The 49,069-nt window shown below is 57.5% G+C and carries 48 protein-coding genes and 1 tRNA gene; 32 read left to right on the forward strand and 17 right to left on the reverse strand.

All coding sequences use genetic code 11. From position 1 onward, the window contains the following. Window positions 1-90 precede the first annotated feature (90 nt). Window positions 91-1,149 (reverse strand): type 2 isopentenyl-diphosphate Delta-isomerase, encoded by a 1,059-nt coding sequence (gene fni, locus NW839_RS00055; RefSeq protein ID WP_414349852.1) that lies wholly within the window; start codon window positions 1,147-1,149, stop codon window positions 91-93. 254 nt (window positions 1,150-1,403) lie between these two features. Here fni and NW839_RS00060 point away from each other — a divergent pair, with 254 nt between their 5' ends. Continuing rightward, window positions 1,404-2,213 carry a response regulator transcription factor gene (locus NW839_RS00060; RefSeq protein WP_414349851.1) on the forward strand — a complete coding sequence of 270 codons (810 nt, stop codon included), beginning with the start codon at window positions 1,404-1,406 and terminating at the stop codon, window positions 2,211-2,213. Here the strand turns inward: NW839_RS00060 and NW839_RS00065 are convergent. Both NW839_RS00065 and glgP read right to left on the reverse strand, forming a co-directional pair. Then, window positions 2,210-3,271 (reverse strand): tetratricopeptide repeat protein, encoded by a 1,062-nt coding sequence (locus NW839_RS00065; protein WP_414349850.1) that lies wholly within the window; start codon window positions 3,269-3,271, stop codon window positions 2,210-2,212. The genes NW839_RS00060 and NW839_RS00065 overlap by 4 nt on opposite strands. A gap of 412 nt (window positions 3,272-3,683) precedes the next feature. Beyond that, window positions 3,684-6,284: an alpha-glucan family phosphorylase gene (glgP, locus tag NW839_RS00070; RefSeq protein ID WP_414349849.1), complete on the reverse strand. Its 2,601-nt coding sequence runs from the start codon at window positions 6,282-6,284 to the stop codon at window positions 3,684-3,686. A 150-nt stretch (window positions 6,285-6,434) separates the two neighbouring features. On the opposite strand from glgP, the gene mnmE reads away from it, so the two are divergent. The 4 genes from mnmE to gpmI all read left to right on the forward strand — a co-directional run bounded on the left by mnmE (window position 6,435) and on the right by gpmI (window position 10,780). Beyond that, window positions 6,435-7,814, forward strand: a complete 1,380-nt coding sequence (mnmE, locus tag NW839_RS00075) for a tRNA uridine-5-carboxymethylaminomethyl(34) synthesis GTPase MnmE (protein ID WP_414349848.1) — start codon at window positions 6,435-6,437, stop codon at window positions 7,812-7,814. A gap of 99 nt (window positions 7,815-7,913) precedes the next feature. Next, window positions 7,914-8,414: a DNA starvation/stationary phase protection protein Dps gene (gene dps / locus NW839_RS00080; protein ID WP_414344460.1), complete on the forward strand. Its 501-nt coding sequence runs from the start codon at window positions 7,914-7,916 to the stop codon at window positions 8,412-8,414. Between the two features lie 39 nt (window positions 8,415-8,453). Beyond that, window positions 8,454-8,972, forward strand: a complete 519-nt coding sequence (locus NW839_RS00085) for a tetratricopeptide repeat protein (protein WP_011434229.1) — start codon at window positions 8,454-8,456, stop codon at window positions 8,970-8,972. 215 nt (window positions 8,973-9,187) lie between these two features. Next, a complete protein-coding gene (gene gpmI, locus NW839_RS00090; protein ID WP_011434228.1) occupies window positions 9,188-10,780 on the forward strand; it encodes a 2,3-bisphosphoglycerate-independent phosphoglycerate mutase in 1,593 nt (530 codons plus the stop codon). 14 nt (window positions 10,781-10,794) lie between these two features. Here gpmI and NW839_RS00095 read toward each other — a convergent pair whose 3' ends face one another. Both NW839_RS00095 and NW839_RS00100 read right to left on the reverse strand, forming a co-directional pair. Beyond that, window positions 10,795-11,109: a hypothetical protein gene (locus NW839_RS00095; protein WP_414330481.1), complete on the reverse strand. Its 315-nt coding sequence runs from the start codon at window positions 11,107-11,109 to the stop codon at window positions 10,795-10,797. Next, the gene (locus tag NW839_RS00100; RefSeq protein ID WP_011434226.1) at window positions 11,106-11,693 is read right to left on the reverse strand and encodes a DUF3177 family protein; all 588 of its coding nucleotides are present in this window, start codon (window positions 11,691-11,693) and stop codon (window positions 11,106-11,108) included. The genes NW839_RS00095 and NW839_RS00100 overlap by 4 nt, the downstream gene beginning before the upstream one ends. A gap of 517 nt (window positions 11,694-12,210) precedes the next feature. Between NW839_RS00100 and NW839_RS00105 the strand changes: the two genes are divergently transcribed. The 8 genes from NW839_RS00105 (at window position 12,211) to NW839_RS00140 (ending at window position 18,156) form a co-directional block, all read left to right on the forward strand. Further along, window positions 12,211-12,615, forward strand: a complete 405-nt coding sequence (locus NW839_RS00105; RefSeq protein ID WP_238376806.1) for a hypothetical protein — start codon at window positions 12,211-12,213, stop codon at window positions 12,613-12,615. Between the two features lie 5 nt (window positions 12,616-12,620). After that, window positions 12,621-13,367 carry a F0F1 ATP synthase subunit A gene (atpB, locus tag NW839_RS00110; RefSeq protein ID WP_414349847.1) on the forward strand — a complete coding sequence of 249 codons (747 nt, stop codon included), beginning with the start codon at window positions 12,621-12,623 and terminating at the stop codon, window positions 13,365-13,367. A gap of 220 nt (window positions 13,368-13,587) precedes the next feature. Next, window positions 13,588-13,833 carry an ATP synthase F0 subunit C gene (gene atpE, locus NW839_RS00115; protein WP_235280127.1) on the forward strand — a complete coding sequence of 82 codons (246 nt, stop codon included), beginning with the start codon at window positions 13,588-13,590 and terminating at the stop codon, window positions 13,831-13,833. A gap of 102 nt (window positions 13,834-13,935) precedes the next feature. Next, a complete protein-coding gene (locus NW839_RS00120; RefSeq protein WP_414349846.1) occupies window positions 13,936-14,409 on the forward strand; it encodes a F0F1 ATP synthase subunit B' in 474 nt (157 codons plus the stop codon). Window positions 14,410-14,444: 35 nt separating this feature from the next. Then, window positions 14,445-15,008, forward strand: coding sequence for a F0F1 ATP synthase subunit B (locus NW839_RS00125; protein WP_414349845.1), 564 nt, complete (start codon window positions 14,445-14,447; stop codon window positions 15,006-15,008). Window positions 15,009-15,028: 20 nt separating this feature from the next. Further along, complete coding sequence (atpH, locus tag NW839_RS00130; RefSeq protein WP_414349844.1) at window positions 15,029-15,577, forward strand: ATP synthase F1 subunit delta; 549 nt, start codon at window positions 15,029-15,031, stop codon at window positions 15,575-15,577. Between the two features lie 43 nt (window positions 15,578-15,620). Beyond that, window positions 15,621-17,141 carry a F0F1 ATP synthase subunit alpha gene (gene atpA, locus NW839_RS00135; RefSeq protein WP_011434218.1) on the forward strand — a complete coding sequence of 507 codons (1,521 nt, stop codon included), beginning with the start codon at window positions 15,621-15,623 and terminating at the stop codon, window positions 17,139-17,141. A gap of 70 nt (window positions 17,142-17,211) precedes the next feature. Next, window positions 17,212-18,156 (forward strand): F0F1 ATP synthase subunit gamma, encoded by a 945-nt coding sequence (locus NW839_RS00140; RefSeq protein ID WP_414330493.1) that lies wholly within the window; start codon window positions 17,212-17,214, stop codon window positions 18,154-18,156. Between the two features lie 5 nt (window positions 18,157-18,161). Here NW839_RS00140 and NW839_RS00145 read toward each other — a convergent pair whose 3' ends face one another. The 3 genes from NW839_RS00145 to NW839_RS00155 all read right to left on the reverse strand — a co-directional run bounded on the left by NW839_RS00145 (window position 18,162) and on the right by NW839_RS00155 (window position 22,450). Next, entirely contained in the window at window positions 18,162-19,862 is a 1,701-nt protein-coding gene (locus NW839_RS00145; protein WP_414349843.1) for an ABC transporter permease, read from the reverse strand. Window positions 19,863-19,955: 93 nt separating this feature from the next. Next, window positions 19,956-21,224 carry an esterase-like activity of phytase family protein gene (locus tag NW839_RS00150; protein ID WP_414349842.1) on the reverse strand — a complete coding sequence of 423 codons (1,269 nt, stop codon included), beginning with the start codon at window positions 21,222-21,224 and terminating at the stop codon, window positions 19,956-19,958. Window positions 21,225-21,397: 173 nt separating this feature from the next. Continuing rightward, window positions 21,398-22,450, reverse strand: a complete 1,053-nt coding sequence (locus tag NW839_RS00155) for a Fe(3+) ABC transporter substrate-binding protein (protein ID WP_414349841.1) — start codon at window positions 22,448-22,450, stop codon at window positions 21,398-21,400. Window positions 22,451-22,901: 451 nt separating this feature from the next. On the opposite strand from NW839_RS00155, the gene NW839_RS00160 reads away from it, so the two are divergent. Beyond that, a complete protein-coding gene (locus NW839_RS00160) occupies window positions 22,902-25,082 on the forward strand; it encodes an NAD-binding protein (protein WP_414349840.1) in 2,181 nt (726 codons plus the stop codon). A 75-nt stretch (window positions 25,083-25,157) separates the two neighbouring features. On the opposite strand, the gene NW839_RS00165 is transcribed toward NW839_RS00160, so the two are convergent. The 3 genes from NW839_RS00165 to accD all read right to left on the reverse strand — a co-directional run bounded on the left by NW839_RS00165 (window position 25,158) and on the right by accD (window position 27,543). Continuing rightward, window positions 25,158-25,862, reverse strand: a complete 705-nt coding sequence (locus tag NW839_RS00165; RefSeq protein ID WP_414349839.1) for a class I SAM-dependent methyltransferase — start codon at window positions 25,860-25,862, stop codon at window positions 25,158-25,160. Window positions 25,863-25,963: 101 nt separating this feature from the next. Further along, entirely contained in the window at window positions 25,964-26,359 is a 396-nt protein-coding gene (locus NW839_RS00170) for an STAS domain-containing protein (RefSeq protein ID WP_414349838.1), read from the reverse strand. A gap of 239 nt (window positions 26,360-26,598) precedes the next feature. Beyond that, a complete protein-coding gene (accD, locus tag NW839_RS00175) occupies window positions 26,599-27,543 on the reverse strand; it encodes an acetyl-CoA carboxylase, carboxyltransferase subunit beta (RefSeq protein WP_414349837.1) in 945 nt (314 codons plus the stop codon). A gap of 124 nt (window positions 27,544-27,667) precedes the next feature. Between accD and NW839_RS00180 the strand changes: the two genes are divergently transcribed. The 16 genes from NW839_RS00180 to NW839_RS00255 all read left to right on the forward strand — a co-directional run bounded on the left by NW839_RS00180 (window position 27,668) and on the right by NW839_RS00255 (window position 41,715). Beyond that, a complete protein-coding gene (locus NW839_RS00180; protein WP_414349836.1) occupies window positions 27,668-28,534 on the forward strand; it encodes a tRNA (5-methylaminomethyl-2-thiouridine)(34)-methyltransferase MnmD in 867 nt (288 codons plus the stop codon). Window positions 28,535-28,688: 154 nt separating this feature from the next. After that, complete coding sequence (locus tag NW839_RS00185) at window positions 28,689-29,321, forward strand: hemerythrin domain-containing protein (protein WP_011434208.1); 633 nt, start codon at window positions 28,689-28,691, stop codon at window positions 29,319-29,321. Between the two features lie 71 nt (window positions 29,322-29,392). Continuing rightward, a complete protein-coding gene (locus NW839_RS00190; RefSeq protein WP_011430915.1) occupies window positions 29,393-29,581 on the forward strand; it encodes a DUF4089 domain-containing protein in 189 nt (62 codons plus the stop codon). Then, on the forward strand, window positions 29,578-30,978 hold the full coding sequence (locus tag NW839_RS00195) for an AtzE family amidohydrolase (protein WP_414349835.1): 1,401 nt from the start codon (window positions 29,578-29,580) through the stop codon (window positions 30,976-30,978). Before NW839_RS00190 ends, NW839_RS00195 begins: the two co-directional genes overlap by 4 nt. A gap of 331 nt (window positions 30,979-31,309) precedes the next feature. Next, window positions 31,310-32,224: a hypothetical protein gene (locus NW839_RS00200; RefSeq protein WP_414349834.1), complete on the forward strand. Its 915-nt coding sequence runs from the start codon at window positions 31,310-31,312 to the stop codon at window positions 32,222-32,224. Window positions 32,225-32,653: 429 nt separating this feature from the next. After that, window positions 32,654-33,655 (forward strand): zinc-dependent alcohol dehydrogenase family protein, encoded by a 1,002-nt coding sequence (locus NW839_RS00205; protein WP_414349833.1) that lies wholly within the window; start codon window positions 32,654-32,656, stop codon window positions 33,653-33,655. A 33-nt stretch (window positions 33,656-33,688) separates the two neighbouring features. Next, window positions 33,689-34,258 carry a hypothetical protein gene (locus NW839_RS00210; protein ID WP_414332236.1) on the forward strand — a complete coding sequence of 190 codons (570 nt, stop codon included), beginning with the start codon at window positions 33,689-33,691 and terminating at the stop codon, window positions 34,256-34,258. Between the two features lie 75 nt (window positions 34,259-34,333). Further along, window positions 34,334-35,929 (forward strand): AAA family ATPase, encoded by a 1,596-nt coding sequence (locus NW839_RS00215; protein WP_414349854.1) that lies wholly within the window; start codon window positions 34,334-34,336, stop codon window positions 35,927-35,929. Between the two features lie 317 nt (window positions 35,930-36,246). Then, window positions 36,247-36,900, forward strand: a complete 654-nt coding sequence (locus NW839_RS00220) for a Crp/Fnr family transcriptional regulator (RefSeq protein WP_414332238.1) — start codon at window positions 36,247-36,249, stop codon at window positions 36,898-36,900. 59 nt (window positions 36,901-36,959) lie between these two features. Next, window positions 36,960-37,032 (forward strand) — tRNA-Phe (locus NW839_RS00225). A 204-nt stretch (window positions 37,033-37,236) separates the two neighbouring features. After that, a complete protein-coding gene (locus NW839_RS00230; protein WP_414349831.1) occupies window positions 37,237-39,771 on the forward strand; it encodes a dynamin family protein in 2,535 nt (844 codons plus the stop codon). A 47-nt stretch (window positions 39,772-39,818) separates the two neighbouring features. Then, window positions 39,819-40,229 carry a KGK domain-containing protein gene (locus NW839_RS00235; RefSeq protein ID WP_099812209.1) on the forward strand — a complete coding sequence of 137 codons (411 nt, stop codon included), beginning with the start codon at window positions 39,819-39,821 and terminating at the stop codon, window positions 40,227-40,229. Between the two features lie 247 nt (window positions 40,230-40,476). Beyond that, a complete protein-coding gene (locus NW839_RS00240; RefSeq protein ID WP_414349853.1) occupies window positions 40,477-40,632 on the forward strand; it encodes a KGK domain-containing protein in 156 nt (51 codons plus the stop codon). 27 nt (window positions 40,633-40,659) lie between these two features. Continuing rightward, complete coding sequence (locus NW839_RS00245; protein ID WP_414349830.1) at window positions 40,660-41,025, forward strand: KGK domain-containing protein; 366 nt, start codon at window positions 40,660-40,662, stop codon at window positions 41,023-41,025. A 10-nt stretch (window positions 41,026-41,035) separates the two neighbouring features. Further along, window positions 41,036-41,458 (forward strand): KGK domain-containing protein, encoded by a 423-nt coding sequence (locus tag NW839_RS00250; protein ID WP_414349829.1) that lies wholly within the window; start codon window positions 41,036-41,038, stop codon window positions 41,456-41,458. 2 nt (window positions 41,459-41,460) lie between these two features. After that, window positions 41,461-41,715 (forward strand): HNH endonuclease, encoded by a 255-nt coding sequence (locus NW839_RS00255; protein ID WP_011430012.1) that lies wholly within the window; start codon window positions 41,461-41,463, stop codon window positions 41,713-41,715. 64 nt (window positions 41,716-41,779) lie between these two features. Here the strand turns inward: NW839_RS00255 and NW839_RS00260 are convergent, their stop codons facing one another. Then, window positions 41,780-42,772 (reverse strand): YgfZ/GcvT domain-containing protein, encoded by a 993-nt coding sequence (locus tag NW839_RS00260; protein ID WP_414349828.1) that lies wholly within the window; start codon window positions 42,770-42,772, stop codon window positions 41,780-41,782. Window positions 42,773-42,866: 94 nt separating this feature from the next. Here NW839_RS00260 and NW839_RS00265 point away from each other — a divergent pair, with 94 nt between their 5' ends. Then, a complete protein-coding gene (locus NW839_RS00265) occupies window positions 42,867-44,402 on the forward strand; it encodes a hypothetical protein (protein WP_414349827.1) in 1,536 nt (511 codons plus the stop codon). A gap of 301 nt (window positions 44,403-44,703) precedes the next feature. Beyond that, window positions 44,704-44,898: a hypothetical protein gene (locus NW839_RS00270; protein WP_414349826.1), complete on the forward strand. Its 195-nt coding sequence runs from the start codon at window positions 44,704-44,706 to the stop codon at window positions 44,896-44,898. Here NW839_RS00270 and NW839_RS00275 read toward each other — a convergent pair. The 5 genes from NW839_RS00275 to NW839_RS00295 all read right to left on the reverse strand — a co-directional run bounded on the left by NW839_RS00275 (window position 44,895) and on the right by NW839_RS00295 (window position 49,023). Then, window positions 44,895-45,827, reverse strand: coding sequence for an AEC family transporter (locus tag NW839_RS00275; protein ID WP_414349825.1), 933 nt, complete (start codon window positions 45,825-45,827; stop codon window positions 44,895-44,897). The two genes, NW839_RS00270 and NW839_RS00275, sit on opposite strands and share 4 nt — an antisense overlap. Window positions 45,828-45,853: 26 nt before the next feature. After that, complete coding sequence (locus NW839_RS00280) at window positions 45,854-47,113, reverse strand: 4-hydroxy-3-methylbut-2-enyl diphosphate reductase (RefSeq protein WP_414328973.1); 1,260 nt, start codon at window positions 47,111-47,113, stop codon at window positions 45,854-45,856. A gap of 197 nt (window positions 47,114-47,310) precedes the next feature. Then, window positions 47,311-47,586, reverse strand: coding sequence for a lipopolysaccharide assembly protein LapA domain-containing protein (locus NW839_RS00285; protein ID WP_414328974.1), 276 nt, complete (start codon window positions 47,584-47,586; stop codon window positions 47,311-47,313). A 52-nt stretch (window positions 47,587-47,638) separates the two neighbouring features. Beyond that, the gene (locus tag NW839_RS00290; protein ID WP_414349824.1) at window positions 47,639-48,085 is read right to left on the reverse strand and encodes a pentapeptide repeat-containing protein; all 447 of its coding nucleotides are present in this window, start codon (window positions 48,083-48,085) and stop codon (window positions 47,639-47,641) included. A gap of 89 nt (window positions 48,086-48,174) precedes the next feature. Continuing rightward, window positions 48,175-49,023, reverse strand: a complete 849-nt coding sequence (locus tag NW839_RS00295) for an RNA-guided endonuclease InsQ/TnpB family protein (RefSeq protein ID WP_414349823.1) — start codon at window positions 49,021-49,023, stop codon at window positions 48,175-48,177. Window positions 49,024-49,069: the final 46 nt, after the last annotated feature.

Raw genomic sequence — 49,069 nt, forward strand, 5'->3', positions numbered from 1 at the left:
GGCTTGCCAACTGCAGGGCTACCGAAAGCCCGCCCTGTACTGCGAAGCAGTCAGGGTCGGGTAGTTTACTTTGTGGCAAGTGCTTGGAGTTTAGGGCAAGGGATCCCAAGTATCCTGCCGCCGCAGGGTAGCTTGTCGCAGCCGAGCCAAGTTGGCCGATCCAGTGCAAAAGGCAACAATGCGCAGCTCCTCGATCACGGCGCGAAAGGTGTCCACCACTGCCTGCATCTGTCCTTGGGAGACGGCGTGTAAAGCGGGGGCGGCCATACCCACCACATCGGCTCCCAGACGGATAGCTTTGGCCGCGTCGATGCCATTGCGGATGCCGCCGCTGGCCACCAGGGGTAAGTCCGGCAGCAGGCGACGAATTTCCAGCAAGGACAAAGCCGTTGGGATCCCCCAGTCCCTAAAGCTGTGGGCAATGCGTTTTTTGAGAGCATCTGTTTGGCGATGGGCCTCCACCTCGCTCCAACTGGTGCCGCCCGCCCCCGCCACATCCAGGGCTGCCACGCCGCATTCGGCCAGCCGCTGGGCTACCTTAGCACTGAGGCCATTGCCCACTTCCTTCACCACCACGGGCACCGGCAACTGCGCCACCAACTGTTCGATGCGGCCATACAATCCACGCCAGTCGGGATCCCCTTGGGGTTGAACCGCCTCCTGGAGAGGATTGAGGTGCAGAATCAATGCATCCGCCTCGATCATCTCCACCGCCCGTCGCGCCTGCTCCAACCCATAGCCGTAGTTGAGCTGAACGGCACCCAGGTTGGCCAGCAGCAGAATATTCGGGGCCACTTGGCGCACCTGGTAAGTCCGGGCCAGCTCTGGATGTTCCAAAGCTGCCCGCTGGGATCCCACCCCCATGGCAATACCCAACTGTTGGGCAGCGGCGGCCAGTTGTCGGTTTAGCTCATGGGCAGCCTCTGTTCCCCCCGTCATGCTGCTGATGAGCAGGGGTGCCTGTAGGCGTTTTCCCAAGAATTCGCAGCTTAGGTCGATCTCCGGCAACAGCAGCTCCGGCAGCGCCACATGCTCAAAGAAAAACCGCTCAAACCCGGTGCGGATCCCTTTGGCAGCCACATCCTGCTGCAGAACAATGTCCAGGTGATCCTGTTTGCGCTCGGAAATGGGGGGGAGAGAATCGGCCATCGCGTCAGCAGTGCAGAGCCCTTTGGTCTTGGTAGAGATTGTCAGTCTATAACGCCGTGCGCTGCCAAAGGCGAACAGCATTGCCCGTTCGCGCTAGCGGGACGGAGTCCAAGGTGACTCGCTATCTACTGGGACAGCGGTGCGGTTCCCGTTAGGGTGCCGGAGGCATAGCACTGTCGCGGTAGCGGTGCGGAGCACTGTCGCGTCAGCGGTGCGGAGCACTATGATGTGGGCGGGATCCCAACCGAACAGCCATGCAACCCTTGCACATCTTGCTGGCAGAAGGCAACCCTCATCTGCGCAGCTTGCTGTGTTGGCATTTGCAACAGGCCGGACACCAAGTTTGGGAAGCAGAGACCCTTCGCCAAGCAAAGACTCTGCTGCAACACCAGCCCATTCACCTGCTGATTTTGGATGCGGAGCTGTCCAACCGCGGCGGGCTGCAATTGTGCCGGTGGGCCCATCGCCAGTACGATCTGCTGATTTTGCTACTCTCCCACCGGGGATCCGAAGCGGACATTATCGCCGGCCTAGAAGCAGGAGCGGACGATTACCTCACCAAGCCCTTTAGTATGCAACTGCTGGATGCCCACCTTCTAGCCTTGGCTCGGCGGCGACAGCGTCATATCCCCCCTACCTTTCTGCAGTACGGGGATCTCAAAATTGACCTGGTGCAACGGCGCGTCGCCTTGGCTGGGGAAGGGATCGACCTCACGCCTCAGGAGTTTAGCCTGCTGATGGTGCTGGTGCAGGCGGACGGGGATCCCGTCTCTCGTCTAGAGCTACTAGAGCGAGCATGGCCGGATTCCACCGATAACCCTCGCACCGTCGATACCCATATCCTCTCGTTGCGCAAAAAGCTGGAACAGGATCCGCGCCAGCCCAGCTTGATCCACACAGTGCGCAATGTCGGCTACTGCTTTGGCCTCAGCCCCCCGCTGCTTCAGGAACAGAAAACCGTTTCAGTGGCTGCAGGCGTTTCGGGATCTGGGCCTCAGCGGCAGCGTCGTGGAGTCGCAGCGTCAGGGGAGGCACCTGCAAATCAATCAATCAAATCCCGCTAGGCAGATTGCGCAGGATCCCAGTCGGGATCGCTCAGTTGCAGCAGAGACCGGCACACCCGCTGCTCCAGAGCCAGGTTGTGATGTTGGCGGCTGACCTGCAGAGCTGCTTGCAAATCCGAAAAAGCTGTCGCTTTATCCCCCATATTCCAGTAGGCCAGCCCTCGTCCGTACAAGCCATACTCGTCGGAGAGGTCAATCCGGTTCATATCCGCTTCCAGGCGAAAGGCCCGCTCGTAGTCGTCCAAAGCAGCTTTGATCTCCCCCAGCGCATAGAGAAGGTTGCCCCTGCTGTAGAGGACGTTGGGCTGTTGGGGTTCTCTTTCTAGGCTGCGGCTGAGGTCGGCAATGGCCTCGTCAAAGTGATCACCACAGGCATAAGCCACACCCCGCTGGTAGTAGTGGGCTGGGCTGGGATCCCAGTCAATAGCCTGCGACCAATCGGCCAAAGCCGCCTCCCATTCGCCCAGGTAGCTGTGTAAACGGGCCCGCTGGGAATAGGCAAGTGCTGAGGTGGGATCCAGGCGGATGGCTTCATCCAGGTGGGCTAGGGCCAAAGGCAGGGATCCCTGTTGCATGAGCAGGTTGGCCAAGCTGAGGTGGTGGGGGACATTGGGGTGTAGGCGCACCAGCTCAGCAAACTCCGCCGTTGCTCCCTGGAGATCCCCCTGAGATTGACGAATCAGCCCGCGGTAAAAATAGGGTTCTGGACGGCGTGGGGCCAACCGGGTCGCCTGGCCGAAATCCTCCAAGGCTTGGGGAACTTGGCCGAGGGCAAAGTAGGCTTCTCCCCGCAAAATGTAGGCGTTGGCCAGGCAGGGATCCCGTTGCAGAGCCAAGCTGAGCTGTTCAATAGCCCCCGGCAAATCCCGGTTCAGCCACCGTTCTCGACCACGGTTGTAGGCCAAGATGGCCGGACGGGTAAAGGCAGAGATGGCGGCTGCACCCACCAGGCCCATCACTGCCAAAAGACGATCCTGCCGCCAGCTGGCCATGCTCCCCAGCAACAGGGCAACCGCAATCAAAAGGCGCAAACCGGCAGAGTCGTGGGCTCTGAACATACTGCTCTGCACCGCTGTTACGAGCGTATCCTGTTTTTTTAATCTGCTCGCGAGCTTCTCTCTGATTCTGCCCGATTTGGCAGCGAAAAACGCCGAACAGCTCAAGCCCAAAAAGCTCCCGTAGCTCACTTGGATCAAGAGTAGAAAGGGGATCCCCGTGCTCCTCCCAACCCTTTAGCTTGTGGGGGTGTGGGGGTAGCTAAGCCCCGCACTGTACCCGTAGCGTCAGTGTCGGGATACAGATACCCCCACATGGTGTATGATGAGAGTAGTTGCACAAAACGGCTTTGCCGGAATCTGGTGCAGCTACGCGGTGGGACATCCCGTGTCTGCTCGCAGAGGGTTCTTGCGTAGGCTCCCCGATGAAGCGAGAAGCCCACACTGTACCCGTAGGGTCAGTGATGGGAGTATGTCACGCCCAGAGCATCAACCGCAGCTCATAGGGATCGTGCATATCGGGGTGAAAGGGCAGCAAGCGGATGGCTAACCCTTGCAAGCCGCTGGCCTCATAGCAAATCTGGCCGGAAAAGATGGCCCGATCCTCCAGCGTCTCCACATAGCGCAGGGAGATTGCCTGTCCTTTCTGAATCTGGCCATCATCCTTGACCGGCCCCTGATAAGCTTGCACAATCACATCCTGAGGTTGCAGGGATCCCAGCCGCACTTCCACCGTCACGGTGAGGGGATCCCTGGCCATCACCACTTGGTCATCCTGTGCCAAGGCAAGGCCGGCAGCGGCAGCTTTCTTCGGGGTTTCGATCTGGACGTTGAGAACCTGGATGTTGTACCAATGCTCCTGCAGGTGGTTTTGCCAACGAACGAACTGGCGGGCCGACTCGAAGTGGTCACGGCGCATGCGGTCGAAGTAGTTGCTGAGAGGAATGTAGGCTCGCTGGACGTACTCCAACACCATGCGCTGCGTGCTGAACTGGGGGCAATTGAGGCGAATCGCCTGCTTCATGCGCTGGATCCACTGATGGGGTAGGCCATCGCTGCCGCGCTGGTAGAAGAGAGGGGCAACCTCTTGTTCCAGCAGGTCGTAGAGGGCATTCGACTCCACCTCATCTTGATAGGCGCGATCCTCATACTCCTCACCGCGGCCAATGGGCCAGCCGGTCTGGTAATAGTCAGCCTCGTCCCACCAGCCGTCCAAAATACTGAGGTTCTGTCCACCGTTGGCTGCCGCCTTCATGCCACTGGTGCCGCTGGCCTCCCGGGGGCGCAAGGGGTTGTTCAGCCACACATCCACCCCGGCCACCATCAAGCTGGTGACATACATGTCGTAGTCCTCAATGAAAACCAAGCGCTGGCGAAACTCCGGCTGCCGCGACACCTGCACGATCTGGCGGATCAGCTCTTTGCCGGGTATGTCGCGGGGGTGGGCCTTGCCGGCAAAGATAAACTGCATCGGGTACTGAGGATGGTTGAGCAAAGCCTTGAGCCGTTCCAGGTTGTGGAACAAAAGGGTGGCCCGCTTGTAGGTGGCAAAGCGGCGGGCAAACCCAATGGTAAGCACCTCCGGGTTGAGGGCCTCAGAGGCCCGTTGGATCTCAGCCGCTGAGGCAGCCCGTTTCTGGAGCTGTTCCATCAAGCGCTCGCGGGTAAAGTTAATCAGGCGGGAGCGGCTGCGCTCGTGGGCCCGCCACAATTCCCCATCCGGAATCCGATCCACCTTTTGCCAGAGGGGATCCGAAGGAGGAGCCTCTGCCCAATCCGGCCCCAGGTAGCGGTCGTAGAGGGCTTGGTTCTCCTCCCCCACCCAGGTGCGGACATGTACCCCGTTGGTGATGGAAGTAATCGGCACTTCTTCCAGCGGGATCCCAGGCCACAGCCGGCTGAACATCTTGCGGGAAACCGCCCCATGCAGCTTGCTCACACCGTTCACAAAAGAGGCCATGTTGATGGCCAGCACCGCCATGCTGAAGGGAGATTGGAAGTCGCCGGTATTTTCCCGTCCCAAAGCCAAAAAGCGCTCCCGGCTCAGGCCCATCTGGCTGTAGTAGAAGCCGAGGTAGTAATCGATCTTGTCGGGCGGGAATAGGTCGATCCCGGCGGGCACCGGCGTGTGGGTGGTAAACATCTGGCTGGACTTGGCCACCTGCCAGGCCTCTTCAAAGCTCAGCCCCTGCTCCACCATCAACAGGCGAATCCGCTCTACTGCCAAAAAGGCCGAGTGCCCTTCGTTCATGTGGTAGACGGTGGGATGGATGCCAAGGGCGCGCAAAGCCCGCACGCCGCCGATCCCCAGCATGATCTCCTGGTGGATGCGCAGATCTTGGTCGCCACCGTACAGCTCATCGGTGATGTCTTGGTCGTACTGGCTGTTGGGCTCGATGTTGGTGTCCAGAAGATAGAGGGGCACCCTCCCCACCGTCACCTTCCAAATGCGGGCGAACACCTTGCGGTTGGGATAATCCACCTCAATGCGAATTTCGCGGCCCTCCGCATCTCTCTGCAGCTCCAGGGGCATGTTAAAGAAATCGTTAACTGGGTAGCGTTCCTGCTGCCAGCCGTCGGGGTTGAGGTACTGGCGGAAATACCCCTTTTGGTAGAGCAAGCCCACGCCCACCAAGGGCAAGCCCAGGTCGCTGGCCGCCTTGAGGTGATCCCCGGCCAAAACCCCCAAGCCGCCTGAGTAAATGGGCAGACAATCGGCCAAGCCAAACTCGGCCGAAAAATAGGCGTAGCACTCTCCTTCCACCGCTTGGGCCGAACGATACTTGCGGTACCAAGTGTCTTCCTGCAGATAGCTCTGCAGTTGTTGGCTGGCCCGTTCCAACTGGGCCAAAAAGCCGGGATCCTCCGCCAATTCATCCAGCCGTTCCTGCCGGATCCGACCCAGAAGAGCCACCGGGTTGTGGGCACAGGCATCCCACAGATCGGGATCCATGCGCCGGAATAGGCTGCGGGTTTCTACGTTCCAACTAAAATGCAGGTTGTAAGCCAACAAGCGCAGACTTTCCAGCGGAGTAGGCAGGTAGGGAGTGACCTTAAACGTGCGTAGCGGCTTCATAAAGACTGGGAGGAGCGTTGTTTCCACTGTCAGGCTACCTTGCCCTCAGCCTGAGGGCGTGGCTTTTTAACTTGAATGCCGATTTGTAATCCAGTGGATGCCGAGCTGTAATCCAACGGCTGCTCGAACTCCCTCAGGGCTCTATTTGGGATGGATCCGACTGCGCCCCTGGCCGATACGATCGCTGCCATTGCCACTGCGGTGGTGCCTGAACAGGGCAGCGTGGGGATTGTGCGCCTTTCCGGATCACGAGCCCTTCCCATTGTCCAAGCCATCTTTACCCCTGCCCGCCGCAACGCAGTCTGGGAGAGCCATCGGCTCCTCTACGGCTGGATCCACGATGAGAAAGGCCAAATCCTAGACGAAGCGCTGGCCGTTTGGATGCAGGCCCCCCGTTCTTACACCCGCGAAGATGTGACAGAGCTGCATTGCCACGGTGGCATCATGGTGGTTCAGGCCACGTTGCAACAATGCCTGCGGCAGGGGGCGCGGCTGGCTCAGCCGGGGGAGTTTAGCCTGCGCGCTTTTCTGAATGGCCGCATTGACCTCACCCAGGCCGAGAGTGTGGCCGATCTGGTGGCGGCCCGCTCCCCTCAGGCAGCCCGGATGGCCTTGGCGGGCTTACAGGGCAAGCTAGGGGGATCCATTCGCGCCCTGCGCCAGGAGCTGCTGGGTTTGTTGGCAGAAATTGAGGCTCGCCTCGACTTTGAAGAGGATCTGCCCCCCTTGGATGTTGCCGCTTGGCAGGCCCGGCTCCAAGCTATTCAAGCCCAGATGCAAGCCCTGCTGGCCACGGCAGAACGGGGACAACTGCTGCGCACCGGGGTGAAGGTGGCCATTGTCGGGAGGCCCAATGTGGGCAAGTCCAGCCTGCTCAATGCTTGGTCAGGACAGGATCGGGCCATCGTCACCGATCTGCCCGGCACCACCCGCGACGTGGTGGAATCCCACCTGGTGGTAAAAGGGATCCCCGTTCAACTGCTGGACACTGCCGGCATCCGCGCCACCGAAGATCCGGTGGAACGGCTGGGGGTGGAGCGCTCCCAACGCCTAGCCCAGGCTGCCGATGTGCTGGTGCTGGTCATCGACGCCCAAGCGGGCTGGACGGCTGCCGACGCTGCCATCTATGAGTCTGTCCGCCATCGCCCCCTCATCCTGGTGATCAACAAAACCGACCTCGCCCCGCCAGAGCGGATCCCCCTCCCCCCCGAAATTGCCCACCGCGTCCCCGCCGTTGCCGCCCAAGGGAAAGGGATCCCGGAGCTGGAAAGAGCCCTGGAGCAGCTCGTCACCCAGGGACGTCCCCAGCCCAATCTGGAGATAAGCCTGAACCAGCGGCAGGCTGCTGCCCTCCGACAAGCCCAAGCCAGCCTGGAACAGGTGGGGCAGGCCATCCAAGCTCAGCTCCCCCTGGACTTTTGGAGCATCGACCTACGGGGCGCCCTGCATGCCCTTGGCCAGATCACCGGCGAGGAGATCTCGGAATCAGTGCTGGATCAGATTTTCAGCCGCTTCTGCATTGGTAAGTAGCCCCCTAACTCATACTCATTTTGAGTTTGTGTTACTATGGGCTCAGTTGGGAAGCCGAAGCGGATCCCCGATAATGGAAACACAGTTAGGAGGTTGGCCATGGTTACCGCCGAGAAAACCCGTCTCTACCCCACCCAGATCGATTTGCCAGCAGAGGCTCGCGCGCAACTGGTGGAGCTGCTCAACCAGTCCTTGGCAGACACGTTGGATCTGAAGACGCAGGTGAAACAGGCCCACTGGAACGTTAAAGGCATGCACTTCATCGCCTTGCACGAGATGTTCGACACTTTTGCCAGCACCCTGGAAAACTACGTGGACATGCTGGCGGAACGGGTTACGGCGCTGGGGGGCATCGCCCGCGGCACGGCTCGCATCGTTGCCCAAACCTCCACCTTGCCGGAGTACGATCTGGCCGCTGAAGAGGGTCGGGATCACCTGCAGGCTTTGGCAGCCCGTTACGCTCAATATGCAGCTTCCGTCCGCCGCAACATTGACCGCACCACCGAACTGGGGGATGCCGACACAGCAGACCTGTTCACCGAGATCTCGCGCCAGATTGACAAAGATCTTTGGTTCATCGAGGCTCACCTGCAGGCGTGACGCCAGCGAGGCCAGTCACAGGCAAGTGGATCAAGCAAAATGGGCGTTAACGTTCCCCTCCTGTATTTGGTGGCTCTGGCCAGTATCCTCGGCGTGGCGGGCTTCTTTGTCCTGCGGGAGGTGCTGCGGGTACGGGCCCAGGAAAAGGTCATCCGTGAGCTGCAGCCCCGCCTGAGCAAAGGCAAGGGATCCCCGCAGGAGCACTACGAGTTGGGCAGCGTCTATTTGCAAAAAGGCCTCTACGACCAGGCGGTTGCCCAGCTTAAAAAAGCCCTAGAAGTGGCCGGGGAGAACATTCCCCCCGTCTGCAACGCCCTCGGTTTTGCCTACTTCAGCCAGGGGCAGTACGACTTGGCCATCCGTTACTACAAGGATGCCGTGGCTGCGGATCCCGGTTATGTAACTGCTTGGAACAATCTGGCCCATGCCTATGAGAAGAAAAATCTCTATGGCCCAAGCCTGGAAGCTTACGAAACTGCCCTGAAGTTGGATCCCCGAAATGCCATTGCCAAGCGGCGCTCGGAGTCTCTGCGCAAACGGTTGCAGCCCAGCCCCTGAGGATCCCATCTGCAATTTCATCCGCAGAAATACTCTTGACCGCAGCACAGTTGTCCATAGGAGTTGGCTCTAAAGACTCCATCCTGCCTGTGCAGGCACTTCCTTATCCTCTCAAAAGAAGATTGATAATACTGAAATCTTGAGCGCAAATGTAAGATCCGGTATCGTGTTGCCTGGGCTGGTATTATGTCTTAAATAAAACGAGAGGCCATTTCATGGATTCGCAATCGGTAGCACCTGTGGTTTTGGTGATCCTGGATGGCTGGGGTTATCGGGATGCTCTCGATGGCAACGCGGTGCTGGCTGCGGAAACCCCTGTCCTGGATAGCCTTTGGGCTGCCTATCCCCACACCCTGCTGCAAGCTTCGGGTCGGGCCGTGGGCCTGCCGGCAGGACAGATGGGCAACTCTGAAGTCGGGCACCTGACCTTGGGGGCAGGGCGGGTGGTGCCGCAGGAATTGGTGCGCATCAGCGACGCGATAGAGACAGGATCCCTCTTCCAGGATCCCTTGTTGATGCAAGTTTGTCGCCAGCTCAGAGAGCGAGGGGGCCGTTTTCACTTCGTTGGCCTTTGCTCCGAGGGGGGGGTTCACTCCCACATCGACCATCTCTATGGGTTGCTCAAGCTGGCGGCCCAGGCTGAGATTCCGGCCTATGTCCACGCCATCACCGATGGCCGCGACACCTTGCCCCGCGATGGTGCCAGGGTTCTGGCCGCCCTGGAAAAAGAGCTGCAATGGCTGGGCAATGGCGTCATCGCCACCCTGAGCGGACGCTACTACGCCATGGATCGGGATCGCCGTTGGGAGCGCACCCAAAAGGCCTACGAGATCATGACCCAAGACGGCCCTGGCCGTGGACAAAGCGCCGCGGAGGTGATGGAAGCTTTCTATGCCCAGGATCTCACAGACGAGTTCATCCCGCCCACCCGCCTGGCTCCGGGGGCTGTGCAGCCGGGAGATGCGGTGCTTTTCTTCAACTTCCGCCCAGATCGCGCCCGCCAACTTACCCAAGCCTTTGTCTGCCCAGACTTTTCGGGTTTTCAACGCCCCTTGCTGCCGGCTCTCACCTTCATCACCATGACTCAGTACGAGGCGGATCTGCCGGTGCAGGTGCTGTTCAAGCCCCAGAACCTGAATCACCTGCTGGGCCAAGTGGTGAGCGAGGCCGGCCTCAAGCAATTGCGCATTGCCGAGACGGAAAAATACGCCCATGTCACCTACTTCTTCAACGGCGGCATCGAGCAGCCCTTCCCCGGCGAAGATCGCATCCTGGTGCAAAGCCCGCTGGTGACCACCTACGACCAGGCGCCGGAGATGTCGGCAGTGGAAGTGACCGACAAGGCGATAGAGGCCATCGCCCGCCGCGAATACAGCCTGGTGGTGCTCAACTATGCCAATCCCGACATGGTGGGCCACACCGGCAACTACGAAGCCACCATCCGCGCTTTGGAGACGGTAGATCGCTGTTTGGGCAGGTTGCTGGCGGCAGTGGTGGATGCAGGAGGCACCACTTTGATCCTGGCGGATCACGGCAATGCCGAGCTGATGTGGGATGAGAACGGCAACCCCTGGACGGCCCACACCACCAACCCCGTTCCCTGCATTCTGGTGGAGGGGGAAAGGCGCAAAATCCCCGGCTGTGGCGGCGATGTCAAGTTGCGCTCCAACGGCACTTTGGCTGATGTGGCCCCCACCCTGCTGGAGATCTTGGGCCTGCCTCAGCCCCCCGAAATGACAGGACGTTCGCTTTTGCAGCCGGCAGAATACACCATCCTCCAGCGGCAACCCAGTCCTGTGGGGCGGTAGGTGCCAGGGATCCCTTACTCCGTCACTGGGATCCCTTCTTGGGCCAGCCATGCTGTTAGCTCTCCCCAGTTGCGATAGACAGCCAGAACCCGTGAGCGATCGGGGTGATAGGGGGCAGCCAAGCGCTCCAACTGCAAAAAGCGGGCCTGGGGAGGGATCACCGCCGCTTCGGGATCGGGGGGAGTGGGTCGGCGCAAGGAGCTGCTGTAGCCGCGGTAGATCAGCACCAGATCAGACTCTCCCTCGCTTTCCACCTCCACCCGCAGCACCTCCTGCGGGTGGTCTTGGCTGTAGCGCTCCAAGGCCAAGGGCCAAGGCAGGGCCCTCATGCTTCCAGTTCCCCCTTATCAGTTCCGGGTCGCAGCCGCCAGACAAAGTAGAGGCTGTAGAGCAGGTAGGCCACCAGCCCCCAGGCCCCCACGCTCCCCAGCAGCTCCGGCGATACATTGGGATGGAAGATCTCCCGAAACCCCAGCGGTGGCCCAAACCAAGCCCGGCACTCCTCCGGCAGAGAAGTGCGGAAAGCACAGGGCACAAAGGCCCCCGAAAAGAGGATCCCGGCCCCCATATAACCAGTCAGGCCCCACCGCCAGAGCAAAAAGGCTCGCGCCGCCCAGGTTCTCGACTGCTCGAGAGCAGCACTCCAGTCCCGCCAAAACCAAAGACAAACCAAGATCAACAGCCGCGCCATTGCTCCACTGAGAAAGCTGACGGGCAGGCCCCCAATCATCAGGTACACCGTCACCGCCAAGAGGCTCGATACCCGCCAATAAACGATCAATAGCTGAATCAAGGGCCGCAACCCCACCGCAAAAGCCCAAATCAGCAGCAGCAATGGCATCACCACCGTCAGCGCCACTGCCAAGCGGTAGTCCAGCCAGATTGCATCCACCAGCCAACTCTGGGGAGTCATCCTCACCCTCTGCCACTCCTGCCCCTTAGTATATGAAACCTGGGGGATCCAGGACGGGACACAGAGAGTTACGGAATGTTAACGCCTGCTGACCATCCCCAGCAAAACTTTACACCAGACAGCTTTCAGAAAGTTTTCCATTTTGCCGCTACCGATCCCCGAAAGTGGTAGATTCTTAGCTAGCTCCTCAGAGGAGTATCCCTGTCGTTCGGAAGGCCAGCTGCCTGTCTGAGCGACCAGCGGAGTCTCCTTCAGACCTTGGCCCAACTTAATCTCATTAAGTATTGTTACTTAATCGTGTTATCTTGGGTTAAGGTCAAACCTTGAGAGGCATGACCTCGAAACCATGGCCCGTTCTTCCAGACTCCTCTCTCACAGTTCTACCCGTTGGAAGGCGACCCAGTGGAAGCCCAGACCACTGCCTCCCTTGGAGAATGCACCTCCTTCTCCGAAGCGGGAGGAAGAGACAGGGGATCCAGTTGCGTCAGAGCCACCCCTTGCCCTGGGGAAGCCCGATTTGGCGAGGAAGGTGAAGGGTGGAGCTAGGGGGGCAGCAGTTGCTGGCAGCGGGAGCTATGAAGCGCTGCAGCTGTGGCTGGTGCTGGTTACCTTGGGGGTAAGTCTGGCCATTGCCGTGGGAGTGGCCCTGGTTTACTCTCTGGGGGTAGCTGCCAACTACTTGCTGGGGGCGGTTGTTGGCGTGGTTTATCTGCGAATGCTGGGCCGCGGCGTAGCGGAGCTGGGCAAAAGCCGCAACCGTTTGGGGGTGACGCGTTTGGCTCTGTTTGTCGGGCTGATCGTTTTAGCCACTCAGGTGAAGTCTTTACAGATATTGCCCATTTTCCTGGGGTTCATGACCTACAAGGTCACCCTGCTCATTCATCTTGTCCAGACCTTGACCCGTTCATCTTCTTCTGTGTGATGCCCATGAACCTGTCCTTCTCCTCTCCTCCTCTTTTGGCAGAACTCGAGGTCGGCCATCACCTTTACTGGCACCTGGGCAAATTCACGGTTCACGGGCAGGTTTTGATCGCCAGCTGGATCGCCATTGCCCTGATCTTGACGGTGGTTATCTTGGGCACCCGTCAACTGCAGCGGGAGCCGGCTGGTCTGCAAAACTTTGTCGAGTATGCCCTGGAATTTGTGCAGAGCATTGCCCGTGCCCAGATTGGCGAGAAAAACTTCCGGCCCTGGGTACCCTATGTCGGCACCTTGTTCCTGTTCATCTTCGTCTCCAACTGGATGGGCAACCTCTTCCCCTGGAAGTTAATTCCCCTGCCGGAAGGGGAGTTGGCCTCCCCCACCAACGACATCAACACCACTGCTGGGTTGGCGCTGCTCACCAGCATCATGTATTTCGTGGCCGGCATCAGCAAGCGGGGGCTGTCTTACTTCAAAAAATACATTGAGCCTACCCCGATTCTGCTGCCCATCAACGTTTTAGAAGATTTCACCAAGCCCCTTTCCCTGAGTTTCCGTCTGTTCGGCAACATCCTGGCCGAAGAGCTGGTGATAGCGGTGTTGGTGTTGCTGGTGCCTCTGTTTATCCCAGTGCCGGTGATGGTTCTGTTCCTGTTTACGGGGGCGATTCAGGCTTTGATCTTCTCAACCCTCTCGGCAGCTTACATTGGAGAGGCGCTGGAAGGTCATGGAGGAGGGGATCACCACGATTGAGCCCGCTGTTTGGCCGATCACCTTGGCCTTTTCACGGAGGATCATCTCAAGTGGGCCAGCGCAAGGGATCCCTTCTTTTGGTAAGGTTTGTTGGGGCTGACAGATTGGTTCTGAAAGCCGCCGACAAGGGAGTGATTTGAGGCTGTAGTGTATCAGACCCGATCACCTCTGAAGCTCAAGAGACGTTGTTGTTGTGTCAATCACCAAGGAGCATCTCACTATGGATCCGTTAACCTCTGCTGCTTCTGTTCTGGCTGCTGCTCTGGCCATTGGTCTGGGATCCCTGGGTCCTGGGATCGGACAGGGGAACGCCGCTGCTGCTGCGATGGAAGGGGTGGCCCGCCAACCTGAGGCGGAAGACAAGATCCGCGGCAACCTGCTGGTTAGCCTGGCCTTCATGGAAGCTCTGACCATCTACGGCTTGGTGGTGGCTTTGGTGCTCTTGTTTGCCAACCCCTTCGCCTAGTGTCCTACGGGGGCGGGCCGCAGCGATGGCCGAGGTGAGCCATATCCGCCCCCCAACCCGGCCTGACGGTAGACCTAAGTTTCTGTTGGGGTCATAACACCCATGCTCTTCCAAACTCTATTGGCTGTTGAAGCGGCTGAAAAAGGTGGTCTTTTCGATCTGGATGCCACCCTGCCCCTGATTGCCATTCAGTTTTTGCTGTTGGTGGCAGTGCTCAACTCCCTCTTCTATGAGCCGGTTACGCGGGCTATCGACAGCCGCAGCGACTACATCCGCACCACTCAAGCGGAAGCCCAAGAGCGGTTGGACAAGGCGGTGTCGTTGACCCGACAGTATGAGTCTGAGATCAGCCAGGCCCGCTTGCAAGCCCAGCAGGTGATCGCTGAGGCAGAGGCTGCAGCTGCTCGCATTCGTTCCGAGAAACTGGCTGCTGTGCAGGCAGAGATCCAGCAGAAGCTGGAGGCGGCGCGGCTACAGGTCGAGCAAGAGAAGCAGGCAGCCCTCGAACAGCTGCAGCAGCAGGTGGATGCCATTGCCGCCCAGATTACCCAGAAACTGTTGGGCAGTGCTCGTTAGATCGCTGGTTGGAAGTACTTTTGGAGGAGCTTGCGATGCCTGTGTGGAGTTGGGTGGCCGGTTGGATCTTGGCTGTGGCCGAGACCACGGAGCTACTCCCAGAAGCCAAGGCAGGAGAGGGGGATCTCTTGGCCAAGATTCTCGAGAGCAACCTGATCAACATCGCGATCATTCTCACCTTGCTGTTTATCTTGGGTCGCAAAGTGGTGGGAGAAGCCCTGGCCAAGCGGCGGGAGGGGATCCTAGAAGAACTGCGGCAGGCGGAGCAGCGCAAACAGGAAGCCATCGAGAAGCTGGCGGAGGAGCAGCAAAAGCTGGCCCAGGCTCAGCAGGAGGCTGAACGTATCCGCAAGCAGGCGGAAGCCAACGCCGAAGCCCGTCGGCAAGAGTTGTTGGAGCAGGCGGAGCGGGAAGTTGAGCGGCTGCGGGCCAATGCCGAGAAAGAGTTGTCTAGCGAGCAGGAGCGGGTTTTTCAGGAGTTGCGTCGGCAGATCGTTCGCCAAGCCTTGAGCAAGGTGGAGCAGGAGCTGCCGCAGCACCTCAACGAAGAGACCCACCGCAGCCTGATCGAGAAAGGGATCCAAATGATTGCCCGCTAACTCTCAAGGAGGAGAAAGGTATGATCAGCAGCACAATGGCTGAGAAGGTGGTGGATCCCTATGCCGAGGCTCTCATTGCCCTTGGATCTGGCCAGGGATTGCTGGACACTTTTGCCGCCGATATGCGCTTTATTGCCGAGGTTTTGCGGGCTACGCCGGAGCTGGGCCAGTTTCTCGCCAACCCGGTGATCAAGGCCGAGGCCAAAAAGAACCTGCTGCAGCAAGTATTTGCCGATCAGATCCACCCTCTGCTGCTGAATGCGCTGAAGTTGTTGACCGACCGCCGCCGTATCATGTTTCTCGGGGCCGTCTGCCGGCGCTTTTTGGATCTGCAGCGGAAGCTCCAGAACATCGTCCTGGCCGAAGTGACGACGGCGATACCCTTGACGGAAGCTCAGCAGCAGTCAATTCGCGAGCGGGTGATGGACTTCACGCGGGCCAGCGGCGTGGAGTTGCAAACTGCTCAGGATCCAGAGCTGCTGGGAGGGGTGGTCATCAAGATTGGATCCCAGGTGATCGACCTCAGCTTGCGTGGACAGTTGCGCCGGCTTGCCTTGCAGTTGGCCTAAGTTGGTTTTTGAGGATCCCTTCCCATTACTTGAGAGGACTGCTATGCCTACCATTCGCCCAGACGAGATTAGCACCATCATCAAACAGCAGATTGAGCAGTACAACCAGGAGATGCAGGTCTCCAATGTGGGGACAGTTCTGCAGGTGGGGGATGGCATTGCCCGCATCTACGGTTTGGATAAGGTGATGGCCAGCGAGCTGCTGGAATTTGAGGATGGCACCACCGGTATTGCCCTCAACCTGGAAGAAGACAACATCGGTGCCGTGCTGATCGGCTCCGGGCGGAATATCCAAGAGGGATCCACCGTCAAATCCACGGGCAAGATTGCCAGCATCCCGGTGGGGGAAGCCCTCTTGGGCCGCGTGGTGGATCCCCTGTGCAACCCCCTCGACGGCAAAGGCCCGATCCAGTGTACGGAGTCTCGCCTGATCGAATCTCCGGCACCTGGCATTGTCGATCGCCGCTCTGTGTACGAGCCCCTGCAAACCGGCATTACCGCCATCGATGCCCTGATCCCCATCGGGCGGGGGCAGCGGGAACTGATCATCGGCGACCGCCAAACCGGCAAGACCACCGTTGCTGTGGACACAATCCTGAACCAAAAAGGGCAGGATGTGATCTGCATTTACGTAGCCATTGGCCAGAAGCAGAGCACCATCGCCCAGGTGGTGGGCATCCTGACCGAGCGAGGGGCCATGGACTACAGCATTGTGGTGGCTGCCGGCGCCGATAGCCCGGCTCCGTTGCAGTGGCTGGCCCCCTATTGTGGTGCCACCATTGCCGAATACTTCATGTACCAGGGCAAACACACCCTGGTGGTCTATGACGATCTCTCCAAGCAGGCGGTGGCCTATCGGCAAATGTCACTGCTGCTGCGCCGTCCACCCGGTCGAGAAGCCTATCCTGGGGATGTGTTCTACCTGCACTCGCGGCTATTGGAGCGAGCCGCCAAGCTGAGCAGCCAACTGGGAGAGGGATCCATGACGGCACTGCCGATCGTGGAAACCCAGGCCAATGACGTGTCGGCCTACATTCCCACCAATGTTATCTCCATCACCGATGGGCAGATCTTCTTGGAATCGGATCTGTTCAACGCTGGCATCCGCCCGGCCATCAACGTCGGGATTTCCGTCAGCCGCGTCGGCTCGGCAGCTCAGACCAAGGCGATGAAAAAGGTGGCTGGCTCCATCAAGGTGGAACTGGCGCAATACCGCGATCTGGAGGCCTTTGCCCAATTTGCCTCTGACCTGGATGAGGCTACCCAAAAGCAGTTGGCCCGCGGCCAACGGCTGCAGGAGTTGCTGAAGCAGCCACAGTACTCTCCCCTGTCTCTGGATCAGCAGGTGGCCATTATCTATGCGGGGACGCGAGGCTATTTGGATGACATTCCGGTGGAGAAGGTCTCCAGCTTCAAACAGGGCCTTTTGGCTTACCTGGGCACCACCCATCCCAAGTATGGCGAGATCGTCCTCTCCACCAAGCAACTCACCGACGAGGCAGAAGAAATCTTGAAAACGGCCATCACAGAGTTCAAGCAGAGCTTCGTGGCCAAGGCAGCCTAGCCTGACGCGGATCCCTGTCAGCCACCGTTCGCGTTAGCAGGACGGAGTCCTTAAATAGAGGGAATAGGTTATGGCAAATCTCAAGCGTATCCGCGATCGCATCAAAGCGGTCAAAAACACCCGCAAAATCACCGAGGCCATGCGGCTGGTGGCAGCAGCCCGAGTGCGGCGCGCCCAAGAGCAAGTGATGGCCACCCGTCCCTTTGCCGACCGACTGGCCCAGGTTTTCTATCGGCTGCAAACTCGGCTGCGGCTGGAAGATGTCAACTTGCCTCTGCTGAAGCAGCGCCCCATCCAGACGGTGGGGCTGTTGGTGGTGGCCGGGGATCGGGGCTTGTGCGGAGCCTACAACGCCAACGTGATTAAGCGCACCGAGGAGCGGGTTCGCGAGCTGCAGGAGACAGGGCAGCAGGTGCAGCTTTACCTGGTGGGCCGCAAGGCGGTGCAGTATTTCCAGCGGCGCTCCGCTCCCATCGCCAAGACCTACGTGAATTTGTCGCAGATCCCCACGGCGGCTGAGGCTGCTCAGATTGGGGATCAGCTCCTCTCGGCCTTCTTGTCGGAGAAGGTGGACAAGGTAGAGCTGCTCTATACCCGCTTTGTCTCTTTGATCAGCTCCCGTCCGGTGGTGCAATCCCTGTTGCCCCTCGATCCGTCGCGGTTGGCCACTCAAGACGATGAAATTTTTCGTCTTTTGGTGCGGGGCGGAGAGTTTACTGTCGAGCGCAGCAAAGTCATCGCAGCGGTCTCGGCCCCACCTCAGGACATGATCTTTGAGCAGGATCCCGTGCAGATTTTGGATGCACTGCTGCCGCTGTACCTGAACAACCAGTTGCTACGGGCCTTGCAGGAGGCGGCGGCCAGCGAATTGGCAGCTCGCATGACGGCCATGAACAACGCCAGCGACAATGCCAGCGAGCTCATTCGCACGCTGGGTCTTGCCTACAACAAAGCTCGCCAGGCGGCTATTACCCAGGAGATCCTGGAGGTGGTGGCCGGAGCGGAGGCCTTGTAGGGTTCTCAAAGGAGATCCCCTGAGGAGCCGAGGTTGCGTTGCCGCGCCATCTGGGAGTTGAGCAGAACCACCGGCAAGATCCCCACCAAGACAATGGCCAAGGCCGGTGCCCCTGCTTCCGCCAGACGCTCATCGGCTGCCAAACGGTAGGTCTGCACCGCCAAGGTGTCGAAGTTGAAGGGCCGCAGCACCATCGTGGCCGGCAGCTCCTTCATCACATCCACAAATACCAGCAGCATAGCCCCCAAGAGGCCACCCCTCATCAAGGGCAAATGCACCTGCCACAGGGTGCCCAGGGATCCCTGTCCCAGGCTGCGGGCCGCTTCATCCAAACTGGGGGGAATGCGCAGCAGCGTGGCCTCAACGGTGGCCAAAGCCACGGCCAAAAACCGCACCAGGTAGCCGAACACCAAAGCCGTGAGGGTGCCACTGATCACCAGGCCGGGTGGCTGTTGCAGCACCACCTGCCGCAGGTAGCTCAGCAGTTGATCCAACCACCCTAGGGGAATCAGAACCCCCACTGCAATCACCACCCCAGGCAGCGCGTAGCCCAGAGAAGACAACTGCACCGCCAGCCGCAGGCCCCACGGGGATCCCGCCCGTCCTAGCCCCTGCATGCGCAGCCCGTAAAGCACCACCACCGACACGGAAACAGCAATGATAGCCGTGATGGTGGATAGCCAAAAGCTGTTCTGGGCGTAGCTCCAAAAGCGGCGACCCAACTCCCCCTGCCGCAGGGTCATGTGGAGCAGGATCAAGGCCGGCACGACGAAGCCCAGCCCAATCGGGATCCCACAGGCTAGCCAAGCCCCCACCGCCCGGATCCCTTGTAGGCGGTAACGGGTTGAGGTGGGTTTGAACCCTTGGCGATAGTAGCGCGCCCGCCGGCGGGAGACCTGCTCCATCGTTATCAGCAGCAACACCAGCAGCAACAGCAGCGCCGAAAGCTGAGCCGCCGCCACCGGATTGCCCAGGGCCGTCCAGGTGCGGTAGATGCCGGTTGTAAAGGTATCTACCCCGAAATAGCTGACGGTGCCGAAATCGTTGAGGGTTTCCATCAAGGCCAGCAGACAGCCGGCCACGATCCCCGGTCGGGCCAGCGGCAAAGCCACCTTGAAAAAGCTGGCCCAAGGCCCATAACCCAGGGAGCGACTCACCTCCAAACAGGCTACCGACTGTTCCTGAAAGGCCAACCGGGCCGAGAGATAAACATAGGGATAGAGGGTGAGGATCAGCAGCAGGATCGCCCCCCACAACGAGCGAATGTTAGGGAACCAGTAGTCGCCGATCCCCCAACCTGTTACCCGCCGCAGCCAGATCTGGAAACCGCCGGTTACCTGCAAAAAATCGGTGTAGGCGTAGGCCAACACATAGGTGGGGGCCGCCAGGGGCAGCACCAACATCCACTCCAGCCAGGCCCGCCCCCAAAACTGACACATGGTCACCAGCCAGGCAGTGCCACTGCCCACCAGGATGACCCCCGCCGCCACCCCAGCCATCATCACCAGGCTATTGCGCACATAAAGCCCCAAGACCGTATCGGCCAGGTGCTCCCAAACCTGCCGCTCGTCCGCAAAAAGGCTGAGCAACACCGTAAGGACAGGAACGAGAATGAGACCGCTGAGGGTCAGAGTCAGAAGCGCCCAGCCGTTCAGAGGAAAGAAGCCACTTCCCGGCAGAGATTTGCTCAACAACTTCAACCTCATCTCTTTGTCCATCTCAACAGGCGGGAGCTACCTCTTGAGCAACTCCTGGGGAAGAAAAGGGGATCCTCCAGGGATCCCCAACCAAGTTTTCTCTCAAAACAAGCTCTTGGGCAGCTTAACGAAATAAACGATGTTCTCGTCTTGCTTGTTACCAAGGTAAGGCATAGTTTTTTCTTGAGCCGCGCCCTTTTCCGAGACGATGCCAAAGTCGTCGTCGTTAACTATCGCTAGGGTAGTTGAGTTGAGAATGGCCAACCCCTCGGGCTTGTCGTGGGGATAATTGGGGATCGACATAATGTCAAATACTTCTTCTTTGGAAACGGGCTTGATCCCCGCTGCAATGATTTCCTCTTGGGTTAACTGCTCCAGAGTCTTGCCGTTAACCAGCAGGCCATTTGGACCAGGATCAAAGACATCCGTGGCAGCGGCAGTATCGATTTTGTAGATCTTCTTCGTAACCTCTTTGTCCTCTCCCGGTGTTTTGCCATCCCGTTCGAGAACCAGGAAGGTTGTGTCGGTAATGGCGACAATTTCGCTAACAGCGGTGCCAGTTCCCTCTAAAGGATAGAGGTATTCTTTGAACTTGCCCGTGGCCAGTTCATAGAAGAGTATCCTGCAAACAGTTGCGGTCTTTTGAACATCTTTGTTGGGGTTCAAAAGCGGAGACTGCATGATGCCGACCAAGTATTTCTGATCGGGCGTCAGAGTTAGCCCCTCCATGCCGCGATTGGGGCGCCGATTTTTGTAAACTTCTGGAAGCTTTTTGCCGCCAACTCCACTTCCAAAAGGATTTAGCCACTCGATGGCCTTGCCATTGGAATCAAAATGGATCAAGTGAGGTCCGTATTCGTCGGCAACCCAAAAGCTTCCATCTTTGGCCACCGCGATCCCCTCTGGATCGATACCTTTGGGATCCGGCGCAAGCTGCTTGCCGCTGAGATCGTAGGCATTCTCTCCCGTTCCCCCCGAGCCAGATGGATTGGGGATCCCGGTGAGATTTTTGCCTGTCTCGTCTTGCAGCAGGATGACCCTGTCCAACTTGAAGCCCTTGCCGTCCAAAGACAATCTGGCAACTTGAGGGGTAAAGTCTGGCTTAGGGAAAATCTTGTCGTTTGACTCAGCTCCATCAATATTGGGACCGCGATCGGTGAGCACATAAAAATATTGGCCATCAAAGGCAAGGCCAGAGCCAAACCCACCATTGTAGATTTTGACGCCGTTTTCTGTGGTCAAAAGCAGATCCCGCTTTGGAACAGGAGCCTTTTCGGGAAGGTTTTCAATTGCCTTTGCCGGGCTATTGGTGTAGAAAGAAGTTAAAGAAAGCAGGAGCAAGAACAAGCTTGCTGTTCGCAGTTGTTTCATTTGGCAAACCTCCAGAAGCTTTTGAAAAAGAAAGACAGGACGCCTGAGCGGCCTCGAACGGAAGCAACGCCGTCCTAGAGTATCGACGCTTGGCCAAGAACCGTCAAGCTGCTTAACGTTCACGGCGTCAAGCAATGAAAGGCTGCACTCAGGGCCTGTCCTGGAGGCCTGATCTACTTCCAACCGGCCCGATCCATTACCTTTAGGGCATCAGGGGTGACGCGGCCAATGCTGGCGGCGTTGATCGTATCTTCCTTAAAGGTGCCAAAGCTGGCCACCACCGAGTCGATCTCAGCCCCGGGCAGTACCGGGTACTCATTGTTGCTCTGGGCAAAAATGGCCTGCGCCTCTGGCCCGGAGAGAAACTCCAAAAATTGGATGGCCGCGTCTTTGTTGGGAGCTGTTTTCAGAATGCCGGCCCCGCTGATGTTGACGTGGGTGCCGCGATCCTGCTGGTTGGGGAAGAAGACGCCGATTTTCTCGGCTACGGCGCGCTCTTCTGGATTGTCGGATTTGATCAAACGCGGCAAATAGTAGGTGTTGGCCAAAGCCACGTCTCCCACCCCGGCGGCCACGGCCTTGATCTGATCCGTGTCTCCCCCTTCCGGCGGACGGGCAAAGTTGGCCACCAAGCCCCGGGCCCATTGCTCCGTTTCCGGGATCCCGTGGGCCAAGATGATCGAAGCCGTCAAGGATTGGCTGTAAACGTTGCTGGAGGAGCGGGTGAGCACCTTGCCCCGCCACTTGGGGTTGGCCAGATCTTCGTAGGTAGACAGCTCGTTGGGATCCACCTTGTCTTTGTTGTACATGATCACCCGCGCCCGCTTGGTGAGGCCAAACCAGTACCCCTCTGGATCCCGCAGAGACTCGGGAATATTTTTGGAGAGCGTCTCCGACTGGATGGGCTGAAACAGGCCCTCGTTCTGAGCCCGCCACAGCCGGGCAATATCCACCGTCATGAAGATGTCGGCGGGGCTGTTGGATCCCTCGCTGCGGATGCGCTGGACGATCTCATCGGCGTTGCCCTGCACCCAATTCACGGTAATGCCCGTTTTCTGCTTGAAAAGTTCGTACAATTTCTCGTCTGTGCCGTAGTGCCGCGAGGTGTAGAGGTTCACTTCCCGATTGGCGCCATGGGCCGGACGCAGAAGAGACCCTGCTGCCAGAGCCGCAGAACCTAGCGTGGCTCCACTGACAAATTGCCGTCGCGATAAGCGCATACCCAACTCCTAAGTTCAAAAACATCTCAAGAGACACAGCTCCACCGGCCAGGCTCTCTCTGAGAAAGCACCGGAAAGCCAAGCCCAAAGGACAAAGACAGTCCCCGCAAGCCTCACTCTGTTGGCTCTTATCTTGGGCCAACCTTATTGAGACTTTTATTCAAGAACTTTGCCTTGAGGAAATGATAGGAGATCTCAAGTACCAGGTCAAGCTCTTGGGAGTTGTTCTCACTTCTCACCCTTTGGGATGAAACTGGGTGGCTTCCCCTTGTCCTCGACAGCGCCTGAGATGGCCAGCAACGCAGCCGGTCTTGTTGAGCAACGGGTCTCTACCCAGGGCTTTGCGGTCAGCGGTATTGACAGCACTCGCGAAAGCTGAAGAGGCTTCGGGTATAAAGGGAGCAGGGTAGATGACAGAGCTATGGTGAGCTCCCTTTCGAGATCGTCTCATGCACAGGTGCAAGAGAATAGCAGGGATCCGGGCGTCTCTATCCTTGTCTGCGGCTACAACGACTTAGTGGAGCTCACTCTCCAGGCCCTAGAGGCTTTTGGACAGCGGGCTGTGGTGGTGGCTCCCGGCCCACGGCCCTATCCGAAAGAGGACTGGGAATACCTGCAGGGGGATCCGCGACAGCCGGAGGTGTTACGGCAAGCTGGGATCGAGCGGGTCAAGGTGGCGCTGCTGCTGGAGGACGATGACCAAGCCAACTTTGAGCTGGCTTTGCTGATTCGAGATCTCAATCCACAGGTGCGTGTCGTCTCCCGTCTGTTCAACCACAGCCTTGCCCGCTATCTCGACTCGGCTTTGCCGCAGCATTTTTCCCTATCGGTGGCGGCTTTGGCTGCCCCGGCTTTTGCCCTTAAGGCTGTTTCCGACGAATTTGTTGGCTACTTTGAGCTGCCCCAGCTGGAAGCCCAGCCGGCCACGCTTCCGCCAGAGCTGGCAGATCCGGCTTACTTTGTCTCAGACCGAGAGACCACCCTCTGGAACGTGGTAGAGCTGACCATCGGATACAACTCCCGCCTGCTGCATATGCCCCTCTCGGAGCTGGAGGAAACTTTTGGGGCGCGGGTGCTGTTTCATTACCCGGTGGATGGGCTTTCTAACTTTTCCAAACAGCGAGTTTTCGACGACTTTGACCACGAGGCAGAGCTGCTGGAGGGGGATCGCGTTTTGGTCATTTGCGATCCCAGAGCCTACCTGCAACTGTTGGAACGCAACGGGCGACGGGGCTCCTCACGGGCACAGCGCTGGGCCAGCGGCCAGATGCAGGACAAGCGACAACAACGGCAAGGCAGGTCGTTGGGGCGGGGATCCCTTGGGTCTTGGCTGCGCAGAGGAGTGCAGGGACTCCTACAGGTCAAGCCCATCGTGCGCACCCTCACCTTCACCTTGGGGGCCATGCTGGTGCTGGGGGTGATCAACTTCAGGATGATCGGCAAACCCCTCATCGATGGGCTTTTGCTGACGATCGTGGTGCTGACAGGGGGCTACGGGGATATTGAGGCTTTTCAACAGCCGGAAACACCGCTGGGGGTGAAGGTGCTGGCGGTGATGATGACCTTGGTGGGGGCTGCCCTGGTGGGGTTGATTTACGGCTTGGTGACCGACAAATTGGTGAGCAGTCGCTTTGGCTTGGGCCAGGCTGCCCGTATGCCCAAAGAGGATCATGTGGTGATCGCAGGGTTGGGGCGGCTGAGCTATTTGGTGCTGCAGTTGTTGCGGCAGATGGGCTACGAGGTGGTGGTGGTGGATCCCAATAGCGAGAACCCTCTCTTGGAGGCAGCGGAACGGGAGGGAGCGGTGGTGGTTCGTGGGGATTATGCCCTGGCAAGCACGCTGCAGCAGGCTCGCATTCAAGGCAGCCGCTGCCTGATCTGCACCACCCCTGACGATCTCACCAACCTGGAGACGGCCCTGACGGCCCACAGCCTGCAACCGGGGATCCGCACCATTTTGCGGGTTACCGATCCCGAATTGGCGGCTCGCATGCAGCGCCACATGCAGACGCTGGGGATCAGCTACAGCGCTACCGGGTTGGGGGCACGGGCTTTTGCCACAGCAGCACTGGTGGGATCCGTCTACGGCACCCTGGCTTGGCAGGGGGAAACTCTGCTGGTGACGCTGCTGGAGGTCTCTGCCGATTGCCACTACCTGGGGCTATCCTTGCGCCAACTGGCCCAGGACTATGACCTGGTGATCTTGCTGCATCGCTCCCGACCGGGGAAACCCTGTGTTTTTCCCAAGATCTGGCAAAAAGAGGGCAAGACCCTGTTGAAAGAAGGCGATCAACTCTATGTGATGGGAACGGTGGAATCCCTGATTCGCTTAACCCAAGGACGGCCTCTTCCCCCAGAGCTGTATCAGGTGCGCCTCCTAGAGTATCGCAACCCCTATTTTGAAGAGGAGATCCTCTCGGCTTTATCGTTCTACGCACGCCTGCCCAAAACGGCCCTGAAACCCCTATTGGGCTGTCTGCCGGCGGTGGTGAGCCCACCCCTTCCCCGCGACAAGGCAATCAAGTTAGCCCGCCAACTGCGCAAGATGAGCACTGAAGTGCAGGTGTTTGCCCAGGCGCAGCCTGCCCATTGGATCCCTGCAGCCATGAACGAAAACAGCGAGAGTAATCTGAATTGATTTGGACACTGTTCTGTTTATTGGTCTATTCTGCACTCCGTAGTCCAAAACATCTCGTTATGGGCAGTTGGACATTCAGGAGATAGGCTTTTCGGCTGCAAGTCGCACAAAGCGATTTTGGTTGTAGAGCTGCTGAGCCACCACTGCGAAACCCACCTTCTCCAGCAACCACACCAGGTCTTCGGCGCTGAAGCGATTGTGCTCGTAGAAGTGGGTAAACTGATCCAGCAGTGTTTCCAAAGGGGTATCGGGCTGGAAGAGTTGGGCCTCTGTATCGGCATCGAAGTAGAGGCTGAGCGGGGCGCGCACCCAATCCACCAGCAAAAATCGCCCCCCCGGCTTGAGTAGACGCAACACCTCCTGCAACAAGCGCAAGGGCTGCACCATCTCGTGCAACACCACCACTGCCTGAGCTGCATCGATGCTGTTGGCCGCAAGCGGCAAGTGAGGGTCGTGCAGGTCGGCCTGCAGCAGCTGGATTCCAGGGATCCCTTTCAAATCTGCCGCCGCTCGCTCCAACATGTAGGGCATCACATCCACCCCGATGAAGTGTCCCCCGGGATAGCGTTGCGCCCACTGACCCAGAGCAAACCCCGGCCCGGTTCCCAGATCCAACAAGCGCGGTGCAGGAGGCAGACAGGGCTCGATGTGCATCTGCCAGAACTGCCAAAACGCCTCGTTAAAGCGCCCAGGAGCTGTTGCCAGCATGCGCTCGCAGAAGCTGGGGCCACGGTGGTGCTGGTAGAGAAGCTGAAAGGTATCGAGGCCGGTCTGGGGCATGGCTGAAGATTGTTGAGAAAATTGCTAGAGGGATCACCAGAATTCGCTGATGGGCTGAAAAGAGCATCGGGGGATCCCCAAAAGTAAGGCCTAATGTCGGCCTAACGAGCCGTGGGAGCGCTGGAAAAGTTGGCAATGCCGGTCTCCAGGTCGCTAAAGCAGGTCAATACCTTTTCCATAGAGGTGAGGTTGAGGACGAGGGCCACATTTTCCGGCACGCAACAGAGGCTGAGGTTGCCCCCAGCAGCACGGCACTTGCGCAAAGCAGAGATCAACACCCCCAGCCCAGAGCTGTCCATAAAAGTGACCGACGACATATCGATCAACATATTGGTGTAACCGAAATCTATAACTTGCTGGAGCAACTGCCGAGCTTCTGAAGCAGCCTTGGCATCAAAACGACCCTCCAGCGGCACAATCGCCAGTTTTTGCCCTTGTGGAGTCTCAGCAGTACGGATGCGCAGCTTGAAATCCATCGTTTCCAGTGAAGACCTCATGCCCCACCTTAACACCATCCGCTACCGCCCACCAGGAAATCTTGTGAAGATCCCCAGGGACAGCGCAGCTCCCTCCAAAAACATCTGCCCTCTCGTCCCCAGCTCCTCTCCCAACAAGCCAGAGGGAAGCCGTGTAAACCCATGAAGTAAGAGCCGCCCCAGAGCTTAGCAGGAACTCCATCCCCCGCAGGGAAGGGATCCGGCCTCGGCCACAAATTCCGCATCTTAGGCGGATCTACCTACAGCATAGGTTGCAGGGTTAAAGCCTCCGAGTCTATGGAGGGAAGGGACACATGCAAACGGGGGCGGTGCATGGAGAGCAACTGGGCCAGGCGCTTGCGCAACTCGGTGCGGGGCACAATCGCGTCGATGAGCCCTTGGGCCAGCAAATATTCGGCGGTTTGGAAGCCTTCGGGAAGCTTGCCCTTGCCAATGGTTTGCTCGATTACATTCGGCCCGGCAAACCCCACCTGCGCGCCCGGCTCGGCCAGGATCAAATCTCCCAGCATGGCAAAGCTGGCAGTTACCCCGCCATAGGTGGGATGGGTGAGCACGGAGATGAACAATTGTCTGGCGTCGCGGTGCCTTTGTAGGGCGGCTGAGGTCTTGGCCATCTGCATCAGGCTGAGGATCCCTTCCTGCATGCGGGCCCCCCCCGAAGCCGAAAAGAGAATCAAGGGCAGGTGATCGCAGGTGGCCCGTTCCGTGAGGCGGGCGATCTTCTCGCCTACCACCGAGCCCATGCTGCCGCCCATGAAGCGAAAGTCCATCACTCCAATCGCCACCGGGATCCCTTCCAGACTCCCCAGCCCTGTGGCGATGGCATCCTTGAGCTGAGTGCGCTCCTGATAAGAGGCCAGGCGCTCGGAGTAGGGCTTTTGGTCGAAAAAGTGCAGGGGATCCGTGGGAGCCAGGTGTTCGTCCAGGGGCTGCCAGGATCCGGGATCCAAAAGCTGTTCCAGACGCTCTGGGGCTGTAATGCGGTGGTGATGCCCACAGCTGGGGCAAACTTGCCAGTTTTGCTGCAGATCCTTGGTGTAGGTCAGGGTGTCACAGGCAGGACACTTTTGCCAGAGGCCATCGGCAATTTCTCTCACCTGACGCTCTTTGTCGAAGGGGCTGCTACCTGTCAGGTTTAGAGAGGTTTGTCTGCGCCGTTCCGCAAACCAATCCAGTAAAGACATAGCCGTTGAAACACCTTTTATGGCCAGGGATGTTGAGAGCCCTGCCGGTGAGCTGCGAAACACATCTCAACGTTCTCAAGCTATCAAAGAATCGCCCGACTGAAAATAGAGACAACAGCAAGCGATGGAGACTCGGTGGCAGGTGCTGACCACAGGGGATGGATCCCTGACCTTTTTCTCGGAAGAGTTTGGACAGGCTTTTCACAACGTCAGTGGTGCCGCCCAGGAGGCTTTGGAGAAGTTTGTCCGCCCTTGTCGGCTGGATCGGCTGCCGTTGGAACGGGATCCCGCCCAGCCCATTCGCCTTTTGGATATTTGCTTTGGCCTGGGCTACAACTCCGGCCTTGCCCTAGAAACCATTTGGCAAATCCGGCCCGATTGTCTTGTGGAGGTAATCGGCCTGGAGCGATCCCCGGAAGTACCCCGGCAAGCTTGGCAGGCGGGGGTGGGATCCGACTGGAGCTTTGGGCAAGAATGGCAACACTGGATTGAACAGGGATCCTGGCAATCGCAGCGCTGGCGCGGAACCTTGCTGTGGGGCGATGCCCGCCAAACTCTAATGCAGGTGCCGTTGGGATGGGCAGATGCGGTGTTTTTGGATCCCTTCTCCCCTTCGGTTTGCCCAGAGCTGTGGACGGTGGATTTCCTGCGGGCCGTGGCTGAACGGATGCGACCAACCGGCATTTTGGCCACCTATTCCTGTGCAGCGGCGGTGCGAGCGGCTCTGTTGGAAGCAGGGCTTTTCATCGGCTCTACCCCCCCGGTAGGTCGTCCTTGGCCGGGGACAGTGGCCTCGCCCCAACCTGACCACCTGCCGCCTCTTTCCCCCATGGAGTGGGAGCACCTGAAAACTCGCGCTGCCGTGCCCTACCGGGATCCCACCTTGAAAGGAGATAGAGCGCAAATCCGTCTGCAACGCCAACGGGAACAGCAGGGATCCCCTTTGGAGCCCACTTCTGCTTGGAAACGCCGCTGGCCTGTGCAAGCCTAGAGAGTGGCGTTGCCGGAGTTCAGATCTGGACAACTTTTCCCAGGATTGCTGCCCGAGTGTATCCAAGACACCTGCGCTATTCCCGTACCCTTACGCAGGCCATCATTTCTTGACAAAGTTAAGCTGAGATGAAACTTCTCTGCTGTCAACTGCCATGTCTTCTGAGGAGTCCCTCCCGCTGACGCGAGCAACCTCTGCCGGTACGCTGATCGCCCTCTGTGCTGAACAGCACCGCGTCATCCTGCAGTTTTTGACTCGCCTGTCTCGAGCGCCGGAGTTGGATCTGGAGCAGCGACGCCTCTGTGTACAAAGGTTGCGACAGCGCCTCTCCCGCCACATTCAACTGGAGCGCCATGTTCTCTACCCCCTGCTCAGGTCGGCTCTCCAGGGGGATCCCCACCTTAGCGACCAAATTGAGCGGCTGGAGCAACATCTGCGGGATCAGATTCCAGAGCTGACGCGCTTTTTGCACCAATCAGAGCGCACCCCGCAGCAGGTGGATCCTTCTGCTGCCCTTCACTTCTATCGGCAATTGCGGGCTCAGTTTGATCAGGAGGAGAAAATCTTGCATCCCCTCTTTGCCCAGCATGTTTCTCCCGAAGCAGAGCAGCAGCAGTTGCGTCTGTTCCGCAAACGCCTGCAAGCCAGCGCTGCTTCCAATCGCTCTGCACATAGCCGTCGCGTTGCTTTGAATGAGCTGGAACGGCAGGCGATAACCCGCCCTGTCTTGCCCAACGAGCGTCTCTGGTCGCTGCAGGGCAACACTGTGCAAATGTCCGCTCCCTAGTCGACGACGGTCTTGTTGTTGGAGGCTAGTGGTGGTATTTTTGCTGCAATCGGCTCCCTGACCCCAAAACCATGCAGCCCTGGGATCCCGAAACCTACGTCGATCAAATGGCCCAACTGCTGCAACTGCCCCTGCATCCTGAACACCGAGCAGGGGTGATCGAAAATTTTGCCCGCTTTCTGCCCATTGCTCAACAGGTGCTGGAGTTCCCGTTGCCGCCGATAGTTGAGCCAGATCCCACCTTTGACCCTCAGCCATGACCGGGGATCCCCACCTTCTCGGCAGCGCTGACGCGTTCTCTATTGCCAGGGCTGTCCGCCAGGGATCCGTGAGCGCCCAAGCGGTGGTGGCCGCCTGTCTGGAGCGGATTCGCCGGCGGGATCCCCAGCTCAATGCCTTTACAGCTGTCTTGGAGGAATCGGCCTTACAAGCGGCGGAGCAGGTGGATCGACAGGTGGCTCAAGGGATCCCTGTAGGCCCGTTGGCAGGGGTGCCTTTTGCCGTCAAGAACTTGTTTGACGTGGCCGGCCTCACCACCCTGGCTGGCTCGGCGATCAACCGCGAGAATCCCCCGGCCATTCAAGATGCAACGGTGGTGGCTCGTCTCAAGCAGGCAGGGGCAATCTTGGTGGGCACCCTCAACATGGACGAGTACGCCTACGGCTTCGTCACCGAAAACAGCCACTACGGCCCCACCCACAACCCCCACGATCTCAGCCGCAGTGCGGGGGGATCCTCCGGCGGCTCGGCAGCAGCGGTGGCAGGAGGTTTGGTGCCCCTTGCCCTGGGCAGCGACACCAACGGCTCGATTCGGGTACCGGCCTCTTTGTGTGGCGTCTACGGCCTCAAGCCCACCTATGGCCGTCTGTCGCGGGCAGGGGTGGCTCTGTTTGCCGCCAGCTTCGACCACGTGGGCCCCTTGGCCCGTTCGGTGGCCGATATTGCCCTCAGCTTCGATGTTATGCAAGGGCCGGATCCCCAAGATCCCGTCTGTACCCGGCGTCCTGTAGATCCCACCTTTGGGCAATTGGGGCAGGGGATCGAGGGCTTGCGCATCGCGGTGGCGGATGATTACTTTGCCCGAGGGGCAGAGCCCCCCATCTTGGCCGGGGTAGAAAAGGTGGCCCAAGCCTTGGGGGTCGGCCAGACTGTGCGGATCCCGGAAGCCCAGCGCGCCCGTGCCGCCGCCTTCCTGATCACGGCTGCTGAGGGAGCCAACCTGCACTTGCCCAACCTGCGAACTCGCCCCCACGACTTTGACCCGGCCACCCGGGATCGCTTTTTGGCCGGAGCCCTGTTGCCTGCCAGTTGGATCTTGCAGGCGCAGCGCTTTCGCCGCTGGTATCGCCAGCAGGTGCAGACCATTTTTCAGGAGATCGATCTGTTCATCGCCCCCACCACCCCCTGCTTTGCCCCCTTGCTCGGCCAAGAGAAGATGGTGATCGATGGGGTAGAGGTTCTCACTCGGCCCAACCTCGGCCTCTACACTCAGCCCCTCTCGTTTATCGGCCTGCCGGTGCTTTCAGTGCCGTTGCGCGAGAGCGGATCCCTGCCCTTTGGCGTACAACTGGTGGCCGCCCCCTATCAAGAAGCCAAACTGCTGCGGGCAGCCGCCTATTTGGAGAAGCTAGGGATCCCCAATGCCCAGCCGGTCTGAGCCATGAAGAGCCCTGCTTTTGCAGCGTATCTAGCGTTAGGACTCGCGGGCATCCTCTTGTAGACACTAAATGTGTAGATAAACATTTTGCGGTCAAGAGAATGATTGCCTTGGGGGAGAAGCTCTAGTCTCCGTATGGCCCGTGGGCAATGTCTGAAGCTGGATTTGGGCAGACTCTTTGGCCTTGGCTCGCAAGAGAGATCGAGGCACTGGATATTAAAGTAAAATTAAGCCCCCAGTTGTTGTATCAAATGCCTCCTTCTCCAGGCTTGGCCAATAGAATGAACAGCATAAAATAGACACGGCACCCCCACCTGGACTCTATAACCCTATGGATCATCCTGATTCTGTGGCTCGGCGCTACATGAAACTGTGCGAGGCCTATCTCTCTCTCAACGAAGCCTTCGACAAATTGGATCAGTCCCACAGCCACCTACAGCGCCACTTCAAACGACTCCTTGGCTATTTCAGTGCTGCCCAACAAGCTCTGGTTCAACTGCCGCTCTTGCAACAGCGGATTGAGCAGAGCGACCGCTGGATGAACTCCTTGCGAGAAGAACTGCAAGCCAAAGAAGCCCGGCTTGGCGAGCTAATCGCCAACTACGATCAAGTCTGTGGCGAGCTGGACTCCACCAAAGCAGAACTGTTGAGCGCTCAAGCGCTGATTGAGAAACTTGAAGCGGAAAATGCTCAGGTTTTGGAACGCTTGAGTCGGCTTACCAACGTGGAAGAGGAAATGGCAAACTTGGCGGAACAGCTAGCCCAAGCGAACGAAGCTCGTCAGCAGATGGAAGTTCGAAATCGCGAGCTAGAGCGAGCTTTGGGAGACCGGGATCAGCACATTTACAGCCTGCAGGAGCGATTGGCCCAATTGGAGCAAGAGATGGCCTTCTTGAAAGCTCAGCGGGATGAGGCCCAGCAAGCTGCACAACTGGCTGTATCTCGCGCTGAGCAGGCGGAAGCTAGGCTGAAGGTGCAAACCGAACAAGTTCAGACTTTGCAAAATAAGCTCCATCAAGCCGAGGAGCAGCTGGCCATGGTAACCCTGAACGAGCTGGAGCTCCTGCTCAGCCATAACTCGATGAACCTCTTGCGAGAAGCGGGGCAGGCTGCAGAAGTAGATGCCCAGGTGCTGGCAACCGTACCGACCTCTCTGGCCGAGGCGGAACACATTCTGCTGGAGATCGACCAGTTCATTCAGTTCATTTTGGCCTGCTCGGAGCCCATGAAGTCGCAGGCTGCGTGACATACTCCCGACGCTGTAGCTAGCTTCCCGCAGGGTTGCTACGCACACAGCGCGGGCTTCTCAGTGACCCCTGCTATCGCTTCAGACATTTCCTGAGCTTAAGGACTACGTCCCGCTGACGCGAAAAGGACGGGATGCCCCACCGCCCTGTAGAGTAGTGCGTAGTGACTAGTCACTAGTCACTAGCCTTTTTATTGCTTCATGGAGTGGGGTGACGGCTTCGGTTTTGCGTGGGTATGTTGACCCTGCGCATACAGCGCGGGGCTTCTCGGCGGTTTAGCTAAAATAGGCTAGAGAGCAGCTGCAAGACTCCGCAGGGTTGCAAAGCAACACCCCAATGGGGAGATGCCCATCTTCTCATCACCAGAACAAACTCTACCCTGCATCCTTTGAGCGGGCCAACCCAACTGAAGCTGACAACTTGAGCGCATGAAAGCCGTAGTCATGAGTGTGCCCGGCGGGCCAGAGGTTCTGCAGCTCCGAGAAGTACCTGAGCCCCAAATTCGCGGCGAGCGGGAGCTGCGCATCCGTCTGAGGGCAGCCGGCGTCAACCCCATCGACACCAAACTGCGGCAACGGGGCACCTTCTATCCAGAGGAGATGCCCGCCATTTTGGGGTGTGACGGTGCCGGCGTTGTGGAAGCCGTGGGATCCGGAGTTAGGCACTTTACAGTGGGAGACGAGGTGTACTTCTGCCACGGGGGTCTGGGCAGGCAGGCGGGGAATTACGCCGAGCTGATCGTGGTGGACGAGCGTTTTGTGGCTCCCAAGCCCAGAACTCTGAGCTTTGCGGAGGCTGCTGCTGCCCCGCTGGTGCTGATCACCGCCTGGGAAGCGCTTTACGACCGGGGGCGTCTCCAGGCCGGCCAAAGTGTGCTCATCCACGGGGGAGCGGGTGGAGTTGGCCATGTGGCCATTCAACTGGCCCGTCTACGGGGATCCAAAGTGGCCACCACCGTGAGCACCCCGGAAAAGGCGGAGTTTGTCCGTTCCCTAGGCGCCGGCTTGCCCATCTTCTACCGGCAGACAGACTTTGTGCGCGCCGTTTTGGACTGGACAGGGGGAGAGGGGGTGGATCTTGCCCTAGATACCTTGGGCGGCAAGCTATTGGAGCAGACCTTCCCCGCAGTGCGCGTGTACGGAGATATCGTCACCCTGCTGGCCCCGGCCCCAGAGATCGACTGGCGGGTGGCTCGCGACCGCAACTTGCGGGTGGGATTTGAGCTGATGCTCACCCCGATGCTGAAAAGCCTGACCAACGCCCAACAAAATCAGGCGGAAATCCTCAGGCAATGTGCCCGCCTCATCGACCAAGGCCAACTGCGGATCCAGCTCAGCCACACCTTTCCTCTGGCCGAAGCGGCTGCCGCCCACCGGTTGCTGGAGCAGGGATCCGTTCTGGGCAAAATTGCCTTAACCATCCCCGAGTAGGCATGCTGGAGAAAGCCCGTTGAGGATCTGCCCATGGTTGCTCCTCTCACCCCCCACCTGCTGGAGAACGAGAGCTTCTACGAAAATGCCCTCTGCTGGCTAGGGCGACCCCAGACGGCCTATCGACTGTTGAGCGAAGCAGTTTTTCCTGCCATCTCCTCTTGGGTGCGGGGGGAGGTAGATAGCCACTCTTTTAACCACTGGCAACTGGAGGATGTGCGCACCTTTCTGTATCCGGTGGTGGCTCTGGGGGATCAAGAAACCCTTGTTCTCTCCAGTGAAGCCCTGCTCCTCTGCGGCATCGGCAACTATTACAACCCCTGTGACTTGGCCATTGTGGTGTTTGTGCAGCAGCCCCAAGAGCTGTTCAGCCAACTGATGCAGCGCATTCGCCGGGCCGAAGCCACTATCAGCCGCGGGCCAGACGTGCGCATGCTCTCGGAACAGGTAAACCTGGCCAAGCGCGGACAAGACTACATCAACACCAAATATCTGGTCTGGCCCTACGCTCTTTCCGGTGCTGCTCAAGATACGCTAATTCAGCAGGGGATCAGCCTCATCCGTCTTTCCCCCCAAGAAGCCGCCTTGCCCTTTAAGGAATAGGTGGAGGACAATCTGCTCTGTCGGCGGAAGATAGGGATCCCCGTCCAAGCCCTTTTTCCATCTCTATCGTTTTTCATGGTCGATACCCACCTGCCCCCCTTGATCCAAGCGATGCTGGATCCCGCCTTCTACCCTCATCCGGTACAGGATCCCATTCGGCTTATTCAAACCCACATTTCCTATATTCTGCTGACAGGCGACTATGCCTATAAAGTGAAAAAGCCTTTGGACTTTGGCTTTTTGAACTTCACCACCCTGGAGAGGCGGCGCCACTTTTGCCAAGAAGAGCTGCGCATGAACCAGCGCGGTGCTCCCGGCCTTTATCTGCAAGTGTTGCCCATTGTCCAGACCGATGGCCGATTTCAGTTCAACAGCAGCGGCGAGCCCATAGAATACGCTCTGCAAATGCGGCAATTTCCCCAAGAGCAACTGTTCAGCAACCTGTTTGAGCGGGGAGAGCTAACGCCGTCCTTGATGGAGGAGCTGGGGCGGGTGGTGGCGACGTTTCATGCCCAAACCGAGACCAACGACTACATCCGCAGCTTTGGCCGGCCAGAACGGGTGCGAGAAGCCTTTGACGAGAATTACGCCCAAACCCAGCGCTACGTCGGCGGCCCACAAACAGCTCAGCAATATCGAGAAACCCAAGCCTACACCGATCGCTTTTTTGCTGAGCGGCAGGAGCTGTTTCAACAAAGAATAGAACAAAACCGCATTCGTGAATGCCACGGAGACCTGCACCTAGGCAACATCTGTTTTTGGGAAGGGAAGATCCTGCTTTTTGATTGCATCGAGTTTAATGAAGCCTTCCGCTTTGTGGATGTCATGTACGACATATCCTATGGGGTGATGGATTTGGATGCCCGCCATCGCCCCGATCTGGGAAACGCCTATTTGAACACCTACCTGGAAGAAACCGGAGATTGGGAAGGGTTGAAGATCTTGCCTATTTACCTCAATCGGCAGGCCTACGTGCGGGCCAAGGTCACCTCTTTTTTGCTGGAGGATCCCACTGCAGCAGAGGAAGCCAAGGCCACAGCCTTTAGCACCGCCGCCCGCTATTACCGTCTTGCCTGGGAATACACCCTCCCCAAGCAGGGGCAATTGTTCCTGATGTCAGGATTGTCGGGATCCGGCAAAAGCACGGTAGCCCGCCACTTGGCCCGTCAGCGGGGAGCCATTCACATTCGCTCCGATGCGGTGCGCAAGCATTTGGCCGGGATCCCTCTGCGGCAACGGGGGGGGCCGGAGGTTTATACCCCGGAGATGACCGATAAAACCTACCGCCGCTTGGTGCAGTTGGGAGTAGAGCTGGCCCAGGAAGGCTACACCGTGATTCTGGACGCCAAGTTTGACCGGCAAGCCCTGCGGGGGATGGCCATTGATCAGGCCCAACGCCAAGGGATCCCACTGCGCATCCTCCACTGCTACGCCCCTGAACCTGTTTTGCGGGAGCGCCTGCAACGCCGCAGCCCAGCTCCTCAACCCCTCTTGGCCCCAGCTGGTTCCAGCGATGGAGATCAGCAGCACTCTGCCGACATTGCTGATGCCACCGCCGAGATGCTCTCCCAACAGCAGGCCCACTGGCAGGATTTTTCCGATTCGGAACGGCCTTTTTTAAAGGTTTTGGATACCAGCCAAGATTGGCCATCTCAACTTCAGCAGGTCTAGATCTCGACTTAAACTGCACAAACTCGAGAAAATTGCTATCAGCAAGATGGATTTTGCCGTTTCTGGGCTAGAGGATGGCAGCAGCTTTTTTGGGCAGGGATCCCTTTCCAAAGTAGAGGTCAAAATTGGGTCTAAAGCTCTGTCCTATTGGTACGCAGTTCGCCTCGGCGGGCCATAGACCTGAGAGAGACGGTAGGCTGAGGGGCATGTTGACGTGTCTGTGCAGGCCCACCCTTTTCCCATCCCACTCGACCAGAACCAACCCCGTGCAGGAGGATCCAACAGTGAGCGATGTAACTCCAGATGACCTTCGCCTGATGCTCCTGTTCGAGGGCTTTCCTCCTGAGAGGCTAGAGCCGCTGGCCGGGCAAATGTCGTTGCGCTCCCACCCAGTCAATCAGGCCATCTTGTTACAAAATGACTGGGGTAACGCCGTTTATTTCATCCTGGAAGGGTGGGTCAAGATTCGCACCCATGATCTCGAAGGCCGGGAGATCACCCTCACCATTCTTGGTCCAGGGGAAATCTTCGGGGAAATGGCTGCTTTGGACGAAGCGCCTCGTTCTACCGACGTTGTAGCCCTAACAGCCACCAAAGTCGGTTGTCTGTCGGCCCAACACTTCCTGGCTTTTTTGGCTTCTGATCCTCAGGCCGGCATCCGCCTTGCTCAGCTCATGTCACGCCGCTTACGGCAGATCAACCGTCGTCTGCAGTTGCGCGAGGCCAGTAGTACGGCCCGTGTTGCCGATATCCTGCTGTTTTTGGCCGAATCCCGTGGCCGGGTTAGCCGAAGTGGCGTAGAGATCCCCAACTTGCCCCATCGGGAGCTGAGCAGCCTAAGTGGCCTAGCCCGGGAAACGGTCACTCGCGTCCTGTCCAAGCTGGAGCAAGAGGAGCTGATCCGCCGGGATCGCAACCGAGATGTTCTCTGCATCCCCCAGATGGAGGCTTTGGAGAAATTGATTGGCTAAATTGGGGGCGCCACCAGTTGTCAAAACCCCCCTCGACATCGTAAGATAGTAGGTCCAGAGCCGGGATAGCTCAGTTGGTAGAGCAGAGGACTGAAAATCCTCGTGTCACCAGTTCAAGTCTGGTTCCTGGCATCTGGTATGAGTATGCTGAGGCGGGCTTGGGTCAACGACCTAAGCCTTTTTGCTATGTCGGTCTGGGGAGTTCTGCCCTTCTCTCTTCACGTGTATGCACATATAGCCACACAGCTCCGGGACTGAAGAAAATTGTTGTAGGAATCCTCACCTCAAGCATAGGCAAGTTATAATCCCGGCAGCCTCTGTGGAGATCGCTCTCTAATGTCTGTAAAGCTCCTGCCTCAGTGTAAGAACTTGAAAGATCAGGTTGAAGCTATCCTGCAACTCTGGCATCAGGATTCCATCTTTTCAGGCAAGCAAGATACCACTCGGATTCAAGCTTCCCTCAGCAAAGCTATTTCTCCAACCTTCGAGATTGTCTTTGCCGGTGCTTTCAGTGCTGGCAAGTCTATGCTAATCAATGCCCTCTTAGAAAGAGAGCTTCTCTACAGCGCCGAAGGGCACGCCACAGGGACAGAGTGCTACATTGGCTACGCAGAGCCAAATGCTGAGAGAGTGGTGCTCACTTTTCTCAGCGAGCAGGAAGTGCAAGAACAGATGACCGCCTTCTGCGCTTTCCTAAACTTGGCTCCGTCACTCAGCAGGCTGGAAGACACTGCACTGAATCCCCTGAAGGAGCGTGCTGAGGCTATTATTCAACAGGAGGGAGGTAAAAGCAAGTCAGAGCGGGCAAAGCAGGCGGATGCCCTCCGCTTGTTGATTACAGGTTTCCAGCAGAACCGGGACAAAATTCACCCTACCGAGAACAAAGTCTTCTCGATGGAGCAGCTCAACTTCGGCAACCTAAGAGAAGCTGCGGGTTTTGCCCGGCGCGGTGCCAATAGCGCAGTTCTCCGAAAAGTCGAATACTACTGCCATCACCCCTTACTGGAAGATGGAAACGTTATTGTCGATACTCCTGGGATCGATGCTCCAGTCAAAGCGGATGCAGAGCGCACCTATCGAAAAATTGCCGATCCGGATACGTCCGCAGTTGTTTGCGTTCTCAAGTGTGCTGCAACGGGTGAGCTGACCAAGGAAGAGACAGAGCTTATTGAGCATATTCAAAGTAATGATAGCATCAGGGATCGCGTCTTCTATGTGTTTAACCGGATTGATGAGACTTGGTACAACGCACAACTAAAGCAGAGACTAGAAAACATTATCGACCAGCAATTTCGTCAACTCCGCGTATTTAAGACAAGCGGCCTTCTCGGCTTCTATGGTTCCCAGATCAAGGCAACTACCCCTGAGGATCGATTTGGACTGGATACGATTTTTTCAGAAAGCATCAAAGAATTGGGTGGTGAGGAAGAAACGCCCCAGTTTGTCAGCGAGTTTAACAAGTACTGCACGTCAGGTAGGTTAGTTGGATCCCCGTTCCGCCCTTCTGTACATGGGTACGACACACCCATAAATAACTACGTTCGGATTCTGAGGGAGTGGGGAAAACCTTTGATTGAGTATATGATTAAAGATAGCGGTATCGAAGACTTTCGGGCTGGGATCACTCGTTATTTAACGGAAGAAAAGCGGCCACAGCTATTTTCCGCGCTGGCCGATGATTTGCAACCTCTCTGCATCGAGATGAGGAAGTCCTATCTAGATCTCTACCGAGACATTGATAGCCAGCCCAAAGAGATTGACAGCATGATTTCCTATGAGCTGACGCTGATCAATCAGCAGCTAGCCAGTATTGGCCGAGAGTTTGACGAGCATATCCAGACAGTAGTCAATAAAGTTATTAACGGAGAAAACAAAGAATTTGAGAACGATTTCCGTAAATTGCAGGCTAGGATGGTACGGAGGCTAGATGAGCTTTTGGATACTTTTTCGTTGGACAATGTTTACAGTCAAGCCGTTCGCATTCGTCCCCGCAACTCCACAGCTCCATTCTTAGCTGTATTGGTCGAAGCCTTTTATTATTTGTCCAACCATCTAGAGGACATCCTGGTAGAATCAGCCAGCACGCTTGTAGAGAACTTCTTTCGTCGCCTTGTTGATGAAGTTCGCAGCTCGAGCTACTACAGGCAGTTGTTTCGCCTACTGGGATCCGATGGGGACTTGGAGAAAAAGCTTCTTTTGGTTAAGGAGGTAACTTTGAGTTCTCTTGTCAATGGTGCCCGAAAAGAGTGCGACCGCTACCTCAGAGAAAGTCCCCGCTTCTATGACGAAGGAACATTCTCGATCTACCAGTTTCGAGAAGTCCTAAGACAAACCAGCCAATCATACGACATCTCTGCTATTCGCGACGCAGAGCCTGGAATCCGACAATTACTTAAGCTTGACTTCGAGCCGAAAATTAACCAGACAGTGCGTTCTAGCTTCCGACAAGAGACCAACAATACTCTGAAAACTCAGCTATTGCCGGTTGCCAAGCAAGTAGCCGATGAGATTTTGCAAAAGTACCCAGAAGCAAAGCAGTTCATGGAAGCAACTCTCAGAAAAGAGGCTGAAGAGAAAATTGCGCTTAACCAACAGCGGCTGAAAGAACTGGAGGCAAGCATAGACAAGTACAACCAAGCTGTTTCTGGGATCAACCTCTGCCTGCAGGCTTTGGGCCTCAATCGCGAGATGCTGCCCTTGATTACTCGTCCTGAGCCTTCCTCTGTTGGTGAGTCAGTTCAGATTTTGGCAAGTCTTCCTGAACAGCAAGTAGGTGACAGCAATGCAAGCGAAGCAGTCGCTCTTGGTCGTTCTACACCCATAGACGAGAGTTTTCCAGAGTTGGATAGCATCCTCGATGATCTGAGATAGAGCGGCTTGTCTTTGTTTTTGGCCTTTCACTTGATCCAGATAAAGTCATGGGATCCAAATCGATACCTCTGCAGCAGCACCCAGAAGGGATCCTCTCTGTAAGGGAGAAAACTTTCAAGGTTGCCAACTTGGTCAAAGCAGCCCAAGAGGACTTGACCAAGAAAGAAGAGCTGCATCGCTTGTTCATTGCGGCCTTGAGATCCTCAGGGATCCTGCCGCCGGAAGACTTGCTCAACATTGCCAGTAGCCTTCTTGCTCCCAAGCCAGAAGAAAAATTGTTGCAAGAAGCGAAGTGGTTTGGGCAGGGACTTGCTTGTCAACTCTTGGTGCCGGGCAAGAAAGATTGGGAAAAAGGCAGAGTCAGATTGCGGATCATTGTAGAGTTTGAGCCAGAGGATACAGTCTCAGAGGGCGGCAGTGGATCCCCTCTGGATGACCTTCGCGAAAGTGAGAGCTAGCCTAAGCCAGAGAGACATAGAGGGGGTTGGGCAAGTGTCAAGTAATGATCAATCTCAGGAGTGCTTTGTTGAGCTAGATATTTTCCAAAATACTGTCATTGATATAGGAGGACGCCTAATCTACTCGCAAGAGTTTGCTCAGGTGTACTCAGAGATTGTTTATGAGAGTATCAGATCCTACTTATCCAGCAAACTTAGCGAAAAGGGAGTCTCGATTCTATGAAGCAACTTGAACGGAATAACTAACGTGAAAGGAATTCCTGCTAAACTCTTACGTCCTGGCTCACCGTGGATTGCTGGTAGAGTTAGGATGAGACTAGTGGTTGAGTTTGAGCCAGAAGAAACGGGATCAGGGAGCAGTAGATCGCCTTTGGATGACATTCGGGGAGATGTCAGTCAGTAAAGTCTGTTAGCAATAGGAGACAATGCCGTGGTCGATCCGATAGTTTTTAGGTCAGATGATAGGGAAACTGTCGTTGAAATTGGTGATCAAGTCTACCTTCCAAGTAGCTTGCATAGTGCAATTATTAATTACCTTCTTTCAGATACTTTACGGACAAACGGTTACCTTAAATCAAGAAAGGTTTATGCGGACATTAGAATGCTCGTGGATGGAATAGAATCTAGAGTCTTACAGCCCAGAAAGTCGTGGATCTCTGGCAAGATATCAGTCAAAGTTTATCTCGAGTTTGTTCCTGATGACCCATATAGAGATTCTGGAGATAGCGCTCCCAGAAAACTAGAGGATTCTATACTGGATGATTTACGGGCTGTTCAAGTTGTCTCTATGTCTTGAGGTCGATAAGATGACAAAAACATCCATTAATCTTAGCCAACTGGGAGACGGAGTTATCACTTTTATCAACGAGAACAATAAGCAGGAAGTCTACATGATTTCCAAGCTTTGCGATTCTATCAATTCTTATTTCCTGAGGTTTGACCAAATGGGAAGAGGACTAGACAGTTACTTGAGTTCGTTTGAGATACAGATACAAACAGGTATTCCCTATGAAGATCAGGTTCATTTTTTCGATAAAGGAGTTCCATGCTCGATTCTTTCTCCTAAAACTAACGGTTGGCAGACCGGTAGAGTAAAAGTAAGAGTAGAAGTTACGATTGACTTTTATCCTGACAATCCTGAATTTCTGATAAAAGAACCCGACCAAGAGATATTAGAACCTCTAGATGAAAAGTCTCCACTGGACGATCTTCGCAGTATGGATGAATAACGATGAAAGAAAGAAAATCCGGCGAAAGGATTCTAATTCCAGCAGCCGTGCGGGAGTATGTTTTCCAAAGAGACGGCTTCCGTTGTCGCGGTTGCGGAAAGTCGCCCCCAGAGGTTCAGCTTCAGATCGATCACATCATCCCCATTGCCCAAGGGGGCAGCAACGACATCAGCAATCTGCAAACGTTGTGCAAAACCTGTAACCGACGCAAAAAGGATCGACGGGATCCCCGCTTTCGCCGTCACTTTGACTGGTAAGTTCTTAATCCTTTGCCCATTTTCTCTCTACAAAGCAGGAGAGCTTTCTGCCGCAAAAATAATGCTAGACAATAGGCGGGAAACTCAAAAACGGCATTCGGGTCAGCACTCCTGGCACTGAGCCGACTTCTACTTCCAGCCCCTCGGCAGGATCGAATTTGGTGCGCACGTATCCCAATCCCAGGTACTCTTGCGAAGTTAGGCCTGCACTGGTCAGCAGCCCAATCTTTTCCCCCTGCCGCAAAATCTCTGTGCCAGGATGAGCTTCTCCTTGGAGGCGGATCCCCCACAAAGTTTGCCGAATGCGCCGGTAGGTTACCTGCTTGGCCAAGACTTCCTGGCCAACGTAGCAACCTTTGTCAAGGGAAACAGCTCGCCACAGGCCGGCTTCTAGGGGGTTGTAGTCTGAGGTCAGCTCTCGGTCGGCGGCGGGGCGACCCGCTTCTAGGCGGAGGACTTCCCACAGCTCAGGTGGGGCCAGCTTGGCTCCGGCTTGGAGCAAGCATTCTTCAAGAGCGACTTTCTGGTCAATGGTGCCCCAGAGGGTAAACCCCGGCTGGGCAAGACCCGTGCCACAAGCCAGATGGACAGGGATCCCCTGGATCTCCACGGCGCAGTGCTCATTGAGCCTGGTCGGAATCTCTTCTGAGCTCACCACTTGCTCCAGGAGAGCCTGACTCTGGGGGCCGAGCAATCCAAAACCAAAGGTCTGATCTGTCTCATCTTTCAACTGTGCTCCCCGCACCAAAGGCAGCATGCGCCCCAAACTCTGCATCAGCAGGCTGCGCCGCTGGGGTGAAGTCCAGATCCAGCAGTCTTCTTCTCCCACGTACACCGTGGCCAGATCCAGGATGCCGGCGGTGGGGGTCACGAAAACCGTGTCGGCCCCCTGCCCTGGCTGGAGGGCCTTCAGATTTTGGGTGCTTTGGTTGTGCAGATAGTCCAAGCCTGGGGATCCCTTCATGCGCAAACGGCCCCACCTGGAGCGGTCTAGAAGCAGGGATCCCGTCTGTGCAACGGGTTGGCCCTCCGTGGAAACAGCAGCTAGAAGAGACATCGCTCACCCCAGAGATGGGCTTTGGTTTTCTTCTCTACCCTAGAATAGGCTAGTTCACCCTACCGTCTGTGGCAGACCCCCGGCGTACTGAACTGTGATTGAGGTTGAAGTCCACCAACAGTTGCGGCAGCTTTTGCGGCAGTCTCCCGAAGCCCTGTGGCCCCACCAGTTGACGATGGCTCGCATGGTGGCGCGAGGGTTGCGGTTGGGTCGCAGCACCTTGATCCAGGTGCCTGCTGGGGGTCAGCACCGCCTCAGTTATCTGCTGCCGGCCCTGATGTGGCCCAACCCCACCTTGCTCTGCGCTACAGCTCCTGTGCAGGCGCAAATTTTGGGGGAAGAGATCCCCTGGCTACAGCACACCCTGCAGTTGCATAAGCCCGTCCTGCAAAAAGACCGTTGGCCGGATCCCGATTTCCAGGGGTTGCTGTTGGTGGATCCCCTGGATTGGCTGCAAGCTCGCTTGAGAAAGGGATCCTCGCAAGTGCCGACAGGGATCCCTTTGATCCTGGATGGAGCCGAAGACCTGGAAGATTGGGCCTACCAGGCGCTAACGGTGACCCTGGAAGCCAGCCATTGGCAACAGCTCCGGCAAATCTTCCCTGCCGAGGCGGAGCAGCTCTCCCAGGTTCAGGTCAATTTGTCCCTGCAGCTTTTGCGGCGGCCTCTTTCCCGCTGTCTGCTTCATGCGGATGAACAGGTTCACCTGGATGCTGTGCTGTCTTTGGTGACAGGCTACCCCGGCTGGCTGCCGGATCCCTGGGATCAAATCCGCCAGCGGCTCAGCTCTGAGGGGGATCCCGTCTCCAAATGGATTTGGTGGGCCGAAACCGACCGAGAAACCGGTCGCCTCACCCTTCACCACAGCCCGACGGCTCTGCAGGATTGGTTGGCCCCCATTTGGGCCACACAGCCGGTGGTGATTATTGGGGAAGCGCTGGATCTGGATCGCCAGGCGGAAACCTATCGGCGACGGTTGGGCTTGCCGGATCTGACGCCGCTGCGGTTTGCCTCAGGCGAGGGTTGGCCACGTTCTGGCGGGGCGGAGCTTTCCCTTTACTTGCCGCGCCTGCCCTTGCCCAACAGCCCTCTATTTCAGGATCACCTGCTGCAAGAGCTGAAAAACTTGATCCCTCAGGCGCAGGGCTTCGTGGTGGTGTTGGTGTCGGATCAACCTCTGCAGGCACAGGTGGGGGCGGCTTTGGCTGCCGAATTCGGCTCACGGGTGCGGGTAAACAGCCCGTTCCCCGGCGAAAAGGGCATTTTGGTCTGCGACTGGCCCTACTGGCTACACCACAAGGCCGGCTTGCCTCGCCCGGAACTGATGGTGATCACCACTTTGCCCTTCCCTTCTGTGGAAGACCCAAGGGTGGCCGGACGGGTGCAATATCTGCAACGCACCCAGCAGGACTGGTTTCGTCAGTACCTTTTGCCGGTGGCTGCTGCCCAGTTGCAACGGGCCGTCGCGCCTCTGCGGCAAGGCTCTGATTCGGGAGAAGACCCCAGCTCCCCCACTCGATGGGTGGCTATTTTGGATAGCCGCATTATCGTCCGCAGCTACGGCGTCTCTCTTCTCAATGCCTTGGGGCCAACTTTACGGGTCGAGCAGCGCAGCCAATTGTTCGTTTAGGGATCCCTGGGCCTCTTGCTCGAGTTGATGGGATGTATGGTCATTTTAAACAGGAATGAAACATTTCTGTCCAGCTCCTCTCTCCCTCTGGGAGAAGGGCTGGGGGTGGCCGCGGAAGCAGCGCGGAACGCCTGGGGAGTGTCTCAATCTAGTTTGGAATGACTATATTGAGGATTTTTTGGCTTGAGCGACTGAGAGAAGGCTTGCTCAGCATAGAGGGGAGATTTGTATCCTAGAGAGCCAAAGTCAACTGGGATCCAAGCTATTCTGAGGGTGAATCACTCCTACTCACCTTCTTCTCATGATCAGTCCTGCTCTCAGCTCCGATACAGCACTGCGCACGCAAGCAGTTTGGAAGCCATTGCGGCAGGCCATTGTGGAAAGCTCGGGTTTTCGGGGATGGCTCCAGGGCCGGGAGTTGCCCACTCAGGAAGCAGAGCTGGATCAACTGGTGCATCGCTACCTAGAGCAGACGTTGTCTCACCTGGCCTATTAGGATCCCCACAGCCCCAGCCAGAGGGGCAAGGTCAGCAAGGCGGCCAAGTACCCCACGGCCAAGGCGGTGACGGTAATTTCCCGATCCAAGTCGTACTCTTCCGTGAGCACCAGGGTGGCGATGGCGGGAGGCATGCCGGTCTGCAAGATCAGCACCAGCTTGGCCAGAGGCGGGTAGGGGGTGAAGGCAAGGCCGATTCCCACCAGGAGCGGCACGATCACAATTTTGATCAAGAGGGCCACTCCGGCGGCAAGAAAGGATCCCCAGCGCTTCACCTGGGCCAGCCGCATCCCCAAAATCATCAAACTGAGCGGGATCATGCTCCAGGCAAAAGCCGCCAACCCTTGAGAGAGCCAACCCGGCAGGGGTTCGCGGGTCAGCAGTAGGCCCATAGCAAAAGACCAAAGAGCAGGGGTGCGCAAAATGTGGAGGCCCACCTGCCAAGGTTGGGCATGGGAACTGCCGTGGCGGCTGGCCACCCACACGCCAAACCCGTAGGCCATGAAGAGAGTGCCCAGCAGATCGTAGAACAGGGCCCAGCCAAAGTAAGCCCTTCCGGCCACAGCCAGACAGATGGGATAGCCCAAATACCCGGTGTTCCCCAGGGTGGCGGTTAGGTGAAAGCTGCCCTGCTGGGCACTGCTCCAACAGTTGTGGCGCTGCCACCACAGCCAAGCGCTGGTCAAGGCAAACCCCAGCCCCACCGACAGCCAACAGATCAGAGGGGCGACCCAGATTTGGCCCGACAGATCCACCCCCTGCATAAACCCAACAATGCTGAGGGGCACTCCCACCCAAAACATGAATCGCCCCAAGGCGTGGGGATCCAGCCAACGATTCCAGCCGCCGGGCAGCCCCTTCTGGAGAGCAAACCCCAGCAGCGTCCAGCCCAGCAAGGGAGGATAAACCTGAAAAAGGGTGTTGAGCACGCTCAAAGGGAAGAGGGAAGGGATCCCTAGGCAGGGATCCGCCGAGGTTCTTCACGTAGAGCGAAGATGCGTTGAATCACCTCTTCAACAACGCGGTCTGGGGTAGAGGCACCGGAGGTAATGCCGATTTGCACCGGCCCATCGGGTAGCCACCCTTCGGTAACCGTCGGGTCTTGGTGAAGGGGCTTGTGGCGGATGCGGTTGTTGGGTTGGATGCAGTCGGGGCCATCGATGTGGAAGGAAGGCAAGCCCTTGGCCAGGGCAATTTCCTGCAGGTGGGTGGTATTCGAGGAATTAAACCCCCCGATCACCACCACCACATCCAAAGGCTGCTCGAGCAGCTCGAACATGGCATCCTGCCGCTCTTGGGTGGCATTGCAGATGGTGTTGAAGCTCATGAAGTGATTGTCCAACTCCTGGGGGCCATATTTGCGCAGCATGGTGGTCTCAAAGAGCTTAGCAATGGCGCGGGTCTCCCCCTCTAGCATGGTGGTTTGGTTGGCGATGCCGATCCGCTCTAGATCGCGATCCGGATCAAAACCGGGGGAAGTGGCCTTGCCAAAGCGCCGCCGAAATTCTGCCGCATCTCCGCCCTGCAAAATGTAGCGGGCGACCCATTCCGCTTCTTCCAGGTTCAGCACCACCAGGTACTTTTCGGCAAAGGAGCTGGTGGCTACGGTTTCTTCGTGGTTGTACTTGCCGTGGATGACAGAGGTAAATTGGGCCGCGCGGTGCTTGTCCACTTGGTTCCACACGCGGGAAACCCAGGGGCAGGTGGTATCGACAATCTCATTGCCCTGCGACCGAAAAAACGCCATTTCCGATGCACTTGCCCCAAAAGCAGGCCAGATCACCACATCTTGGGGCCGGATCTGAGAGAAGTCCTTCTTGCCGTCTGGGCCTTTCTCCACAAAGCGGATCCCCATCTCCTTCAGGTGCTGGTTTACCAGAGGGTTGTGGATGATCTCGTTGGTGATCCACAGTTGCCGATCCGGAAAGCGTCGCCGCGCTTCATAAGCATATTCCACCGCCCGTTCCACGCCCCAGCAAAAGCCAAAGGCCCTGGCCAGGTGAATGGTGATGTCACCCCGCTGATAGCGGTAAGCCTGGGCGCGGATTTGCTCCACAAGGGGGCTTTTGTAGGTGGTTTGCAGCTCCAGTTGAGCCTGATCCTTGTGTTCTTCAAACCCCTTGGCAAAGTAGGTGCTGGATCCGCGCAGGGCTTTGCGCAGGGCCCGTGGGTCTTGGGGAGAGCTATCCGGGGAAGTGGGTTGGGAATGAGGCATGGTTACGGTTGGAGATACGCACTGATCAAGCAGACGGCGAAGGGATCCTTTCTCAGCTTACGCCCAGTCTCAGTCGGCGAGCTATTTCGGCACGCTTTCCTCAGGGCCACCGACAAAATCGTCCAGCAAGTCAACGGCGGGAGCGAAGCCGTTGAGCCAAAGCCAGAAAGCAGGGGGATCCCTTTGGCAATTGTGCGTTATTGGGGCGGTTGATCCTGCATTTCCAGTTGGCGCACCCGCTCTTGTAATTGGCGGGCGGTGGCAGAAAAGCTGCGCCCAGGCCAGAGGAGAGAGCCCAGCCCCACCGTCAACAGGCCCAAGCCGACGGCCACGGCGATGAGAAATCCCAAAGGCAGCTCCACCGAGCGCCACATCAAGAAGTGTACGGTCAGGGTGGTGGGGTTTTGTCCGGCCAGGACTGCCACTCCCAAAGCCAGCAGCAGTGTCAAGACCAAGTTGAACAGCAGCAACATCAGGGATCCCGTCGCAACAGTTCCATTCTGCCTTGTCTGCTGGGGGGGTGGCTCAAGCCCGCACACTCCCGTCAGGTAGGATGGCCCCCCTGAGGTCAGCGCCGGTTAGCACTGCTCCGCCGATTTTTGCCCCGCTTAGATCGGATCCCTGCAGTTGTGCACGGGTTAGCTTGGCTTCCCAAAGGTAGGCACCGTGCAAGTTGGCTTCCCGCAAGTCGGCAAAGCTGAGATCCGCGCCGATCAAGTTGGCTTCCCAAAGATTGGCCCCGCGGAGGTTGGCCCCCATCAAGTTGGCCGAGCTGAGATCGGCGCCGCGCAAATCGGCTTCCTGCAGGTTAATGCCACTCAGCTTGCCAAAGGAGAGGTTGGCCCCTCTCAGATTCACCCCTTGCAAGTTGGAGCGCACCAAGTCCACCCCCACCAGGTTGGATTCTTGAAAGTTGCGCTCGCCAGAGGCATATTCTGTCAGCAGATCGTCAGCAGTTGTCACTCGGGGCATGGCCGGATACTGCCATCCGTGCGTTAAGCTTAACAATTTCTGGCTGCTCAACGGGGTACTGATGACCGCTCCAAAAGACCTACGAAACGCTAACAAACACTTCCAGAGTGTTCAGTGCCTGTCGCGTCTCTGCTTTCTTCCTGCTTCCACGACTCGTGACTGGTAGTAAGCTTCAGGCTTACCACCCCGCCAGAGGAATCTCCACAGGCGTCTCTTTCCCCAGAGCTTGGGGTAGTTGAGCGCTTTAAGTAGCACTCAAAATACCACCGCACCAGGTTCAGCGCTGCATTGCGGTCGCGGTCTATCCCCAGACCACAACACGGGCAGCGAAATACCCGCTCGCTGAGTGGCATCTTCTGTTTGTGGCCACACCGTGAACACAGTTGGCTGGACGGATAAAACTTATCCGCCACCACCACCTGACAGCCGTAGAGCCGGGCCTTGTACTCTAGCTGTCGCCGTTCGCGATAGCGGGACGGAGTCCTCAACTCGTAGAACCCACAGTCTGACAGGGATCCCGCCAGCTTGCGGTTCTTGAGCAGGTTCCTCACCTGCAAGTCCTCTATCACCACCACTCGGTATCTCTTGGCCAGGTAAGTCGTCGGCTTGTGCAGATTGTCTTGCCGATCGCGTAAGCGGGACGGAGTCCTTATGTCTGCCACCCGCTTGTGAGCTTTGCCCAACTGCACCACCGCCTTCTTGCGGTTGGCAGAGCCTTTCTGCTTACGGCTCAGCCGCCGTTGCAGCCTGACCAAACGCCGCTGGGCCTTGCGGTAGGGCTTGGGATTGGGAAACACTTCCCCGCCGGAGCAGGTGGCCAGGTGATGGATACCTAAGTCCACTCCCACCACCTCTCCGGTCTTCTCCACCTGGGGTGTTGGAGCTTCGTACTTGAAGGAGATGTACCAATGTCCGGCTGATACATTTACGCTGAACACTGCTGAACATCACTGTTCAACTATGCAGCGATAGCATTCTGTTTGT

The organism is Synechococcus sp. R5-15 (genome assembly GCF_047462035.1).
Taxonomy (GTDB): domain Bacteria; phylum Cyanobacteriota; class Cyanobacteriia; order Thermostichales; family Thermostichaceae; genus Thermostichus.

Coding starts and splice junctions, on each gene's coding strand:
- fni (WP_414349852.1), bottom strand. CDS start 1,149: ATGGCCGATTCTCTCCCCCCCATTTCCGAGCGCAAACAGGATCACCTG.
- NW839_RS00060 (WP_414349851.1), top strand. CDS start 1,404: ATGCAACCCTTGCACATCTTGCTGGCAGAAGGCAACCCTCATCTGCGC.
- NW839_RS00065 (WP_414349850.1), bottom strand. CDS start 3,271: ATGTTCAGAGCCCACGACTCTGCCGGTTTGCGCCTTTTGATTGCGGTT.
- glgP (WP_414349849.1), bottom strand. CDS start 6,284: ATGAAGCCGCTACGCACGTTTAAGGTCACTCCCTACCTGCCTACTCCG.
- mnmE (WP_414349848.1), top strand. CDS start 6,435: ATGGATCCGACTGCGCCCCTGGCCGATACGATCGCTGCCATTGCCACT.
- dps (WP_414344460.1), top strand. CDS start 7,914: ATGGTTACCGCCGAGAAAACCCGTCTCTACCCCACCCAGATCGATTTG.
- NW839_RS00085 (WP_011434229.1), top strand. CDS start 8,454: ATGGGCGTTAACGTTCCCCTCCTGTATTTGGTGGCTCTGGCCAGTATC.
- gpmI (WP_011434228.1), top strand. CDS start 9,188: ATGGATTCGCAATCGGTAGCACCTGTGGTTTTGGTGATCCTGGATGGC.
- NW839_RS00095 (WP_414330481.1), bottom strand. CDS start 11,109: ATGAGGGCCCTGCCTTGGCCCTTGGCCTTGGAGCGCTACAGCCAAGAC.
- NW839_RS00100 (WP_011434226.1), bottom strand. CDS start 11,693: ATGACTCCCCAGAGTTGGCTGGTGGATGCAATCTGGCTGGACTACCGC.
- atpB (WP_414349847.1), top strand. CDS start 12,621: ATGAACCTGTCCTTCTCCTCTCCTCCTCTTTTGGCAGAACTCGAGGTC.
- atpE (WP_235280127.1), top strand. CDS start 13,588: ATGGATCCGTTAACCTCTGCTGCTTCTGTTCTGGCTGCTGCTCTGGCC.
- NW839_RS00120 (WP_414349846.1), top strand. CDS start 13,936: ATGCTCTTCCAAACTCTATTGGCTGTTGAAGCGGCTGAAAAAGGTGGT.
- NW839_RS00125 (WP_414349845.1), top strand. CDS start 14,445: ATGCCTGTGTGGAGTTGGGTGGCCGGTTGGATCTTGGCTGTGGCCGAG.
- atpH (WP_414349844.1), top strand. CDS start 15,029: ATGATCAGCAGCACAATGGCTGAGAAGGTGGTGGATCCCTATGCCGAG.
- atpA (WP_011434218.1), top strand. CDS start 15,621: ATGCCTACCATTCGCCCAGACGAGATTAGCACCATCATCAAACAGCAG.
- NW839_RS00140 (WP_414330493.1), top strand. CDS start 17,212: ATGGCAAATCTCAAGCGTATCCGCGATCGCATCAAAGCGGTCAAAAAC.
- NW839_RS00145 (WP_414349843.1), bottom strand. CDS start 19,862: ATGAGGTTGAAGTTGTTGAGCAAATCTCTGCCGGGAAGTGGCTTCTTT.
- NW839_RS00150 (WP_414349842.1), bottom strand. CDS start 21,224: ATGAAACAACTGCGAACAGCAAGCTTGTTCTTGCTCCTGCTTTCTTTA.
- NW839_RS00165 (WP_414349839.1), bottom strand. CDS start 25,862: ATGCCCCAGACCGGCCTCGATACCTTTCAGCTTCTCTACCAGCACCAC.
- NW839_RS00170 (WP_414349838.1), bottom strand. CDS start 26,359: ATGAGGTCTTCACTGGAAACGATGGATTTCAAGCTGCGCATCCGTACT.
- accD (WP_414349837.1), bottom strand. CDS start 27,543: ATGTCTTTACTGGATTGGTTTGCGGAACGGCGCAGACAAACCTCTCTA.
- NW839_RS00180 (WP_414349836.1), top strand. CDS start 27,668: ATGGAGACTCGGTGGCAGGTGCTGACCACAGGGGATGGATCCCTGACC.
- NW839_RS00185 (WP_011434208.1), top strand. CDS start 28,689: ATGTCTTCTGAGGAGTCCCTCCCGCTGACGCGAGCAACCTCTGCCGGT.
- NW839_RS00190 (WP_011430915.1), top strand. CDS start 29,393: ATGCAGCCCTGGGATCCCGAAACCTACGTCGATCAAATGGCCCAACTG.
- NW839_RS00195 (WP_414349835.1), top strand. CDS start 29,578: ATGACCGGGGATCCCCACCTTCTCGGCAGCGCTGACGCGTTCTCTATT.
- NW839_RS00200 (WP_414349834.1), top strand. CDS start 31,310: ATGGATCATCCTGATTCTGTGGCTCGGCGCTACATGAAACTGTGCGAG.
- NW839_RS00205 (WP_414349833.1), top strand. CDS start 32,654: ATGAAAGCCGTAGTCATGAGTGTGCCCGGCGGGCCAGAGGTTCTGCAG.
- NW839_RS00210 (WP_414332236.1), top strand. CDS start 33,689: ATGGTTGCTCCTCTCACCCCCCACCTGCTGGAGAACGAGAGCTTCTAC.
- NW839_RS00215 (WP_414349854.1), top strand. CDS start 34,334: ATGGTCGATACCCACCTGCCCCCCTTGATCCAAGCGATGCTGGATCCC.
- NW839_RS00220 (WP_414332238.1), top strand. CDS start 36,247: ATGCTCCTGTTCGAGGGCTTTCCTCCTGAGAGGCTAGAGCCGCTGGCC.
- NW839_RS00230 (WP_414349831.1), top strand. CDS start 37,237: ATGTCTGTAAAGCTCCTGCCTCAGTGTAAGAACTTGAAAGATCAGGTT.
- NW839_RS00235 (WP_099812209.1), top strand. CDS start 39,819: ATGGGATCCAAATCGATACCTCTGCAGCAGCACCCAGAAGGGATCCTC.
- NW839_RS00250 (WP_414349829.1), top strand. CDS start 41,036: ATGACAAAAACATCCATTAATCTTAGCCAACTGGGAGACGGAGTTATC.
- NW839_RS00255 (WP_011430012.1), top strand. CDS start 41,461: ATGAAAGAAAGAAAATCCGGCGAAAGGATTCTAATTCCAGCAGCCGTG.
- NW839_RS00260 (WP_414349828.1), bottom strand. CDS start 42,772: ATGTCTCTTCTAGCTGCTGTTTCCACGGAGGGCCAACCCGTTGCACAG.
- NW839_RS00270 (WP_414349826.1), top strand. CDS start 44,704: ATGATCAGTCCTGCTCTCAGCTCCGATACAGCACTGCGCACGCAAGCA.
- NW839_RS00280 (WP_414328973.1), bottom strand. CDS start 47,113: ATGCCTCATTCCCAACCCACTTCCCCGGATAGCTCTCCCCAAGACCCA.
- NW839_RS00285 (WP_414328974.1), bottom strand. CDS start 47,586: ATGTTGCTGCTGTTCAACTTGGTCTTGACACTGCTGCTGGCTTTGGGA.
- NW839_RS00290 (WP_414349824.1), bottom strand. CDS start 48,085: ATGCCCCGAGTGACAACTGCTGACGATCTGCTGACAGAATATGCCTCT.